Annotated in this window: 55 protein-coding genes, 1 tRNA gene, 1 pseudogene and 1 riboswitch; of the genes and pseudogenes, 42 read left to right on the plus strand and 15 right to left on the minus strand. The window is 51.8% G+C overall.

Translation table 11 applies throughout. The features are described 5' to 3' along the window. Positions 1-230: 230 nt before the first annotated feature. The 3 genes from HPY52_12140 (at position 231) to HPY52_12150 (ending at position 1,606) form a co-directional block, all read left to right on the plus strand. Positions 231-315, plus strand: a tRNA-Leu gene (locus HPY52_12140). Between the two features lie 173 nt (positions 316-488). Further along, the gene (locus HPY52_12145; protein ID NPV81001.1) at positions 489-1,151 is read left to right on the plus strand and encodes a DUF4065 domain-containing protein; all 663 of its coding nucleotides are present in this window, start codon (positions 489-491) and stop codon (positions 1,149-1,151) included. Beyond that, positions 1,133-1,606, plus strand: a complete 474-nt coding sequence (locus tag HPY52_12150) for a type II toxin-antitoxin system PemK/MazF family toxin (GenBank protein ID NPV81002.1) — start codon at positions 1,133-1,135, stop codon at positions 1,604-1,606. Before HPY52_12145 ends, HPY52_12150 begins: the two co-directional genes overlap by 19 nt. Before the next feature lie 271 nt (positions 1,607-1,877). Here HPY52_12150 and HPY52_12155 read toward each other — a convergent pair whose 3' ends face one another. Next, positions 1,878-2,096: a hypothetical protein gene (locus tag HPY52_12155; GenBank protein NPV81003.1), complete on the minus strand. Its 219-nt coding sequence runs from the start codon at positions 2,094-2,096 to the stop codon at positions 1,878-1,880. Between the two features lie 91 nt (positions 2,097-2,187). Continuing rightward, positions 2,188-2,520 (minus strand): helix-turn-helix transcriptional regulator, encoded by a 333-nt coding sequence (locus tag HPY52_12160; protein ID NPV81004.1) that lies wholly within the window; start codon positions 2,518-2,520, stop codon positions 2,188-2,190. A gap of 403 nt (positions 2,521-2,923) precedes the next feature. Between HPY52_12160 and HPY52_12165 the strand changes: the two genes are divergently transcribed. From HPY52_12165 to HPY52_12230, 14 genes are all read left to right on the plus strand, one after another. Beyond that, complete coding sequence (locus HPY52_12165) at positions 2,924-4,867, plus strand: diguanylate cyclase (protein ID NPV81005.1); 1,944 nt, start codon at positions 2,924-2,926, stop codon at positions 4,865-4,867. Between the two features lie 60 nt (positions 4,868-4,927). Further along, a riboswitch (cyclic di-GMP riboswitch) is annotated at positions 4,928-5,011 on the plus strand. 432 nt (positions 5,012-5,443) lie between these two features. Then, complete coding sequence (locus HPY52_12170; protein NPV81006.1) at positions 5,444-5,644, plus strand: Flp family type IVb pilin; 201 nt, start codon at positions 5,444-5,446, stop codon at positions 5,642-5,644. 111 nt (positions 5,645-5,755) lie between these two features. Continuing rightward, the gene (locus HPY52_12175; GenBank protein NPV81007.1) at positions 5,756-6,289 is read left to right on the plus strand and encodes a peptidase A24; all 534 of its coding nucleotides are present in this window, start codon (positions 5,756-5,758) and stop codon (positions 6,287-6,289) included. 8 nt (positions 6,290-6,297) lie between these two features. Continuing rightward, a complete protein-coding gene (locus HPY52_12180) occupies positions 6,298-6,714 on the plus strand; it encodes a pilus assembly protein (GenBank protein NPV81008.1) in 417 nt (138 codons plus the stop codon). A 56-nt stretch (positions 6,715-6,770) separates the two neighbouring features. Then, positions 6,771-7,820, plus strand: a complete 1,050-nt coding sequence (locus HPY52_12185; GenBank protein NPV81009.1) for a hypothetical protein — start codon at positions 6,771-6,773, stop codon at positions 7,818-7,820. A gap of 97 nt (positions 7,821-7,917) precedes the next feature. After that, positions 7,918-8,853, plus strand: a complete 936-nt coding sequence (locus HPY52_12190) for a hypothetical protein (GenBank protein NPV81010.1) — start codon at positions 7,918-7,920, stop codon at positions 8,851-8,853. Positions 8,854-8,918: 65 nt separating this feature from the next. Next, positions 8,919-9,941 (plus strand): Flp pilus assembly protein CpaB, encoded by a 1,023-nt coding sequence (gene cpaB / locus HPY52_12195; protein ID NPV81011.1) that lies wholly within the window; start codon positions 8,919-8,921, stop codon positions 9,939-9,941. Beyond that, positions 9,938-10,555 carry a hypothetical protein gene (locus HPY52_12200; GenBank protein ID NPV81012.1) on the plus strand — a complete coding sequence of 206 codons (618 nt, stop codon included), beginning with the start codon at positions 9,938-9,940 and terminating at the stop codon, positions 10,553-10,555. Before cpaB ends, HPY52_12200 begins: the two co-directional genes overlap by 4 nt. A 22-nt stretch (positions 10,556-10,577) precedes the next feature. Beyond that, positions 10,578-12,335 carry a BON domain-containing protein gene (locus HPY52_12205; GenBank protein ID NPV81013.1) on the plus strand — a complete coding sequence of 586 codons (1,758 nt, stop codon included), beginning with the start codon at positions 10,578-10,580 and terminating at the stop codon, positions 12,333-12,335. A 2-nt stretch (positions 12,336-12,337) separates the two neighbouring features. Further along, entirely contained in the window at positions 12,338-13,531 is a 1,194-nt protein-coding gene (locus HPY52_12210; protein NPV81014.1) for a response regulator, read from the plus strand. Between the two features lie 83 nt (positions 13,532-13,614). After that, positions 13,615-15,078 (plus strand): CpaF family protein, encoded by a 1,464-nt coding sequence (locus HPY52_12215; GenBank protein ID NPV81015.1) that lies wholly within the window; start codon positions 13,615-13,617, stop codon positions 15,076-15,078. A gap of 69 nt (positions 15,079-15,147) precedes the next feature. Next, positions 15,148-16,050 (plus strand): type II secretion system F family protein, encoded by a 903-nt coding sequence (locus tag HPY52_12220; GenBank protein ID NPV81016.1) that lies wholly within the window; start codon positions 15,148-15,150, stop codon positions 16,048-16,050. Positions 16,051-16,171: 121 nt separating this feature from the next. Then, on the plus strand, positions 16,172-17,080 hold the full coding sequence (locus HPY52_12225; GenBank protein NPV81017.1) for a type II secretion system F family protein: 909 nt from the start codon (positions 16,172-16,174) through the stop codon (positions 17,078-17,080). Beyond that, entirely contained in the window at positions 17,061-17,504 is a 444-nt protein-coding gene (locus tag HPY52_12230; protein NPV81018.1) for a DUF192 domain-containing protein, read from the plus strand. Before HPY52_12225 ends, HPY52_12230 begins: the two co-directional genes overlap by 20 nt. A 50-nt stretch (positions 17,505-17,554) precedes the next feature. Here HPY52_12230 and corA read toward each other — a convergent pair whose 3' ends face one another. Together corA and HPY52_12240 are read right to left on the minus strand one after the other, a co-directional pair. After that, positions 17,555-18,535, minus strand: a complete 981-nt coding sequence (gene corA, locus HPY52_12235) for a magnesium/cobalt transporter CorA (protein NPV81019.1) — start codon at positions 18,533-18,535, stop codon at positions 17,555-17,557. A 151-nt stretch (positions 18,536-18,686) separates the two neighbouring features. Then, complete coding sequence (locus tag HPY52_12240) at positions 18,687-20,498, minus strand: hypothetical protein (GenBank protein ID NPV81020.1); 1,812 nt, start codon at positions 20,496-20,498, stop codon at positions 18,687-18,689. A gap of 346 nt (positions 20,499-20,844) precedes the next feature. On the opposite strand from HPY52_12240, the gene HPY52_12245 reads away from it, so the two are divergent. After that, positions 20,845-21,834 (plus strand): ChbG/HpnK family deacetylase, encoded by a 990-nt coding sequence (locus HPY52_12245; protein NPV81021.1) that lies wholly within the window; start codon positions 20,845-20,847, stop codon positions 21,832-21,834. A gap of 139 nt (positions 21,835-21,973) precedes the next feature. Here HPY52_12245 and HPY52_12250 read toward each other — a convergent pair whose 3' ends face one another. From HPY52_12250 to HPY52_12260, 3 genes are all read right to left on the minus strand, one after another. After that, positions 21,974-22,846, minus strand: a complete 873-nt coding sequence (locus HPY52_12250) for an N-acetylmuramoyl-L-alanine amidase (protein ID NPV81022.1) — start codon at positions 22,844-22,846, stop codon at positions 21,974-21,976. A gap of 196 nt (positions 22,847-23,042) precedes the next feature. After that, a complete protein-coding gene (locus tag HPY52_12255) occupies positions 23,043-24,416 on the minus strand; it encodes a hypothetical protein (protein NPV81023.1) in 1,374 nt (457 codons plus the stop codon). Positions 24,417-24,715: 299 nt separating this feature from the next. Then, complete coding sequence (locus HPY52_12260; protein ID NPV81024.1) at positions 24,716-25,411, minus strand: CDP-alcohol phosphatidyltransferase family protein; 696 nt, start codon at positions 25,409-25,411, stop codon at positions 24,716-24,718. 161 nt (positions 25,412-25,572) lie between these two features. On the opposite strand from HPY52_12260, the gene HPY52_12265 reads away from it, so the two are divergent. The 19 genes from HPY52_12265 to HPY52_12355 all read left to right on the plus strand — a co-directional run bounded on the left by HPY52_12265 (position 25,573) and on the right by HPY52_12355 (position 46,016). Further along, on the plus strand, positions 25,573-26,748 hold the full coding sequence (locus HPY52_12265) for a transcriptional regulator (GenBank protein ID NPV81025.1): 1,176 nt from the start codon (positions 25,573-25,575) through the stop codon (positions 26,746-26,748). 60 nt (positions 26,749-26,808) lie between these two features. Next, on the plus strand, positions 26,809-26,988 hold the full coding sequence (gene scfA, locus HPY52_12270; GenBank protein NPV81026.1) for a six-cysteine peptide SCIFF: 180 nt from the start codon (positions 26,809-26,811) through the stop codon (positions 26,986-26,988). Further along, entirely contained in the window at positions 26,976-28,403 is a 1,428-nt protein-coding gene (scfB, locus tag HPY52_12275; protein NPV81027.1) for a thioether cross-link-forming SCIFF peptide maturase, read from the plus strand. The genes scfA and scfB overlap by 13 nt, the downstream gene beginning before the upstream one ends. A gap of 107 nt (positions 28,404-28,510) precedes the next feature. Beyond that, a complete protein-coding gene (locus tag HPY52_12280) occupies positions 28,511-29,848 on the plus strand; it encodes a tetratricopeptide repeat protein (GenBank protein ID NPV81028.1) in 1,338 nt (445 codons plus the stop codon). A gap of 237 nt (positions 29,849-30,085) precedes the next feature. After that, positions 30,086-30,334: a heavy-metal-associated domain-containing protein gene (locus HPY52_12285; GenBank protein ID NPV81029.1), complete on the plus strand. Its 249-nt coding sequence runs from the start codon at positions 30,086-30,088 to the stop codon at positions 30,332-30,334. A gap of 433 nt (positions 30,335-30,767) precedes the next feature. Continuing rightward, positions 30,768-32,045: a hypothetical protein gene (locus tag HPY52_12290; GenBank protein ID NPV81030.1), complete on the plus strand. Its 1,278-nt coding sequence runs from the start codon at positions 30,768-30,770 to the stop codon at positions 32,043-32,045. A 4-nt stretch (positions 32,046-32,049) separates the two neighbouring features. Then, complete coding sequence (locus tag HPY52_12295; GenBank protein NPV81031.1) at positions 32,050-33,414, plus strand: ABC transporter permease; 1,365 nt, start codon at positions 32,050-32,052, stop codon at positions 33,412-33,414. 17 nt (positions 33,415-33,431) lie between these two features. Further along, the gene (locus tag HPY52_12300) at positions 33,432-34,769 is read left to right on the plus strand and encodes an efflux RND transporter periplasmic adaptor subunit (GenBank protein NPV81032.1); all 1,338 of its coding nucleotides are present in this window, start codon (positions 33,432-33,434) and stop codon (positions 34,767-34,769) included. Between the two features lie 104 nt (positions 34,770-34,873). Next, positions 34,874-35,566, plus strand: coding sequence for an ABC transporter ATP-binding protein (locus HPY52_12305; protein ID NPV81033.1), 693 nt, complete (start codon positions 34,874-34,876; stop codon positions 35,564-35,566). A 228-nt stretch (positions 35,567-35,794) separates the two neighbouring features. Then, the gene (locus HPY52_12310; GenBank protein ID NPV81034.1) at positions 35,795-36,508 is read left to right on the plus strand and encodes a response regulator transcription factor; all 714 of its coding nucleotides are present in this window, start codon (positions 35,795-35,797) and stop codon (positions 36,506-36,508) included. Between the two features lie 466 nt (positions 36,509-36,974). Continuing rightward, the gene (locus HPY52_12315; GenBank protein ID NPV81035.1) at positions 36,975-38,405 is read left to right on the plus strand and encodes a radical SAM protein; all 1,431 of its coding nucleotides are present in this window, start codon (positions 36,975-36,977) and stop codon (positions 38,403-38,405) included. Next, positions 38,402-39,295 carry a CPBP family intramembrane metalloprotease gene (locus tag HPY52_12320; protein NPV81036.1) on the plus strand — a complete coding sequence of 298 codons (894 nt, stop codon included), beginning with the start codon at positions 38,402-38,404 and terminating at the stop codon, positions 39,293-39,295. Before HPY52_12315 ends, HPY52_12320 begins: the two co-directional genes overlap by 4 nt. 33 nt (positions 39,296-39,328) lie before the next feature. Next, positions 39,329-40,303 (plus strand): ABC transporter ATP-binding protein, encoded by a 975-nt coding sequence (locus HPY52_12325; GenBank protein ID NPV81037.1) that lies wholly within the window; start codon positions 39,329-39,331, stop codon positions 40,301-40,303. Positions 40,304-40,371: 68 nt separating this feature from the next. After that, positions 40,372-41,118 (plus strand): ABC transporter permease, encoded by a 747-nt coding sequence (locus HPY52_12330; GenBank protein ID NPV81038.1) that lies wholly within the window; start codon positions 40,372-40,374, stop codon positions 41,116-41,118. A gap of 18 nt (positions 41,119-41,136) precedes the next feature. Beyond that, complete coding sequence (locus HPY52_12335) at positions 41,137-41,607, plus strand: hypothetical protein (GenBank protein ID NPV81039.1); 471 nt, start codon at positions 41,137-41,139, stop codon at positions 41,605-41,607. A gap of 86 nt (positions 41,608-41,693) precedes the next feature. Then, on the plus strand, positions 41,694-43,112 hold the full coding sequence (gene gndA, locus HPY52_12340) for an NADP-dependent phosphogluconate dehydrogenase (GenBank protein NPV81040.1): 1,419 nt from the start codon (positions 41,694-41,696) through the stop codon (positions 43,110-43,112). Between the two features lie 249 nt (positions 43,113-43,361). After that, positions 43,362-44,858 (plus strand): glucose-6-phosphate dehydrogenase, encoded by a 1,497-nt coding sequence (locus HPY52_12345; GenBank protein ID NPV81041.1) that lies wholly within the window; start codon positions 43,362-43,364, stop codon positions 44,856-44,858. 23 nt (positions 44,859-44,881) lie between these two features. After that, complete coding sequence (locus tag HPY52_12350; protein ID NPV81042.1) at positions 44,882-45,475, plus strand: cyclase family protein; 594 nt, start codon at positions 44,882-44,884, stop codon at positions 45,473-45,475. 79 nt (positions 45,476-45,554) lie between these two features. Continuing rightward, the gene (locus HPY52_12355; protein NPV81043.1) at positions 45,555-46,016 is read left to right on the plus strand and encodes a CoA-binding protein; all 462 of its coding nucleotides are present in this window, start codon (positions 45,555-45,557) and stop codon (positions 46,014-46,016) included. Between the two features lie 117 nt (positions 46,017-46,133). Here the strand turns inward: HPY52_12355 and HPY52_12360 are convergent, their stop codons facing one another. The 6 genes from HPY52_12360 to HPY52_12385 form a co-directional block, all read right to left on the minus strand. Next, positions 46,134-46,955 carry an ABC transporter ATP-binding protein gene (locus HPY52_12360; GenBank protein ID NPV81044.1) on the minus strand — a complete coding sequence of 274 codons (822 nt, stop codon included), beginning with the start codon at positions 46,953-46,955 and terminating at the stop codon, positions 46,134-46,136. Between the two features lie 140 nt (positions 46,956-47,095). Beyond that, positions 47,096-48,076, minus strand: a complete 981-nt coding sequence (locus HPY52_12365; GenBank protein NPV81045.1) for an ABC transporter ATP-binding protein — start codon at positions 48,074-48,076, stop codon at positions 47,096-47,098. A 7-nt stretch (positions 48,077-48,083) separates the two neighbouring features. After that, a complete protein-coding gene (locus tag HPY52_12370; GenBank protein ID NPV81046.1) occupies positions 48,084-48,923 on the minus strand; it encodes an ABC transporter permease in 840 nt (279 codons plus the stop codon). A gap of 1 nt (position 48,924) precedes the next feature. Further along, the gene (locus tag HPY52_12375) at positions 48,925-49,941 is read right to left on the minus strand and encodes an ABC transporter permease (GenBank protein ID NPV81047.1); all 1,017 of its coding nucleotides are present in this window, start codon (positions 49,939-49,941) and stop codon (positions 48,925-48,927) included. A 133-nt stretch (positions 49,942-50,074) separates the two neighbouring features. After that, the gene (locus HPY52_12380) at positions 50,075-51,805 is read right to left on the minus strand and encodes an ABC transporter substrate-binding protein (protein NPV81048.1); all 1,731 of its coding nucleotides are present in this window, start codon (positions 51,803-51,805) and stop codon (positions 50,075-50,077) included. Positions 51,806-52,163: 358 nt separating this feature from the next. Beyond that, positions 52,164-53,099, minus strand: a complete 936-nt coding sequence (locus tag HPY52_12385) for an aldo/keto reductase (protein ID NPV81049.1) — start codon at positions 53,097-53,099, stop codon at positions 52,164-52,166. Positions 53,100-53,278: 179 nt separating this feature from the next. Here HPY52_12385 and HPY52_12390 point away from each other — a divergent pair, with 179 nt between their 5' ends. Beyond that, complete coding sequence (locus HPY52_12390; protein ID NPV81050.1) at positions 53,279-53,542, plus strand: hypothetical protein; 264 nt, start codon at positions 53,279-53,281, stop codon at positions 53,540-53,542. Between the two features lie 348 nt (positions 53,543-53,890). Here the strand turns inward: HPY52_12390 and HPY52_12395 are convergent, their stop codons facing one another. Continuing rightward, a complete protein-coding gene (locus HPY52_12395; GenBank protein ID NPV81051.1) occupies positions 53,891-54,448 on the minus strand; it encodes a GNAT family N-acetyltransferase in 558 nt (185 codons plus the stop codon). A 100-nt stretch (positions 54,449-54,548) separates the two neighbouring features. Continuing rightward, positions 54,549-55,024: pseudogene (locus HPY52_12400) on the minus strand (flavodoxin family protein). 218 nt (positions 55,025-55,242) lie between these two features. Here HPY52_12400 and HPY52_12405 point away from each other — a divergent pair. The 4 genes from HPY52_12405 (at position 55,243) to HPY52_12420 (ending at position 57,361) form a co-directional block, all read left to right on the plus strand. After that, the gene (locus HPY52_12405) at positions 55,243-55,659 is read left to right on the plus strand and encodes a serine hydrolase (GenBank protein NPV81052.1); all 417 of its coding nucleotides are present in this window, start codon (positions 55,243-55,245) and stop codon (positions 55,657-55,659) included. 111 nt (positions 55,660-55,770) lie between these two features. Further along, positions 55,771-56,202: a hypothetical protein gene (locus HPY52_12410; GenBank protein NPV81053.1), complete on the plus strand. Its 432-nt coding sequence runs from the start codon at positions 55,771-55,773 to the stop codon at positions 56,200-56,202. A gap of 29 nt (positions 56,203-56,231) precedes the next feature. Continuing rightward, positions 56,232-56,576, plus strand: coding sequence for a CPBP family intramembrane metalloprotease (locus HPY52_12415; protein ID NPV81054.1), 345 nt, complete (start codon positions 56,232-56,234; stop codon positions 56,574-56,576). Between the two features lie 221 nt (positions 56,577-56,797). Continuing rightward, positions 56,798-57,361 carry a nucleotidyltransferase domain-containing protein gene (locus HPY52_12420; protein ID NPV81055.1) on the plus strand — a complete coding sequence of 188 codons (564 nt, stop codon included), beginning with the start codon at positions 56,798-56,800 and terminating at the stop codon, positions 57,359-57,361. Positions 57,362-57,671: the final 310 nt, after the last annotated feature.

The raw sequence follows: 57,671 nt of genomic DNA on the forward strand, positions 1-57,671 counted from the left end.
GAGGGAGTACCTCTGTTAATTATTGTAAATCGATAATAAAATTTTATGCTTTAAGAAGGCTTTAATGATGCACGAGGGTACAATTGGTGGCTGGCAAAGATCTGGAAGGTTATATCAAAAGTGCAGTATTGGCGTATGTTTTTGTTGACAAGAGTGCTCTGGCTGGCTATAATAGCTAATAGACGGTCGTTTGTGCGGCTGTGAGCGATAAAAGATAGCATAAATTGAGTGCCCGGGTGGCGGAACTGGCAGACGCGTACGTTTGAGGGGCGTATGGGGTAACCCGTACCGGTTCAAGTCCGGTCCCGGGCACCATATGATTGACATACTGATGCTACGGCGGGTTCGGCAAAGAAGTAGATCGTAAGGGTGTCGCTCCCCGGATCGAATTCAAGGCGCCGGACGAAATATCGTAGCATTTTTCTTTTTCATGTTCATGAGGCTTAGGAGGGTTTTGGATCAAAATCTAGAATATATCACCAGAAGATATGGGAAAGGGTGCTGGTATGGAGAAATTACGGAATCTTATTGTCTTCTTCATTCGCAATTTCCCGCGCCCTCTAACCCGCACCGAACTTGTCAAGTTGTTATATCTATTTGAATATGAGCAAGTCCAGATTCAAGGGCATCAATATAGCGAAGTGACCTTTGTTCGTGACAAATATGGTCCTTTCGTTTCATCTATCCTTGCAGAGAGTGACTCTCTCTGTTCCGCCGGTATCATAAACTGCAACCGTTATGATATCGATTCGGACTGCATATTATATGAATATACTGTCTCGGATCCCATTAAAGCGGCGCAGTATGATTTACCGGAATGGGAAAAGGGAATTGCTTTGACCTTGATAGATCGGACCGCAAGACTATCACTAAAACAAATAAAGGAGCTTGCATATTCCACCCCTCCAATGGTCGAGATCCTTAAAAAGGAGGCAGAATTAGGATATCTGCTTCTTTCAAGGGGGATCAATATGGAAAAAGGGAATACCCCGAAAAAATTTACAAAAAAGGAACTTGCCGCTGCTAAACGGCGCCTAGATACCTCACCGGATCGGGGCTCTGACGACGAGTATCTTGCTGCATTTCTTGACACCTACAAAGAGTTCGAGAACCTTCGACGGAGGGCTACAGAATGCCTTCTTCAGAATTAGATCCGTATCCTTTCCCGCAGGCCATTTTTGTTAACAGAGAGGTTGAATTTGGGGAAGTATATTTGGTCAATGACCACTTGATAAGCATACCGGATGCCGATAGGGTTCAAGGCGAAAGGATTTTTCATAAGGAAAGGCGGGTAGTAATTGTCCAAAACGACCGAACGAATTATACGACGTTCCCCACAGTCTTGATTGCCCCATTAACTAGTCGTACTGATACGAAGCGTCGTCATGATATTGAACTATTTCCGGAAGAGGAAGAAGCCATAAGTAAGCCTGTCCTTGTTCGGCTCAAATTGATACAACCTATTCTACGTGCTGATCTTGGCGACTGTCTGGGGGTGCTGTCCAGGTCCAAACAAGCGGAGATTATGCAAGCAATTTTGGAGATTTTCGGGGTATCGAATGACGGAGAGAATGGGCAAGAGCAGGTTGGAGGGTTAACTACCTGAAGCCCGGCTTTTAGAAGGCAAGGTTTTTTCAATTTTTGAAAATGCGAGGCTGGGAAGCTCTCTGGCGGGATACATTATGGCAAACATGCCGCGCCCCGTTCCGGGTACCAGTGGCATCCCATACTGCTTCGAGAGAGGCAGTATTTATTTTTTCTACAGGGGCTGGGAATGCCCCTAGCGTTCAATTCATCTCTGATACCGACATATGATAGCTGCCGATTGCCCCGGAGCTCGACCAGGATCAGCCTTACGATTTCTGCTTGCTGGGGGTTTATACGCCATAGCGTCCGCACAATATCTTTGCCCCTGGCGTTCTTACCTCGTACAACATGATATGTCTCATAACCATACGGGGCCCTTCCGCCGTTTTGGACGCATACTCCTCTATCCGCCGGCGCTGGGCCGGGATGGAATTATTGGAGTCAGCCTGCTCTTCTGTGGAAACGCGCTCGTAGGCTAAAGCATAGATTGGCACTTGAAACATCCTCACTCGAAAAAGTAGTCCATATTCTTGAGGAGTATAGATTTTGCTAGCTATCCTTGCCGCAGGGGTTGGATATAGCCTCTCATAGTCTGCTGCCTTATACCGACACCTCTTGAAGATCTAGCTTGTTATTAACTTTTGAGGAAGAAGTCATTGGCCGGAATTTAATCTCCAAGGCCATACCACAGCTTCTAGCTATTTTCTGCAAACTTGATAGAGAAACTTGGCACTTCCCGCTTTCCATGCGAGCAATAGAGGATTGAGTTGTACCGATTCTCTCAGCCAATTCCTCCTGAGTGAGGCCAAGAGATTTTCGAAGAGCAAGTATGGTCCTAGCGATCTGATATTCCAGCTCGCTATCTTCCCATGCTTTAGCGAATTCGGGGTCCTTTAACAACTCATCAAGATGCTCCTCAAATCTCATCGCCATCTCCCCCTCCTTATAAGAATTCTCTTCTGAGTTTATTATAGCACGCGCGCTATATTTTTATATGCCAATTTCATGCCCGTTGGGGATGTTTTCTATTAAGCCAAGTAAAATCCCGTCTATAAATCCATCCAACGTATCTTTCCTTGATTTTTCGCCCCGATAGTTATATAAGCAAACTCATACTCGCCTCCACCGGCGGGAACGCGGCGGGCTCGGAGAAGGCGGGGCTTACCTAATTATATCATGGAATATGACACTGGACTCTCTTTTTCAGATCATGCCGGAGATGCGATTTTTCCTCCGTCCCTGGCAGGATTAAAGACCTATGAGTGGAAATTTCCATGCATATGACTTTCACAGGATGTGAATTGATTAGACCATGTATTGGCACTATTCCCCTTATATGCTACTTCTTATCATAACAGCGGTTACATCTAGCACGATTGCGGCCATGGCCTGGCGGCGAAGGGATGTACCTGGCGCAAAGTCATTGATCCTGGTTATGCTGGCCGTGATAGGGTGGGCGCTCGGAAATGTATTGGAGCTGGGATACACTGACCTGAAAACCAAAGTATTTTGGGCCAACATCGAATATATTGGAATTGTGGCCGTGCCGTTGGCCTGGTTTGCCTTTGCTATCCAGTACGCCGGGCAAGAGAAATGGCTGAGTCGTCGCAATATAGCGCTACTATTGGTTATACCTGCCCTCACCCTGATCTTCGTTTGGACAGATGGCCGCTATGGGTTGATGCGGCATGACTTCAGGCTGGATACCAATGGCCCTTTCTCTGTGGTGGCTAAATCCTATGGTCCATGGTTCTGGGTTCATACAGCCTATTCACATATTCTAACCCTGCTCGGCACAGTCATATTGATGCAGGCATTCTTCCGGCTGCCGCGCCTGTATCGGGAGCAGGCGAGTGTCTTGCTGGTTGGCGCGCTGGTGCCATGGGTGGGGAATGTCCTCTATATTTCCGGGTTAAGCCCAATCCGCCGCCTTGATCTTACGCCCTGTTCATTCGCCTTTTCTGGCATGTTGATGGCCTGGGGCCTCTTTCGCCTGCAACTGCTGGACATCGTGCCGATGGCCCGTGATGCTGTCATTGAAGGTATGAGCGATGGTGTAATCGTCCTGGATGCTCAAAATCGTATTGTGGATATCAACCCGGCCGCCCAGGGTATCATAGGCCGTCGTGCGTCGGAAGTAGTAGGGAAGCCGGCTGATAAGGCATTCTCAAAGCATCGCGACCTCGTCGAATATTGCATCCAAAATGTGAAGGCGCAGGCAGAGATCTTTCTTGGGACAGGTGAAGCGCAACGTTGCTATGGCCTGCGCATCTCTCCTTTGCATGATTACCGGGGCAATCTCACCGGTCGCGTGTTCGTCCTGCATGAAATCACCATGCAAAAGCGGGCTGAGGCGGCTCTACGGGAGTCGAAGCAAAAGATAGAGAGACTCTGCGAAATGGCCCGCCAGTTGGCGGCTAGCGAGACTGAAGAGGAGGTATACCAACTCACAATCAGCGCGGCGGAAAATATCCTCGGTCTTTCCAGGTGTCGCCTTAATATAATGGAAGGAAATGAGATGGTGACTAGGGCCGCGTCCCCTGAGTTTCCTTCCGCAGCAAGCAGGGGTGAATCTGCTACAGGATGGCCGGCCGGAGAGGTGCGTAATCAGAACAAAAGGATGATGAGTGTTCGTATCGGCGATTTCGGCGTACTGGAGGCGGCGCCTCCGGGATCTGGTGTTTTCACTGAAGATGATATGCGGCTTCTCGACCTGTTGCTTGGGCATGCCACAGAGGCATTGAAAAGGATCAGCCTGCAAAATGAACTCAGGGCGCAAGCCATTCATGATCCCCTGACCGGCCTTTATAACCGCCGTCACTTTTCCCGTGTGATCCGGGAAGAGCTCGAGCGTTCTGAGCGATACCGCCGGCCTCTCACTTTCATGTTGATAGACGTCAACTTTTTTAAGGAGATCAATGATCAATTTGGTCATCAGACCGGAGATATTGTGCTCCAAAAGGTGGGGAAATTGCTGCAAGAACAGCTGCGGGAAACGGACGCCGTTATACGGTATGGAGGGGATGAATTCCTCATTGTTTTAGCAGGAACGAAGGGCCAAGAGGATGCGGAACACATAGCTCGGAGGATTCGCGAATCCGTCGATAGATGGAATAATGATGGTTCGCCGGTGGATCTTCCAGTAACCCTGGCAATTGGGATGAGTTCGTGGGATCCATCAGGCGATGAATCAGTAGAAACTGCTTTGCGCAAGGCCGACCAGCGTATGTATGAGGATAAGAAAAGGCAAGGAATGGGCAAACTGCCCAGCGCATTATAGAAAAGATTTTTTCGAGAGGAATTTACTAGACAAGAAGGAAAGCCACGTTTCCTGTCGAAATATCGAGTGGGTGCCAGTGAATCCGGTTCTTTACGCGGTCGCTTGGAATCGGCTGAGGTAGTAGCGAGACCGACCAATTACAACCATCAGGCAGGCTGTGATTGTGGTTGGTCTTTTTTCTATATAGACCCCCATGCCGCGGGGGCGGCGCCATCAAAAGGATGGAAATAGCAGCGGCTCATTTTTGGGGCAGATTGCCAAATTCAGATTTAGATCAGGGGCTAGCCGCGTGTGGCGTATTTGCCAGCCGCGCGCCGATGGTGTCTTCTTTCAGTTTTGGAATTTGTCATCTGCACTCAGTCAGACTTAGCTCAATAAGCAAAGTTAAGGACTGGGAGTCTAGTTAGGCGGCCACACCAACATGACGCATGAAAAACTTTCGCCTCAACTGGTTGGGCTGAACATTGATGATTTTGCGCGATCATTCCGATATATTTAATGGGACTCTATCCTCAGTCGATTAGGCGCAGTTTTGCAGATCAGATGAACTGGCATCGATGAGAGGAGGTGAAACCGATGTTGAAGCTTCTCAAGAGGCTCGTCAAAGAGGAGAGCGGGCAGGCGATGGTGGAGTATGGGTTGATAATCGCTGTGATTGCCATAGCGGTAGTGGCCGTTCTAGTAGCTTTTAGGGATGAAATCGCAAACGTTTTTAATAGGGCCACGACCGCGCTGCGGGAGACCGGCAATGAGGAGAACCTACCGACGCCACCGTAGTAATAGCCGCAGCTGGAATAGGATTGGCGGCGGTCAGCACCGACTAGCAGCTGCGTCTTTCCATGGCGACGGAGCTAATGTGGAAACCGGAAAACCAGCAGGGTGAGATACATGATGTCGGCTCAAGGAATAGTTGTAGCCTCGCTCGCAGGTATAGCAATCTATGTTGATATGAAGCATGGGAGAATTCCCAATGCCCTGGTGGTTTTTGGTTTCCTGGCGGGTATTACTACAAACCTTGTGACAGCAGGCGCAAAGGGCCTTCTCCTGAGCCTAGAGGGCGCGCTCCTCGGGCTCGCGCTTTTGTTCATCCCATTCGCCCTGGGCGGGATGGGCGCAGGGGATGTAAAGCTTCTTGGAGCTATCGGGGCCCTTATTGGGCCCCAGGGAGTATTTTATACTGCGCTCTATGGCGCTCTGGCGGGTGGAGTCATGGCTGTTGTCGTGCTCATCAAGCACAGGAGGTTATTTGTCACATTACGCACACTTGGATTTGGATTTTTGCTTTTCCTGCTGGGGGCGTGGGGTGGGCGCTCCTGGAACCTTGGCCAGAGTAAGGGAGGTAGCGGTTCAATCGGCTTCCCTTATTCCCTCGCTATCGGAGCGGGCCTGGTCCTCGCGCTCATCCTGCGCCGCGCGGGGTGAGGTCCCACATGAATAGAAATGCTCGCAGATTGAGCCGACTTTTCGCGAAAAGTGAAAAGGGACAGGCCCTTGTAGAGACTGCCCTCGTTTTGATGCTTCTCCTCCTTCTTTTTGGGGGTATAGTGGAATTCGGGCGTATTTTGCAGGCATCCCTCACAGTTACAGCCGCCTCTCGGGAAGGGGCGAGGGTGGGGATCCTCGGAAAAACTGATGATGAAATCAAAGAGGTGGTAAGAACCGCGGCTGGGACGTTAGACGCTGACAAGCTGCAGATAGATATCGTTCCACCCGCGGCTGACCGTAAAAGAGGCGAAAGCCTCACTGTGGAGGTTAAATATCCTGTTGAAATCGTCATACCTATCATTTCTGCGATTATCCCGGGCCCTTTTAATGTTTACGGCCGCACCGTAATGAGGATGGAATGAACCGGGATCTTGGTGGGTCAGCCGGCCCAACAGACCCCCATGGGGGCGCTTTTGGTATGTTTCCGAAGTTAGAGAGGTCCGCCAGGAGAATATATACAAGACTGCTGAGGGATGAGAAAGGCAGCGTACTTGCGGGCGCGGCCCTTGGCATGGGAGTGATCCTTGCTATAGCAGCTCTGGTGATAGATCTGGGGGTTTTGTACCTTACCCGAGCCCAGCTATCCCGGGCCGCTGATGCTGCGGTGTTCGCAGGAGTGCAGGAATTACCTGATCAACCGGATGTTGCAAGAAGTATGGCTATTAGTTTTGCTTCACATAATGGTGTGCCAGAAGATGGCGTTAGTATAGACATCTCAGGGGATAATCATGAAATCAGGGTCGAGGTTCATGAAACCGTGAGTCTGCTGTTTGCAAGGCTCCTGGGGTTCTCTCAAATGGATGTCAGAGCCCGGTCGGCGGCAAGGGTAGCCTCCGTGAGGGCGCTCACAGGCGCGGTCCCGATCGGCGTCGTGCAGCAGGATTTTGAATATGGACAGCTCTATGCTCTGAAATATGGGCCAGGGGGGCCGCAGGGGCAGCATCATGGGAATTTCGGGGCCCTTGCTCTCGGCGGCCGGGGAGGCAGAACCTACGAGGATAACTTGAGGGATGGCTACGGCGGAGTGCTCCGCATCGGTGACGAGGTGGAAACGGAGCCTGGCAATAAGGCCGGCCCTACACGCCATGGGGTGGAAGACCGGATAGGACGGTGCTGGCACATACCGAAATGCACGCCTGACCACTTCGTGCCCGGGTGTCCCAGACTCGTTTATGTCCCGGTAGTTGATACTTTGGATTTTCATGGAAGAAAGAAAGGCCCCACCATAGTAGGTTTTGCCGCATTCTTCCTGGAGGGCGCTGAAGATGAGGATTCCGGCGGGGCGCAGGCGGGTGGTCAAGGGCAAGGCCACGGGAAAGGGAAGAGCATGAGTATATGCGGCAACGGCGATCAAGGCGGCAACAGTGGCTGGATTTATGGCACGTTCATACGAATGGTGACCGAAGGTGAACTCGGGGCTGGTGGGGATCCCGATTTTGGCCTTCGTACTTATAAGCTTATTGAATAGAGCAGCATATGCCACTTGAAAGGTGGCATATGGGGCGCTTGATAGCGTAGAAAGCACTATTGAGATTCAAGCATTCCTTGGGGCGGGGGGCCAGAAAATGCCCATGAGGCTATGGGGGGACGAAAAAGGTAATACACTCGCGGTCGTAGCCCTGGGTATGGCAGTGATTCTCGGCATGGCAGCTTTGGTTATAGATGCCGGGCTATTATACCTTACGCGCGCCAGGCTATCTCGGGCCGCGGATGCCGCCGCTCTTGCCGGGGTGCGGGAATTGCCGGAAAACCCTGCGACTGCCGAGAGTGTTGCCCGCGACTATGCGTGCCGTAATGGCGTCCCAGAGGGGAGTATTGCCGTAAATATCTCGGATCGTAACCACAAGATTAGCGTTGAGATCAGCGAGGATGTAAGACTGACATTCGCCGGACTGTTAGGGTTCCCTCAGACCAGGGTGAAGGCAAAAGCTGTGGCGCGGGTGGGATCTATAGAGGGCGTGAAAGGGGTAATGCCCTTCGGGGTCGATAAGGCGCTCTTTGGAAGCGAGGGTTTCAGCCACGATATAAATTGCACACTCGTCCCGAAAGGATTCGGATGGATGCCAGGCGACGTGGGTTTTGTTCCTCTGGACCTAAAGGGTGACGGGGAGTCCCGATTTCCTTTTAGTCCTGTATTTGACTACATAAGGAACATAGTCTTAGGTTACCCAAAGACGCTTAATATAGGCGAAATGGTATACACTTATCCTTCCCCATATTCCATAATCGACGTATTAGCGACAATGATCGGCCTTATTATAAGGACCCTGTTCTATTGGAACAAAAGTGAGGCTTATATTTATATCCCCATAGTTGACCATTTGCCGGATAGGAGAGAGCAAGTGAAAATCGAGGGTTTTGCCTGCTTTTCCATGGATGTAAAACACTGGTGGAATATCTTCCCTTGGAGAGTTTCCGGAAGATTTACAAAGATGGTAGCCGAGGGCGGTCTTGGCAATGGCATGGATTTTGGACTGCGAACATATGGGCTTGTCGAATAGCCTGTTCATATGGCAGCCCGCGGGATTAACGTCATTTTAAAGGAGAGGTCAGGGGTGCAGGTGACATGAGGGCATGGAGAGTTGTGCTGGTTGCGGCCATATTTCTCGGGATCCTCACAGCAGGGATCACTTATAGATATGTGAGGAATGCCACTTTGCCATCCTCGGGCACGATGGCGCCCAGGATGGCTCGGGTTACGGTGGCGAGGGTTCAGATCCCTGCTTACACTGCGATAACCCGGGATATGGTCTATCAAAAGGAAGTGCCTGAGGGTGAAGCTGAGCCTGATGTTGTGCCGCTGGAGGATGCAATTGGCAGCATCACGAAGCAGGAGATCCTGGAGGGCAGGCAGGTGGTCCGCCCAATGCTCTTCAACAAGCAGGAGGCCGCTGGACTTGCCTTTGCCATTCCGAGAGGAATGCGCGCAGTCACGATTCCAGTGAATGAAGTCGCGGGGGTTGGCGGTTTTGTCAAACCGGGTGACCGCGTGGACATCCTGGGGACATTCAGGTCTGATGTGGCTTCTGTTGATATGACCACGACCGTGCTACGGAATATCCGGGTTCTCGCCGTGGCCCAGCAGATGGACGAAAAAGACAGGAATAAAGCCGTGGTCGCTGCCAGTGTCACTCTTGCGGTGACCCCGCAAGACGCGGAAAAGCTGGTGCTCGCCGGTGAGCTTGGAAGCCTGCGACTTGCGCTTTGTCCTATGCCGGAGGCAGCCTCGGCCAGCCCTTATGCTCAGGCGGGTTCCGCCAGCGCAACGCTGGCGAGCGCGCCCATAATGCCGCGCCGGGTGACTTCCTCCGAGATTGTGGGCACTCCTGCAAAGCCAGGGAGAACTGCAGGGTTCCAGGCTCCTGGATACCAGGCGCCTGGATATCAGGCTTCCGGATATGTGTCCTCCGGGCCTCCGGTCCCCCAACAATCTTCCAGATCTGCAGTGAGTGTAGGGAGCGTTGCTGCAGGGTCCGGAGGATCCGGCGCAGCCGGGAAATCGCCTGTTGAACCTAAAGTTAAGGTTATAGAGATCATCAGGGGTACCGAAAGAGACTATGTTCCAGTGGATAGGAGTGGCGAGAAATGAAACGTTGTGTTCCGATGATGCTGCGTATCTCTTGGGTCATATTTATACTCTCAGCTGTCGTCTTGCCGGCCGTCATCTCACCTGCCACTATCCAGGCCTCTGGTTCGAAGCCCGGCCAGGACCCTGAGCCCCGTGACATCCCAATTATCTTAGGAAGATCCATTTTGCTCAGTTTTGACGGCCTAACCAGGGCAGCCGTTGGAGACCCGAGGGTGGCGGATGTTGTGGTGATATCAGGTAACGAAATCCTGCTGAATGCAAAAGCCCCCGGTGAAACCACCCTCCATGTGTGGGACAAGAGTGGGGTGAAGGTCTACCTGGTCAAAGTCAGCCGCAACGAGTCGGAAACCGCGGCAATCGTGAAGAAATTGATCGGCCTTCCTGGGGTTTCCGTGAAGACGGCGGGCGGGGTTATCCTTCTTGAAGGAAATGTGGACAGGCCTGAAGATAAAGCGAAGGCGGAAGAAGTAGCAAAGGCTTATGCGGACAAGGTGTTGAGCTTTATCGTCATATCACCTGCTGGGTCTCAGAAAACAGTCGAAGTGGTAGTGGAGGTCATAAAGGGGACGGAGAAGAGCACAGTAAATCTCCGGGAACCCGCTGAAGGGAGATGAGGTTCCTGTGAGATGTGGCCAAATGTCATTTGGGTTGGAACCGCGTCTCGCAGTTTTGATGCGATATGCAGTTTCAATGCGATGCCTTATTCTAATTCTGACGATCGCGGTATTTGTCTTTTCATCCCATAGTCCGGTGACCGCTGAAGAGGCTGCTCCGCCTCAATGTGAAGCTGGATCTGCCATACCTGGATCCGCCGCGCCTGCTATCCAGCAGCCTGATTCGCCACTTGGGGACCTCCTCGCGGATGAGATACTTGTTCTTACCATGGGGGATTCCAGGCTTTTGAGATTTGAAGGCCTCCTCCGCGCGGCGGTAGGTGACCCGAAGATTGCTGATGTGGCGGTAGTATCCGATAAAGAGCTTGTGCTAAATGGCAGGTCTCCCGGCAAAACTACGCTGCACGTATGGGACAAAGCAGGGGTGCATTTTTATCGCGTCGAGGTGGATCGTCAGGATACAGGCATTGCAAAGAAAGTCAGTGAACTCATAGGCCTGGATGGCATAACTGTCAAGATGGCAAATGAGACTATTCTCCTCGAGGGCACTGTTTCAAAACCCGAGGATAAGCTCCGGGCCGAAGGCATCGCGAAGGCCTATTCAGACAAAGTCCTGAATCTTATTTCCGTTATACCTGAAAAACCAGCACCGGGCGAGGTCACCGGCGCTGCCGCAAAGACTCCGGAGGCGGAGGCGCCGCCAAAACCTCCGACCACCGAGGAAATCATAAGAAAGCTGTCTGGCCTAGATGGTATCAGGGTCACAGAAATCGGGGATACGCTCTTGCTGGACGGGGAAGTGCCAACGCAGAACGACCTGTCGCGGGTACAGGCAGTAGCAGGGATTTTTGGCAAGAAGGTGGTGAATCTTCTTTCCGTCAAGGCTCCTCTCCAGGTGCTTCTCCAGGTGCAGGTAGTCGAGGCCAGGCGTAATGCCGGAAAGGACCTGGGCATCCGCTGGGGCGGGGTCACGGGCCAGGGGAACGTTCAGCTCCCGGGCACGAATCTTGCAGATTCCACTACCCCCGAGGTAGGGCTTCTCTCTCCCCAGATAGGGCTCATTGGCGAGATCTTCGTAGGTTCTGCCCTTGAACGCTTGAACCTGCTGAGGGCTAGAATTGATGCCCTGGCCAGCGAAGGCCTGGTAAAACTCCTTGCCGCCCCGAGCATGCTCACGCTTAGCGGCAGCGAGGCGAATTTCCTCGTTGGAGGCGAGATTCCGATATTCCTTGGAGATGAGGGTGGCAAGATCAAATTCGAATGGAAGCCCTATGGCGTCCAGCTCAAGATAACGCCGGTCGTGGAACGCCAGGGGTACATAGATCTCAAAGTAAATCCGGAAGTCAGCAGTTTTGACTGGGAGAATGCGCTGCTTGTAAATGGCTGGAAGATTCCGGCATTCAAGACCAGGCGGGCAGAAGGGCACCTTATTCTGGCAGATGGAAGCACCATGGTCCTCGGCGGGCTCATTCAGTCTGAGGATACAAAAGTCATAGACAAGATACCTCTTCTTGGCGATATTCCAATCATCGGAGCCCTTTTCCGTAGCGAGAAATTCCAAAGGCAGGAGACAGAGCTCCTTATATTCGTGACCCCGAGGATAGTGGGGGCCGGGGAAAGCATTTCGCTTGATGTCATTAAGCACCCGGTTATTCCTGATGTATCTATGGAAAAGACGCCTGAGGGGAAAGAGGCGCCTGTGGACAAAGCACCTGTTGGAAAAGCGCCTGAAGGGACGACTCCTGCAGGGAAGGCATTCGATGGTGAGGTGAAAAAGTGACCATGGACGAGAAAATCAGGGTGCTCGTGGTTAGCGCTGCACCAGAGACCATCGAGAGCATAAGGTCTGCATTGGATTCCGAAAGTGAATACAGGATAGTGGGCGAGGCCAGGAGCAGGGAAGAGGCCTGGAGGCTGGCTGAACGCTTCGAACCAGATCTTGTCCTCATCGACCTTGATCCGTGGAAGATGAATTGGGTTGATGCTATCGAGCGTATCGCCCTGAGCCTCCCAGATACCACTGTCGTTGCCTTTTCCACTCATGCTGAACCTGAATACCTGCGGGATGCCATGGTGGCCGGCGCCAGGGAATACCTTGTCAAGCCTTTTGGCCCCGGGGAGCTCCTGGGCGCCATAAGGCGGGCTTATGAGGCTGACAGGAGGCGAAAGGCCAGATATGCCGAACGCGGTCTGCTGGAGTCGCAAGAGGGTCCGGGCAGGCAAAGAGGAAAGATCATTACATTCCTCAGCACAAAGGGTGGGGTTGGCAAGACAACCATCGCCGCCAATTTCGCTGTTGACCTGGTCCGGGAGACAAAGTCCAGGGTCGTCATGGTGGACCTGGATCTCGAGTTTGGAGATGTAGCGATACTCCTCGATATCATTCCTACACATACCATTATTGATGTCGTGCAGGAAGAAAATTTGACGGGGGCTCTCATGGAACGTTACCTTTCAACCCACCGCTCAGGACTCAGGGTGCTCCCGGCTCCTACCAGGCCTGAGCAAGCTGAGCTTGTAGAGCCGGAACACATTCGAGAGATTCTCGCCCTGTTGAGCGGGATGTTTGACTATATTGTCATTGATACTGCCCAATCTTTCACCGACACCACGCTTTCGGCCCTGGACATCTCCGACATGATCTTTCTCGTGACAACCCTGGAGGTCCCTGCCATCAAGAACACCAAGCTTTGTCTTGGATTGATGGATTCTCTACACTATCCTGCTCAGAAGATCAAGATCCTCGTCAATCGTTCATCCAGGGATATCGGAGTGAATTTGGAGGAAACAGAGCGTACACTGGGGCGCGCAGCAGATTTCCACATTCCTAGCGAAGGTAAGATCGTGGTTCCATCCGTGAATAGGGGCGTGCCATTCATCATGGCCAATCCTTCGTCAAGGGCGGCCCGTAGCCTTAGAGACGTTGTAAGAACTGTGCTGGATGAATTCAAAGAACCCGAAGCAGCCAGGAGGTGATGTACGTGTCGCTTCTGAGCCGACTTGAAGGCATTAAATCAGGATCACGCGCCGAGGCGCGGACAAAGCTGGATCGGCGGGGGATGAAGGCAGCGGGAGAATCGCAGGATGGGGTGGACCAGAGCGCGAATGATGTGGATCGGGACGCGGATGGCGCAGGGCGTCTTGATTCCATCGGCGCCTTTGGCATAGATCCAGAGCTCTGGCGGGGCAAGACTGAGCTTTTGGGACGGCTTTCGCGCAGGCCAGTGAGACAGCGCGCGCCCAGACGGAAAAAGGAAGATCCTCTGGAGCCTCTCAAGGATAAGATACACAACCGCCTCGTGAGGGAAGTGGAAAGGGATCTCCTCGAGAGGATCAACGAGGCTGAGGAGAGGGCGAAACTTCGAGAGAAGGTTGAGTCTGTCGTCTCCGAAGTTCTGGATGAGGAAGAGGCGGTCCTGCTCCCTGCCGAGCGCGAGGCGTTGCTCCAGGAGATACTCAACGATGTGATGGGCTATGGACCCATAAACGCCTTGATCCAGGATCCTACCATTACTGAGATCATGGTGAACGGACCCTATCAGGTCTACATCGAGCGCGGCGGCAAGGTGGAGCTCACAGATGTCTCTTTTCGGGACGCAAACCATGTGATGCATGTCATAGAAAGGATCGTGGCTCCACTGGGAAGACGCATAGATGAGGGAAGTCCCATGGTAGATGCAAGGCTGCCGGACGGTTCTCGCGTAAATGCCGTTATTCCTCCCCTTTCCCTTGTAGGGCCTTGCATCACGATCAGGAAATTCCTGAAAGACCTCTTAACTGCAGAAGACCTGGTACACCTCGGCACCCTCTCGTGGGAGATGGCCAGGTTCTTGGATGCTTGCGTCAATGCGCGTCTCAATATAGTTGTCTCGGGAGGCACAGGGAGCGGGAAGACAACAACTTTAAACGTGCTCTCTTCCTTCATACCCGAGGATGAAAGGATCATAACCATAGAAGATGCGGCGGAACTTCAGCTCAGGCAGCAACACGTTGTCAGGCTTGAATCACGCCCACCTAATATAGAAGGGAAGGGCGCGATAACGATCCGGGATCTTGTGCGAAATGCTCTCAGGATGCGTCCCAACAGGATCGTGGTAGGTGAGGTGAGAGGCGGGGAGGCCCTAGACATGCTCCAGGCAATGAATACGGGTCACGATGGTTCTCTCACCACAGTGCATGCCAACTCACCCCGTGACGTATTGTCCAGGCTGGAGACGATGACGTTGATGGCGGGGATGGAGCTCCCGATAAGGGCCATAAGAGAACAGATCTCGTCCGCCATCGATCTTATTGTTCACCAGGAGCGCTTGCGGGATGGAAGCAGGAAAATAGTGCAGATCACCGAGGTGCAGGGCATGGAGGGTGATGTTATCATCACCCAGGACGTATTTTTCTTTGAACAACTCGGTATCGACGAGAGGGGAAAGGTCCTCGGGAGGTTCCGTTCTGCAGGGATAAGACCAAAATTCGTAGATAGATTTGAGGCTTACGGGATTCACCTCCCAGCAGATATTTTCAGCTAAGGAAGGGGCTTTTCATTGGTGCTACTCCTGATAGCCGTCCTTGCTTTCCTTACAGTAGCGCTTGCGGTCATGGCCGCAGCACTGGCGCTTGAGGAAAGCCCGCCGGTGATACATGTCAGGCTTGAGAAATATTTGGGTAATTCTCCCACTACATCCAGGCCTGCAAAGCTCGTAACGACCTTCAGGACCTCACTCCGGAGGGCCGGGAAAGTATTCGAGGCCAGCGATTATGTCGCGAGGCTGGGTGGGGAATTGGAGCGGGCAGGCTTGCCTTTTGGTGGGCCGGAACTGCTGGCATTCAGCGTCTTCATGGCGGTGGGGCTTGCCTTTATATTCTTTATTCTTAGCCACAGACTGCTGATTGCTTTCACCATGGGGATTTTGGGGGCCCTTGGGCCTATTGTCGCCGTCCGGATACACCTTCGTAAGAGGCTCTCGGTTTTCAATACCCAGCTGGCAGATGCCCTGACAACTATCTCCAATTCATTGCGGGCAGGGTACAGCTTCATGCAGGCCATGGACGTAGTGTCGAGGGAGATGCTCCCGCCACTTTCAGAGGAATTTCTACGCACTTTGAAGGAAATCCAGCTTGGCGCATCTGTTGAGGAGGCGCTGACGAACCTTGCCGGCAGAGTACGAAGCGATGACCTCGAGTTGGCCGTAACCGCCATCCTCGTTCAACGACAGGTTGGCGGCAACCTGTCAGAAGTGCTGGACAATATTGCCGCGACCATACGGGAGCGTATCAAGATCAAGGCGGAGATAAGGACCCTTACAACTCAGGGAAAGCTTTCAGGGCTGATAATCGGAATCCTCCCCCTGGCGGTCGGAGGAATCATGTCTGTCATCAGTCCCGGTTATATAGCGCCGCTTTTCACTCATCCTCTGGGCAGGCTCATGGTGGGGTATGCAATAGTAAGTGAACTTATTGGCGCATTCCTGGTTTGGAGAATTGTGTCTATTGAGGTATGATCGGCTTTACGCTGGCGATGTGCTTTGGAGCGATGATGAACTCTGCGCCGGCTGGCATCGCGCTGGGTTAAGCGATTTCCGTGAGGTATGAAAAATGGGGATTACAGTCTATCTTATTACGATGTTCATCTTCATAAGCGTTGCAGCTTTTGCCTTCGGAGTATGGCTGTACTTCAGGCAGCAGAAGGAAGAGGTAAGGCTCAGGCTTGGCAGGATAGCAAGTTACGGTGCCGGTCCTCATCCTGAGGGCGCGGCAGGAGCAAGATCAGGGTTGGTCCGCGGTGCCCAGAGAAGGCCAGGAAGATCGTCGATTCTCGGCCGGCTGGTTGGGATTTTCTCGAAAGCTACTTCAGGGAATAGTATGGAGTATAGGCAGCGGAGGGCGAGGGGAAAGATGGCCCTTCTGGGGGCGCGGTTTAGTTTGGCGCTGGTCCTGGCCCTGGTTGCTGTTGGCTTTTCTCTGATGACCGGAGTCAAGTCTTTTGAATCCACGATGCTGGTAATCGGAGGATTTCTGGTGGGCTTCCTGATCCCCGGTGCCATGGAGGCACACAAGAAGAGCGCCAGGGAGATAGCCATACGAAAGGCGCTGCCGGATATGCTCGATCTCCTCACCATGAGCGTCGAAGCAGGTCTCGGCTTCGATCGAGCCCTCGCCAAGGTCATAGAGGGGAAAACGGGACCGCTGGTAGATGAATTTGAGATCGTGCTCCAGGAGATAAGAGTGGGAAGAGCAAGACGGGAGGCATTGCGAGACCTCGGCGAACGAGTCAAAATGCCTGAGGTCTCTCGCTTGATAGGCGCGATAATACAGGCTGAGCAGCTTGGGATGGGGATTGCCAAATCCCTCAGAATACAATCGGAGCAGTTGCGCCTTGCGAGGCGCCAGAGGGCGGAAGAGTCGGCGATGAAGGCTCCCATCAAGATGCTGTTCCCGCTGATTTTGTTCATTTTTCCGGCACTTTTTGTCGTGCTCCTCGGTCCAGCCATAATCCAGCTATTCACCATGTTTGTCAGAATGGGCGGGTGAGATGAAGAGCATGCACCGCGCCGCTCTTGGCAAGCCGTCACACATCATGACCGGGCAGCCATACGTCATAGTTCAAAATGAGTCAAAAGGAACAGTCCTCGCGGGAAAGGCAAGAGTGGCCTCAACCTGCTTGAGACGCGCGATAGGACTCCTGGGCCGTTCGGGAATTGATTCTGGCGAAGGGCTCATCCTGGTGCCATGCAGGAGTATCCATACGTTTTTTATGCGGTTTCCAATAGATGTTGTCTTCATGGATAAAGAATTCCGCGTCCTGCTACTGGAAGAGAATATGCAACCCTTCAGAGTCAGCCCTTACCTTCCCGGGGCATATTGCGTTCTTGAGATTCCCACCGGCACTATCACGGACACGGCTACAGCAGAAGGAGATATGTTATCCGTTACGCCCTGTACGCCCTGCAGGTAGAACGTGCGCCCTGTGATCGGAACCCGCAGCCCGGCCCGCGTTTCCTTATTTCATATCCACTTTTTCCACCTGAAATACCAGAGCATCCCTGCGGTAATGAGGGCCATGACTCCCAGCACAACAGGGTAGGCCCATGGAACGTTCAATTCAGGCATGTATTTGAAATTCATGCCATAGATCCCTGCGATGACCGATAGTGGCATCATTATGGTGGTGATGATGGTGAGGACCTTCATGATCTCGTTCATCCTGTTGGAAGTGCTGGAGAGATAGGCGTCCAGGACGCTTGACAGGAGATCATGGTAATTGTCCACCAGGTCGAACAGCCTCAAGATATGGTCATAGGCATCCATGAAGTAGATGCGATTGGCCTCATTGATGAAAGGCTTATCCTTGCGCAGGATCAAATTTAGGATCTCCCTCTGCGGGGAGAGTGACTTTCGTATGCTCAGAATATTGTGGCGGAGTTCAAAAGCCTCTGAGAGAAGGCGTTGATTTGGGGCCACGAACACCCGGCGTTCGATGGCCTCCAACCTTGATTCAACCTTATCGAGAACTGGGAAGTATTCATCTATGAGTCCGCGCAGCAGGCGATACAGCAAAAAGCCGATTCCTCTCTGCGCCAGGTTGCTGGATGAATCATAATCCTTATATGCTTCCTCCACGAACTTCAGCTTATCAAGATGGAAAGTCACAAGGTAATTGCCGCCCAGGAAAACATCAAATTCCGTAATCTTGTGCCTTCGCCCCTGACCTGAAGGCCCGACAGCGTGGAGTATGAGAAAGAGGTATTCCGGGTATTCATCCACCTTTGGCCGCTGGAAACGATGCAGGCAATCTTCGATAGCCAGGGGATGGAATTGGAATACACTCTTCAAAAGATCAGCTTCCTCCTCTGTTGGCTCATCGAAATCCACCCAGAGGAAAGTCCCGGCTTTGAGGGCATCCGAGATAGCCTTGGTCAGGCCAGAGTCGATCCTGTCAGATGGAAATTCTCCATGAATACAGCCTGGCGCGAAAATCCGGATCAAGTCTTCTTGCGCCTCCCACTGCAACCCTTCGATCTATTGCAACCTTTCAGTTGTTTCATTGCATCACCAGATCTGCGTTTGTCACATCTGCGGTCGATATTCACTCATTCATGGCAAGCCATGTCAGTTTATCAATTCGCTTCAAGTCATGTCAATAGATTTTAGCGGCTAGTACGACTCCGCTCCACGCTCCAAGGTTTAAGGCGAACTCTCCTCCAGCCGAGATCTCATGCCAATTACCGGCACCCAGGTTCTCGTCCATGCTGCCGCAAAGGCCGCCAGTGCTGAAGATGGCGCCAGCTTCAACGCGAAATATCTCGCGGGCCAGTATCTTGCCAGTTTTCCCGTCAGGAGCCAGGCGCAGCACGATATCAGGAGATATCTTCACCCTTTGGGCTTCGCTGCACATGTTGAGCACCACAATGACCCCGTGATCTCGGTCCAAGGTGGCTCCCGGATCTAGGCCTTGCGCCCGAGATCGACCCTGTGTCAGGGCCTGGCCCTGTACCCGGACGAAAGCGACGGCAGCCTCGGGTTTCTTTTCTCCCATAGCTTCTACAAATGAAAGCCGTCCCCTTCTGAGAGATGCATGAGATTTCCTGAGGGCGCAAAGAGCACCATATAACCCCTTCAACCTGTTCCGTATTCCCTCCCTATATGGCCTGTCCCAGCCTATGAGGGAGGGATCAAACAGGCTGGGCCTTTCCAGTTCTCCGATCTCCTGACCATTATATATGAGAGGTATGCCATCCAGAGTGAACAGGAGCAGCGCCGCCGCGCCCAGGGGGGCAAACCCGAAGCGATTGGCTGACCTTGGCAAGTCATGATTCTCGAGATACTTTAATCTCAAAGATCCACGAGGGAATTCACGTTCCTGCTGAACAAGGCCTTCAGGTATCGCATTTGCGCCTTTCCGCCCCTTCACTACATCCTCCAGGATCCGCGGCAGCTCTTCCTCATATGTTACATCAAAGGCCAGGAGATTGTGAATTGGTTCATGAGACTCAGCCAGGAGCATGGCATCACTTTTGATTTTCTTTATTTCGTTCCTGAATTTCACCCAAAACTGCACTGGGACCAATGCCGCCACATCACATCTGAAGCCATCGACATCAAAATCACCGATCCAGTATTTCCCGACTTGAATCATGTAATCTTCCAATTCCGGATTATCGAAATAGTTTAGCTGAGAGACATCATCCCATCCAAACCCTGCTCGTTGGATATTCCCATGACAATCTCTGCAAAACCACTCTGGATGCTGTGTCGTCAAAACGCTGTCATTGGAGGTATGATTTGCCACAAAGTCCATGATGACTCTAATACCCAGGTCGTGCGCGGCCCTGACAAGATTCCTCAGGTCTTCCTTTGAACCATACGCCGGATCGATACTGAAATAATCATAGATAGAATATGGAGAACCTAGAATGCCTTTTCGTCCGGCGAGCCCGATCTTATGAATCGGCATCAGCCAGATGCAGTTTACTCCGAGAGAACTTATGTCAGGCAACTTCCTTGTGATGGCGTTCAATGTGCCTTCTTTTGAAAAGACCCTCGGGAAAATCTCATATATTATGGCATCTCGGACCCAGTCCGGGCTCTCTACGCTTGGGCGATTGTGCATGAGACGCGGTCGAACGGAATCTAACGTAATCAACACCCTGCCTGAATCATCTACATCGATTACTGAATTGGCGCCGCCATATCCATTGTCAACTCGCCATGGGTTTGCCGGATCGTCGATCCAGCGTCCATCTACCACATATCTATATTGGTAGATTCCTTCCCTCAGAGGGATTATTGTTTCCCATAAGTCTTTGTCTGATTTGGAAAGCGGATGTAAATCCATTCTCCATCCGTTGAATTCGCCAGCAATTGAGACTGATCTTGCTCTAGAATCTTGATACCTGAAAAGAATACCACCATCAACCCCCACGGGTTGAAGGTCTTCTCTTCCTCCCAAACTGCCTCCCCCTTGCCTAAGAAACGATAGGACAAGATGACCTCCCCATAGATATTATAGGAAATCTGGGGACGGGACGGCAATTCCATTTTATCCCCAGGTCTACAGAGGTTTTTAATCAAAGGAATTTATTTCTATGATTGGCGCTAGCCTTTAAAGGAATTGGCCAAATGGTGGAGAATTTCGCATTCGGATCTGTCCCGAAAATGGGTTTTGCCACACGAGGCATTCCCATCCATTCGGCGGTGCCGCTATAGCGGTATGGGCATCTATCGGTGATATGGGCGTCCATCGAAAGTATTGGTGTCGATGGGAAACCATCTGTTGGAGGAGGTCGAAATGATCCATGTGTAACCTGATGATACCTGCTTTTCTGGCGATCCTTGGCCTGAGTCTCATACTGGTGGCGGGCGCAGAGCCCGTTTGCGCCGAGTCTCCCCCGATGTATTCCAAGTCTCCCAATGTGGCCGAGCGGCTTGGCTACCCGGCGGATTCCAAGCTTCTGATCATTCATTGCGATGATACCGGCCTCAGCTATGCGTCAAACAAGGCTGTTCAGGAACTTCTGACTCGCGGAATTGCCAGGAGCGCCAGCGTGATGATGCCATGCTCATGGGCTTATGATTTCCAGAGGTGGTTTGAAAAGCATCCTGAGTATGATGTGGGCATACATATCACCCTCACCAGCGAATGGGATACTTACCGTTGGAGACCTATCTCCTGCGCCTCTGAGGTCGGCGGTCTCATCGACCAGGAGGGGTTCATGTGGCGCGATGTGCGCGGCGTCGCATCTTCAGCCTCCCCAGAAGAGGTCAAGAAGGAGATTAGGGCTCAGGTCAAACAGGCCCTTGATTGGGGGGTAAGACCTACGCATCTGGATACCCACATGGGCACTGTATTCGCGACACCGGGATTTTTCGAGGCGTATATAGAGGTTGCCGGGGAATTTGGAATATTGCCCATGCTTATAAATCCCACAGAGGAAATCATCAGGGATTTTGAGAGCATGGGAGTTCCTCATGCCGGGGCCCTTGCGGAGAGAATGCGCGACCTTCCTTTCCCAAAGCTAGACAATCTCATCACTGATTTTGGCGGCGGTGATGACTATGAATCTCGTAAGCAGGCCATCTATCAAGTGCTTCGAGATCTCAAGCCCGGACTTACTCAAATAATCATCCACCCCGCCCTGGACACCCTGGAAATGCATTCGATAACCGATTCTTGGAAGGCGCGGTATCTTGATTACAAGATATTCATGGAGGATGAGACCCAAAGACTTCTTGATGAGCTCAATATCAAGGTGATCACCTGGAAGGAACTGGCGTCACTGATGTGATCATGGTCCATAACGACAGGGAAACCGGGCTGATAGCGACAAGAAATTGAGCTCGTAATCGCAAAAAGGACTGAGCCCCTGAGAGCTGCTCATGGCAAGCTTCAGGGGCATCCATAGGGCGGGTCGAATTGCAGGCACATCAAGGCGAGACGCCGAAGTGGTCTGCGATGCCCCGATAGATGTAGTATCCTTCCCGCCAGGTATACCCGGGATCCTTTAACCGGGCTTCCTGGTATGGGTTGGTGATGAAAGACGCTTCTGTCAGGATGGCAGGCATCCGGGTATAACGCAGCACATAGAAATTGGCGGTTTTAGGGCCATGATCGGCGAGTCCGAGCCCTCTCACAAGGCTCCAATGAACCCTGTTTCGCATGTCCATACTGGTCCAACTTCCGTAGGTATAGGCATATGTCTCTGTCCCGTTATATGCTGGATTGACAGAGGCATTATGATGGACAGAGATGAATCTATCAGCTCCCCATTGGTTCGCCATATAGACGCGGTCTTCCAGGCTCACATCATAGTCACCATAGCGCGTCATCCTGACAGTTGCCCCACCATATTCAGCAAGGCAATTCCTGAGAGCTGTGGCCACGCGAAGATTTACATCCTTCTCGGTGAGCCCGGTAGGTCCCACTGCCCCCGGGTCCCATCCGCCATGGCCTGGATCTACCATAAAGGTTACTCCTCCAAGTCCACCCCTAGCACTTGCAATTTGCGTAGCGCCTATCCATGCTAGAGTTGTGATGCATATGACCGCCGCGATCAAGATGAAGCAGGGGTTTTGGAGCGCTCTTCTAGGCAACTGATGGCCGGAAACGCCAATCCGTCCACGCGCAGACTGGACAGTTATCATCTTTCTGTGATCTGCCGTGTTCTGACGATCTACTATCTTTTGGCGATCTAGCACCTTCCCATGATTCTCTGCAATCCCGATGGTTTCCTTTGAAAACGAGCAACTTCCTGACTGGCCAAAAGACAGCCAGCCGCACACTCCCTTAGAATTCCGCATTTACAGCCTCCTCTCTACGGGGCTCTCCCATGCCCCCTTGAGCATCGGCATAGAATCATCACGATTCCAGCCATTGAAGATTACCCTTGTCCATCTTTCAATGCGAGGCATCACCTCCTTGAAATGGCGCCTCAGGGCGGCGGGCAGCGCCCGGCGCGACCGACTACCCTGCAAGATTATGAGTCGAAGCTCAATATCAGAATAAGACGTTATAAAATACCTTGATACGGCCATATCCTGAGGAACTGTTCTGATAGGCTGAATAGTCCAGTCCTATCTCGGAGGATGGTGAGAGCTCGCGGGTTACCCCCATCGTATAACTCAGGGTTGGTATCTTTTCATAGAGTCCCTTCGTCTTCGCGTCCTCCGGGTTATTGAAAGCAAGATATGTTGCTGTTCCATGGATCATTGTCTTGGGGCTCAACCGCCTCTCATATGAAACACGGATGCCTTTGGTATTCTCATAGAGTCCTAGTTCCGTTCCTCCAGCAGATTGGGAAGCGGAAAAGGTAGGCTCGAAACCAGGCGGCAGCCAACCTGCTGTTATGGAAAGGTGGTGCTTGTCTGAATCGAAAACATCCGTGGTGATGGCCCATCCTGTCACCCAACCCTTGTTGAATTCAGGCCCAAAAGTAGTGGGAGGCCGCATAAATGCCACCTCGCCTTTTACCTTCCGCCCCAAAATATGCCCAATGAAATCAATGCTTTGACCACGCTCGTCCACGAGCCCCGAGAAAAGATAGTTATATCCGAGAGACCAATCGCCAGCAAGCATCTCGGCACGCAGGGCTATGAGGTCATCGCTTCCTATCACTATGTTGCTTGCTCGCCCATATTGCGAGCTGAGACGTGAGTAAAGAAGTGAGACATTGATTGTCGGGGTTACTTTGCCCGTCGCGAGTATCCCCTCAAATGGAGAGACGGTGCTTTTGCAGAGAAGCCCGACTGGTCCCATTGAAGCATAGAGCCTTCCTGCTGTCACACTGAACCTCTTACCAACATACCTGAAGTTCACTTCGTCAATCAGTAGAGGACCGAAGGTCGGGTTCATTCCGTAGCTTCCGTCGCTTGGGAATTGGACGCCCCAGACACCCTGACTGGCGAGGCTGACATATATATCTGAGCGTGGCCCCGTCTGAGCCAGCAGATTTAGCTCCAGATCCTGAGTGAATCCAGGACGTCTTGCTCCGGATGAAGTCTTGTCATCCTCCTTTTTCTCATTTTCGGAACTCGTCTGGCCCTGAAATTTTTCAGGGTGGCCAGTGAAATAGTCCGCCGAAAGGCTGAACTTCCCGCCTATCTGAAGACGTCCCGGGTCTGAAGTGAAGCCCTGATTAGTATCTTTTACGGAAGCCTCCTCTGTCAAAGGCTCTGCCAGTTTCAACTCGGCTGGCTGCGCCGACTCATTTTTCGCCGTGGAATCTCCCGTAGATGGCGCGGCAAATGCCGCCGCATCAAACATCGTCTGTATGGCGGTATCACAGATAGTCGGGTTCTTGATAAAGGGAGGAACTACAAAAAGAATGAGACATAGACTTGTAACGCAAAAATAGGCCTTGTGGTTCCGCATATGCATTCTATTTATCTCCTAAATATTTAAATATTTGAAAACAGATTACCCTTGAATCAGATTTTCCCTGTCAATCCTGGCTTACGCGAAAGAGTGATGGAGAATAGCTCTGCATTCTCTTGCGACGCATATGATACCATCTTATGCAGAGCTAGCAAGCGAAATATTGCGTCACAGCCAGATAATTGACATTTTCGCCGCTTCCTTAATGATTTCCTGCTGTGGCGCGCTTAGGTGATGATGGGAATTTGTGGGAAAAGGTCGACCTACCTAAAAGATAGAAAATCAGGCTACTATGGCTATTTGGAGATCGTGGACCGCCCAACCTGCCTGCGGGAATTGCGTATAGGATGAGAAACGTCCAAGAGACCATTGATAACCAGCACCCAGGCGAGACATATCTCTATGTAAAGGAAAATGGCTCCCACCTTCCTGAGTGTAGGGTAATCATTGGCCTTGCTGAACAGTACAAGGGAGAAGCCTGTGAGGACGGCAACGAATTGCAGCCGTGAGACGGTATTGGGGCTGAAGTTGGCCGGCCCCATCGCAAGGGCCAGTATCCGCGCCTTGGTATCCTTAAACTCGAGATGCGATGCCTTGATTCTGTCGGTAATTGTCACGATCACCTGCGGAATGATGATGAGGATGACCATGCCAGTGCCAAGCGCCCCACTCACGAGAGCGAGTATGCCCATCCAGCCGCCGACCAGCCAGTCTGAGAAATGGTCAAGATAAGCTCCGGCGCGCGAACTCAATTTTCTGGCGCGAGCGAGCATACCGTCGATGCTATCGGTAAGTGCGGCCGCGATTAGCACCCAGGTCTGCGTCTTAAGTGGCTGACCGGCCAAAAACAATATTATGGCTACGCCAACCAGGCATATCCTGAGCGCCGTGATATGATTGGGGTGAATCCACCGCGGCATAAGGAGCCCTACAATACGTCCAAGAGTCCGGTCCCGGAGCTTCTCTTCGAAAGACGTCAACCGCTCAAACATGGACTTCATTTCCCCTTTCTTTCATATCCTATGCCAATATTCTCGATAATTGATATGATTCCTTGTCAAACCCTGTTGTGGACCAGCGACAGATTCGATGATATCATATCTCTTGAGGAAAGCATAAGGCCAACGGCCTGAATATTTTTGGAGTGATCCGAATGGACTGGAACGATCTCCTAGAGCGGCTGGGACGCGGAGAGGGTATCCATACGGAATTCAAGCTTAAGATTCCCCACCCTGACGATTTGGCGGCAGCCATAGTCTCTATGGCCAACACAGATGGAGGCGAAATCATTATCGGAGTAAATGATCTGCGCCAGTCTGTAGGTGTGGATCTTAACGAACTTGATGCAATTATGAAGCAGGTGGACAATGTCGCCCGGAATAACTGTGAACCCCCTTTGACCGTGGTTCAGGAGACAATCCCTATACCACATGGGAAAGATAAACTCTGTGTCATAATCCATGTGCCGAAGGGACAACAGCGTCCTTATCGCACTAATCGTGGTGTATATTACATTCGAACTACTTCAGGCCGCCAGCAGGCTTCTCGTGAAGAACTCTTGCGTCTTTTTCAATCAGCTGAGGCCCTACATATAGATGAACTCCCATGTCGTGGCACTTCCACGGCCGATCTGGATGTTCCATACTTTCTCAAGTTTTTTCAGCATGCCTATGGCTTGACCATCGAAGAGTCAGGGCTTTCGTTGGAACAGGTATTGAGGAATATGCGCCTTTTGACCAAGGATAATAACTTGACCTTGGCCGGGATGGCCCTCTTTGGCAGGCAACCGCAACATTTCTATCCCCATATGGCCGTTTACTCGGCTCGAATGGAAGGCAAGGATATGAGTGGTGACATATTGGACCGTAAGGACATAGAAGGCAACTTGGAAAGTCAGCTTCTGGGAGCAGAAGCCTTCATTCGTCTTCACTTAAGAGAAAGACACAGGATTAGAGGCTTTGAACCCGAACGCCAGCTTGAATTGCCGCCAGAAATATTCAGGGAAGCCATAATAAACGCGCTGGTTCACAGAGACTACACCGTCCGGGCTCCTCTTCGCCTGCTGATCTTCGATGATCGTGTAGAGGTTCACACTCCTGGGAAGCCTCCTAATACTGTGGATGTTGAGGCAATGAAAGCAGGAATTCATGTGCCGCGAAATCCTATTATATTGACTCATATGGCCAAAATGGGGTATGTGACGCGGATCGGAAGCGGGGTGCCGCGAATCTTTCGGCTGGTCACTGAAACCGTCGGACGTCCACCAATTTTGGAATTGACAAGTGCGGAGCTTATATTGACTGTACCCCGGCCGGATCCATATCTCTAGATCTCTAAGCCTTGTCGCAAGGATGCTGCTGTAGTAGAATAACCACGGAGGTGTTTTGTGATGGGTCTTGATGTAAGAGATACCCGGAACAAGCGGCCTATTAGGCGGCATATCAAGGTTGTAAGCGCTGGCATTCCCGGCCAGAGGATGCTTTCCGGCGGGTGCCATGAGTGCCAGACATCGTGCCAATCCGCATGCAAGACTTCCTGCACCGTAGGTAATCAAGTATGTCAGCAGTAGGGACCAGAAGGACTCTGAGAAGCCCGGAGGAACTCAAGGCCGCTAACTGGCATCTCTTCCGCGCAGGCGGCCTTTCCCTATTTTTTGATGCTCGCACCCTCTCTCTCAATATCCTTGATGAAGTCGCGCGGCGGGTTGCGGAGCTTTATGGGCTGATGAGTTCCGATGACATAATAGGCCGGCTCTCTCCAATGTATCCTTTATCTGATGTGGAATCTGCCATTGCGGAAATAGAGGATCTCGTATCTTCCGGATTGGTTTCCGATTTTCGCCAAGATGATAGGGCACTCTTTCCGATAGAATCCATTCCAGATGAAAAGGCATCTTTGCCTGTCAAGGCTTTATGTCTCAATGTGGCCCATGATTGCAACCTCCGTTGCCGTTACTGCTTCGCAAGTTCGGGAGATTTCGGCGGATCCCGGAAGTTTATGCCAGCGAATGTCGCAAGGCAGGCAATAGATTTTCTATTGAAATCTTCTGGACCTCGAGCTCATTGCGAGGTGGATTTCTTTGGCGGAGAGCCACTGGTAAATTGGCCGGTCGTGGTTGATGCCGTGAGGTATGGCTATCAAAGAGCCGCTGAATATTCCAAGGCGTTGAAATTCACCGTCACAACCAATGCTACGCTTCTGGATGACGAAAAGATCGAGTTCATAAGATCGAACAACATGGATATAGTGCTCAGTCTCGATGGTAGACCCGAAACAAATGATAGAATGAGGATCTTTGCCGACAAGAGGCCGAGTTATGAAGTTGTAAGCCGCAACATCCGCAGATACCTGGAGCATAAGGGCGATGGCATATACTATGTCCGCGGGACGTATACAAGCTATAACCTGGATTTCGCCGCGGATGTCATGCACCTGGCTGATCTCGGGGCCAGGTCAGTTTCTGTAGAGCCTGTGGTAGCGGGTCCTGATGAGCCATATTCTATTAGAGAAGAGCATCTGCCCCGGATCTATGAAGAGTACGATAAGTTGGCCCTTCAGTATGTAGATCGCGCCAGGAATGGTAGAGGATTTTCATTTTTTCATTTCAATGTAGATCTGGATCATGGGCCATGCATTGCCAAGAGGTTCTCAGGATGTGGCGCTGGCATCGAGTATCTGGCTGTGACCCCTGAGGGCGACATTTATCCATGCCATCAATTTGTCGGGAAGCAAGATTATCGCCTCGGAAATGTATGGGATGGAATCCTTCATCCTGAGATTTCGCGACAATTTGCAGGGGCTCATATATATACAAAGAATGGGTGCGCAAATTGCTGGGCCAGATTCTTGTGCGGGGGCGGGTGTCATGCGAATGCGGTGGAGAGAGGAGGAGATATCCTGTCACCTGACAACATCGCGTGCGCCATCATGAGAAAACGTCTCGAGACTGCTCTTTTTGTGAAAGCGGCACTTAGTTCACCTTAATGGGCCAGGATTATCCGGCAACCGGAGATCTTACGGTGGCCTGGTCCCGATAGGCCAAAGGTCTACCGCATCAGCTTTTACGAGCAATATTCATGGGGGTGAATCAGATGGAAAGAGTCGTATCCCACCTGGCGTCGATAAGGCTGAGGGCGGCGGTGATATTTGTTATATCTATGTGTTTACTGACGGCGATCATGTCCCTGCTCCCCCGAGTTGCAGGGAGTGACAAGGTTTTCGCATCCGATCCCGACCAGAATGAGAATGAGCTTCTTCATCAAGCAAATGCCCTCATAGAATCCGGCAAAGCGGCGGAAGCCCTATCTAAGATTGAAAAAGCCCTAGATCTCGATCCTCTCAGCGCGAAAGCATGGTTTCTGAAAGGTGTGTCTCATCATTCCCTGGCGCAGTTGAATGATGCCTTGTTGTCCCTCCGAAAGGCAGAGGATCTCGGTTATTCTGATCCAAGACTTCATTATTACCTCGGTCTTGTATATCTGGATACCGGCGAAATCGCAAACGGCCTCAAAGAGGCTGAACTCCTGCCATCTGATTTCCTTTCCAGGGCTGATCTTTATTACAAGGCTGCGAATATTTATTCTAATAGAGCTGGAAGGCATGATCAACCATCCCTTAATGAAGCAATAAGACTATACCGGAAGGCACTTGAGATCGACCCGACCCTGGCTGACGCTCATTTTCAGTTAGGGCTTGCACTCTATGATTTAGGGAAATTCCAGGAGTCGGCTGCCTCCTTCCGTCGCGCTCTCGAACTAAGCCCCGGCCGTAAGGATGCTCTGGAGAACCTGGCTCTTTCATATCTTTCCATGGGGGACCAGGCTAGAGCCATGGCTATATATGAGGATCTTCTCGAATCTGATGGAGACTCAGTATCCATCTGGATCGCCCTGGGAGATCTCTCGATGAAGGGCGGGCTATATAAGGAGGCTGCATACTATTACCGCCAGGCCATCATGCTGATGCCCAAATGGGCCACGGCTCATTATAAACTCGGACGCGCGCTTCGACTTACCGGAGACACAGAGGGGGCATCCCAAGCCTTCAAGGAAACCATCTCCATAGCACCATATTTTGTGGATGCTCATTTTACCTGGGGGGACATGTGTCTTGAGCAGGGGAATATTAAGGAGGCAATCGAGCACTTAAAGGATGCCATAGATTTGAGCCCTTCCAGGGTATCTCTCAGAATAGCTCTGGGAAGGGCATATCTTCTCGATAATGACATCCAAAACGCTATATCCGAATTTCGCCAGGCAATATCGTATAATCCCCTTTATGCTGAGAGCCATTACTGGCTTGCAGTCGCCCTTATACAGGACAAAGATATAGATGCTGCTATTGAAGAACTCCGGAAAGTATTGCATATTGACACATCCTTTAAGGATGCCAGGCAACTACTGGATCTTCTAAAAGAGAACAAGTCCTAATGGAAGCCCTGCAGGGAAAAGCCGGAACTCATGTGTCTGCATAGCCTGTAAAATTGTGGGGAATCATGTCGGTACTAACGTCTGAATATGGAGAATAAGGATTTTCGGAAGATATCATGAAGCGGTGCAAGTGGTTGAGCCAGCGCCAAGCGGCATCATAGATTAGAAAGGAGGTATGCCGCGATCATTCTTGCTTCTAGATCATGCAGATAAAGCGGGATTCTTCGCGGCGTGGTCATGGCGCTTTTTGCCAGAAAGAAGTCTGCTGAAGGGAAGGCAGAATCGTTGACTCTAACTGTAAATGGAATGAAATGTGAAGGTTGTATCGAACGAGTGGTCAAAGGTCTGAAATCACTGGATGGTGTCCAGGATGCAAGCGGCGAGTTATCTCAGAAAAAGATCTCAGTTTCCTATGATCCGGCCGTCCTGAAGAGGGACGATATCGTAAATACAATAGAGAATCTTGGATACCGGGTTCAGAAATAGAACGGCAGAGAACGGATCGCGGCAAGTCCTTTCAGCCATGGGAAGATTCAACCGGGACTGTTCCATCTCTCATGACAAATCCAGTGGTCCGCCTCGATCGGTTCCCGACCTCGTCAGGCGGACCCCATTTTTCATGGCGCTCCTTTGAAGTAATGTACTCAGATAAGACGTCAGAATTTGATAGATGTGGGAAAAAGGACATAGCATGGGCCTTTTGGATGCGAAGCCAAGAGCCAATGCTTTCGTACGCGAAAGAGGGGATCCATAATGCGACAGTCCAAGGTAACTCGGCAGACAACACGGCCGCTACTGCCGCGCGGAAGAGAGGCCCATATTTTTTCCAAAAGATGGCAAAGATCAGTTCACCTTCATTGTGAGAGGTGATCTAATGAGGATCCAGGATTTGGCGAGTATAGCCATACGTTATTCGCGTATGAGGTTCCTCGAATCTTTCTTGATCGTGCTTGCGATAGCCCTGGGAGTCGCAGTTGTGGCAACATTCGCCGGGCTCATCGGCAGCGTGAGTGATCAGGCCAGGGCTTTCGCAAGGAATCCTATCGCGTGGGGAATATGTATAATACCCCGAGATGAGGACTATGCATCTTTTTCCAGCGGGCCGTCTCAGGCGCCTGCTACCCCCATAGGGCCCGCCGGGACGCCCCCTGTGCGGCTTACCATGCGGGATATGGAACGCCTCAGGCAGGGTGTCACCTCTGCCAGGTATGTTTTCACCCAAGAGTATAGAATGATGCCGCTCAGGCCTGCCATATCCACAGGCAACAAGTCGGGGGCCCCGCACAGTGAGGTTATGGCGATTACGCCTGAGTTTTTTGATGCCTATGGATTGAGGCTGGGACAGGGGACTTTTTTCACCAAGTCTGATATATCAGCTGGTTCAAATGTGATAGTACTTGGGAGCAAGCTGGCCAAGCGTCTTTTCGGTGATGCTCCTGCCATCGGGCAGGAGCTCCTGTGGGGTTTTGCTCCAGTAGGCCCGGGGGGATCCAGAGGGGGAGCGTCCTCGTCTTATACAGTCATAGGCGTATTAGAGCCCGTCTCACCTGATGCAAAGGGGAAAGGCACGGGCCTTTCAGACCCCATGGACCAGTTTGATGAATGTGGCTTCATACCTATCACCTCAACATGGGAGCACAGGGGGCCGGATACAACCTTGCGGGAGATCTGGGTCATGCCTGCATCTGCGAAGGAAGCGCCAGTTGCTCTTGATGAGGTCAGGAAATTTGTAGAACGCGAATACCGCGGGGGTGTTGCCGTTCATTCAGCGCTTGATGACATGAAACATGCCATGCGCAGTCTGCGGGGTCTGGCGATGGCGATCCTGCTTATTGCGTCAGCCGGGATGGTGATAGCTGCCATCAACATCCTCAACCTCATGCTTGCCCGTGTGCTCCGGCGCACTAAAGCCATTGGCATATCCATCGCCCTTGGCGCAAGCAGGCAGGACATCTTTCTCCAATTACTCGGGGAATCATTCATCCTTGGGCTCGCAGGCGGCGGCATCGGACTGATTCTGGCGATGGGCGGGGTCCGTCTCATTGCCATGGTTACTCAAGGCTTCGTGGTTACTGTGGGGCTTTGGGGCCTTGCGGCGGGAATAGGCGCTTCGTGCCTCGCCAGCCTGGTATTCGGCGCTTATCCAGCCTATCTTGCCGCCAGGTCTGTGGCGGCGGACGCCTTGAGGGAGGTATGATGAGGTGCTTTCCATAATCCTTGGGTCCGCATGGCACAACATAAAGCGCCATCCGCTCCGGGCCTTCCTCACGATTCTACAGATAAGCATCGGGATTGCCTGCGTGGTGTCCGTCTTGAGCTATAAAATGAATCTCCAGGCTATGTTGGGCCATCTCGTTGGGGCGAGTGAGGATTTGGTGGTAGCTGTAGGCGGCAGTGAATTTCGTAATGAACAGGGCGGCTTGACGCGCGTCACGTATCCGATATTCACGGAAAGAGATGTGGCGGAGCTTGCCTCTGATTTTTCCATGGTGGAAGCGGTGTCACCTGTGGCGCAGCTCCCGATATTTGTGGCGGAGGCCAACGGAATGCGGTATCTCGTGAGGGGTGGTGCGTCAGTTGGTGCGGATTACGCGAAGATATATGACCTCGAGATAATCGAGGGCAGTTTCATAACCAGGTCGGATGTGGAGAATAAGTCAGACGTGGTTGTGATCTCTGAAGGCCTTGGTAAAATCCTGTTTGGAAGCCCTCCATATGTTGGTGAGACAATTGAAGTTCTTCCCAGGGTTATGGGCGGGATGGATCAGTCTAAGCCGGAGCCGATCCCCAGGACTAAATATAGAGTGATAGGCGTGTTCCGGGGTAAATCCGGCCAGGCGAATCCGCTTTCACCCACCGTGAAGATCGCGTGGTCTGCGTTCTGGCCGGCCACTGTCGACCCGGCGGGCGTCGCAAGGGCTCCGGGTCTTGATATGGTGGTTCGGTATCCATATACAACCCTCTCGATTCGAGCGAAGCCCGGTAAGGCAGGCATGGTCAGAGATCGTATCAAGACGCTGATATCAGGGCGACGCCGGCCGGGTATCCCTATTGCAGAAGCGGAGGGCGGGGTGAGGGCCGACGATAAGGCGTCGGTCATATTTGAATCTCCGGGGGATAGGGCCAAGATGATCTTGTGGTTTGCATCTCAGCTGACCCTGGCCCTTGGAGGCGCGGTCTTTGTTGCGCTCGTCGTGAGCGCGATAGGAATACTCAGCATAATGATGGTGAGTGTGGTGGAGAGAACGAGGGAGATAGGACTCCGGCGGGCCCTTGGAGCATCGCGCAGGGCTATCATACTGCAATTTACGTTGGATTCTACCATCTTGGCCTTCGCGGGAGGAGCCCTTGGCATTTTGTTGGCTTTCTGGCTGTATCCTCTCATAAAGAGCGTTGTTTTCGAACGGACCTGGTTTGCCACTGGCAGCCTTGTGAGTCCGTACCCGGCACCGCTTGCGGCCCTTGGAGGAATCGCGCTTGCCGCGGCATCGGGCGCCTTATTTGGATTCATCCCGGCCTTTCAGGCGGCAAAGGTGGAGCCTGCGGAGATCTTAAGAGAATTGTAGGAAGGGAATTCGATGCCATGTCGGAGAGAGATGCCGGGATAAGGCAAGATACAGGGACGAAGCGATTTGAGCCCATTATAAGAAGGCCGCCCAGGGCATTATCGGGGCGTACCCGGAGAGATTTGGCGATGGTTCTCTTTGTCGCTATCGTACTGGCGCTCGTAGTAGGTCTGCCGGCATATTTCCTGATGCCACGCGAGAAGCCTTATCTTCTGGCCAATTATACCTATGCTGAGGTCAGGCCTGGAGAATTCAAAGATGTGGTGGACGCGCCCGGGACGGTTTTGCCGGCCCACACAGTAGAGATACGGGCGGAAGTGGCTGGAGTCGTTCAAAAGATTATGGTGACGCCCGGCCAGGAAGTAAAGCCAGGCATGTCTATATGCATTCTCCACTCGGCGGATCTTGCGGCAAGACTTGAAGAAGGAAAACTTCAAGCGCTCACCGCCGAGGATAATCTGGAGAAGGCCCGCCTTGAGTCAAAGCAGACCATCGAGCGTATAGAACGCGACCTGGAGGATGCGAAAAGAGATGTCGCCTATGCGATGGCGAAGCTAGAGGACGCGCGAAAGCTTTATGAGGCTGGCGCCATTCCGCAAAAGCAGGTGGAGGAGGCCCAGGCGGAAGTTGATCGCGCGCAATCTATTGTCGAATCCAAACAATCGGAGCTCTCGGCATCGAAGGCCGAGGCTGAATTCCAGATCAACGCCTGCGCCCGGCAACTTGGCGCTGCCAGGTCTAGCCTCAAGGCTATCGAGGATGCCATGGCGGGGTTAGTTCTCCGTTCCCCCATCGCCGGCAAGGTTCTTGACGTGGCTGTTGTGCCGGGCGCGACAGTGAGCCAGGGGATGGTCGTCGCTCAGGTCGCGGACCTCAGCCGGCTGGTGGTAAAGGCTAAGGTAGATGCATCAGATATAAGGCTCGTCACGGCAGGTCAGAGAGCGACCGTGGATCTTGGCGGGAGGAGCCTCAGCGGGACCGTGCAGGATGTGGCTCCAAGGGCCGAAGAGACAGGGCAGGGCGCGACTGTGGATGTTACTGTAGGCCTGAATGCGAACCCGGGTGATGTGCCCCCAAATAGCGCGGCCTATGTTGAAATCGAAGTGAGGCAACGTTCCGGCGTTTTGTATCTCCCGCGAGGACCATTCCTCGCCAGCGGGCAGGAGATGTTTGTCTATGTGATAGAAGGGGATAAGGCGGTCCAGAGGGATGTGAGATTCGGCAGGTCCTATGGTAATGCTATTGAGATCCTGGAGGGGCTTGCTGCCGGGGAAAAGGTGATAACATCTTCGTATGAGGAGTTCAAAGATAGGAAGGAGATTCGGGTATTGTCAGAAGGAGGGCGACAATCATAAACCGGCACGCCGCCGGATCCATCTTGCTTTTGAGTCCATTGGGGATCAAGCCGGACCAGCTTACCGCCGACTGTGCCAAGGGGGGGCTAGCTATGAGTCAGCCTATGGATGGTTTCATTGCGCTTCGGGATATCTCCAAAATATATGTCTTGGGCAAGGTAGATGTATCCGCCATATCGGATGTCACCTTGGATGTCGCCCGTGGAGAATATATTGCGATAATGGGCCCGTCCGGTTCGGGGAAATCCACGCTATTGAATATAATGGGCGGACTTGACGTGCCAACTTCCGGAAAGTATCTGCTCGAAGGCGCTGATATAACCAGATTGTCCGATAGGGAGCTTGCCAGGATCCGATGTCAGCATTTCGGGTTTGTATTTCAGAGCTATAACCTCTTTCCAGAATTCACGGCAATTGAGAATGTGATGATTCCCATGGCATATGCAGGCGTCCGACCGGCAGAACGGTGGAAGAGGGCCTGTGCCCTGCTTGAATCGCTTGACATGGGCCACCGGCTGAGACATTATCCCAACCAGTTGTCAGGAGGCGAACAGCAGCGCGTCGCCATAGCGAGAGCTCTTGCCAATGATCCTGACATCATTCTCGCTGATGAACCTACAGGGAACCTGGCGAGCAAGCAGGGCGATGAGATCCTGTCTATCTTTGATGACCTGAACTCACAGGGCGTTACTATTGTGATGGTTACTCACAACAGAGCTGTTGCCGACCATGCAAGACGTCTAATTCTTCTTCGCGATGGCCGCGTTGAGAGCGATGAGGCGATAAGGCCCCTGTAATGGGGCGCCGCCCGGATCGCAACCCCCAAATTCATTCCATAACTTCCAAAAGTCAGGGATTAGCATCAAAAATTGGCCATTAATTCCAATTTTCCCTGATAAATTCCTCGGTTCTTTCCAGTTTTATGTTTTACATCTAATGTAACCGATGGTATCATATACCTAAGTCATCCATATTATTCCTCATCTTCACCCAGTAGATCTAGGACCTATTCTAGGAGGATCTATATGGCCAGGATCAAATTGCTCCTTTTCACCGACCACCCTATAGTAAAACGGGGAGTACTGGACGCATTGAAGGATGAAGTCTCCATAGAAGTAGTTGGCGAGGCTCAATCTCTTATGGAGGCGGTTCATAAAGCTTATGAGCTGAAACCAGATGCTATCCTGGTGGACCCATACGCACGCAAGATAGATGGACGTGAGGCGAGCGTGATCTTACAGGAGATGCTCAAGGATATCATGGTATTCAACTTGGAAGACCGGGATGGAGTAAAAGGAACGATGCGCGGCGCCCTGCCTGGCCAGGACATGGCAAGATCAGGAGGACATGAGAGGGGCGAGGGCGGGGGAAAGGCCGGTTCAGGGCAGGATGCGCATCTTCCGGGGAACTGGATCATTGACCCTGATCTGGGGAGAATGCTGAAACAACGATCGCGGCTGGCCACAGACATTCAAATCAAGGCCCGGCTTGTAACGAGAGGGCCCAATCAGGGGGATTTTCGCTATTTCTATTGTGATCCAAACTGGAAGCTCACCGAGGCTGAAAAAGATGTGCTCTCCTTCATAGTGGAAGGGCATTCCAACAGGGAAATCGCTGAAGAGCTATATCTCAGCGTCAATACCGTAAAATGTCATATAAGGCGGATCCTACAAAAACTGCATGTTACCAGCAGGTCAGAGGCCATAAGGGTAGCGACCCGGAGCCTCATTAAATGCTGAAGGTGAGCTGTGCGAGGATATTCACCCCGAATATCATCCTATAGGGTGATGTGATTTTATGGAAGGCCATGCTAGTATAGTCCTGCGGGGTTCTTCCAGCGGGAGGACAGCAGGTAAGATGTAGAGAGCTTTTGCTGAGGAGAATCTGTAGAGAGGAGGAAGAGGAATGTACGGGAAGATCGGCGGGAAGCGGCTGAATCTCAATATCGGGATTGACGGATTCTGCGTGAGCTTCAGGCTGTGGGGACACAGAGTGACCGTCGGCTAAGCCAGTCAGCGCGAATCTCTGCCGTCCTATTCGGAGCATTGCCATCCAAAAGCCAGGATCAAGGGGGCAGAGCATCGAGGGATCTGATGCCGGCAGTTCTCTGAGTAGACGAGTTGCCGCCGGAAGCCTTGGAAGTGAGGCGCCTCCGGCGGTAACACCCAAGTGGAGGTGTTAGGGAATTTGTTGCCAGTTTACCTTTTGGAATCCAGACTTGCAATCCCGGCAAACGTGAGGGTCATCTCAGATAAGGATCAGGTCGTCGTGATCAATCCTGATCTCTCAGATTGGATAAAGTTGACTCCGGAGGCCTGGAGGCTGGTGACCGAAGCCTGCGAGGGGAAGTGGCCATCCCATCTCGCGCCGGATGATTCGATTCGGGTGCTTTTCGAATACCTCTTCGAGCATCAATATCTAATAAATATGCCAGGGAATATGGTATTGCCTCAACCCGCCAGGAATGGTAATACTTCTTTCTCCCCAGGTCCAGTCTCACCGTCCAGTCCTGAAAAACTCTACCTAAATGTGACAGACCGATGCAATCTCAATTGTCCGACATGCTATTTCGGCTCTGGAAGCGGACACGGAGAGTATCCGCTAGATCTAGATACTGACCAGTGGCATGGAATAATTGATGGTATTGCATCGGATGGAGTCCAATGCGTCTTCATAAGCGGCGGCGAACCCTTGTTGCGGCCAGATCTCATCAACTTACTAGACCACGCATGCAGGAAGTTTTCGAATGTGGTCCTGCTTACCAATGGGACGCTCATCACCGAGCCTCTAGCCAGTAAAATGGCGCAGATGGACCTACGCATCCAGATAAGTGTGGATGGAAGCCAGGCTGTGTTGCATGACTCCATCCGAGGCGATGGGACATTTTCGGCGGCCATCAGTGGAATAAAGCTTCTCCTTTCCGCGGGGGTGAAGAGAATTGAGATCGTGCCCACCATCACGAAACTCAACATCGGGGATCTCGCTGGTCTCGAGAATTTGGCACAATCTCTTGGGGTCGGTTACCACTTCAGCCTATTCATGCCAGTAGGGCGCGGGAAATGCCGATCGAGGGACCTGGAACTTACACCTGTGGACCTTTTAATATGGGCCGGGGATATCCTCGACAAGATGTCCTCAGATCCTGCCTGCGGCGATGGCGCTGAATCCAAATGCCCGGATGGGCAGAAGATTGAGTGCCATGGTCCCGAAGCGCCCTTGGCTCTAATTCCTAGGGTTTCATGTGGCGCGGGAAAATCCATCTTAAGTGTAGGGCCCGATGGGAAGATATATCCATGCCCTCTGTTGCATCTTCCGGAATTAGCCTGCGGAAATGCTCTCACCGATTCTGTGATGTCCGCTTTACGACTTATATCGGGCCAGATCCCTGATGTAGATGATCTCCCAGGCTGTAGTGAATGCGATGTCAGGTACTTCTGCGGTGGGGGGTGCAGAGCCGGGTCATTTCATGAGAGAAGGGATTTTCTTGCCAAAGATCCTTATTGCAGCTTCTATCGAAGCTTGTACGGTTCCTTCCTATGGGATTGGCGAGAGGATGAACCTCCTGAGAAAAACCTGAAGCAGATGAGGGAGAACTTCAAAAGGGCAATTTCGAGTTTGAAAGGGGTCGAATCTTGAACTGGATCAAGAGTCTATTCACATGTGAGACTGCCTTGCCCTGGGCCATGATTGGCATCTCATGCGTTATATGTTTCTGGGTGGATTGGAAATTCGGTGATTCCCCGGATAGCGGCTCAAGTTGCGGGATTGAATCTCAAAGACAGAATGCGCATGCTATAAATCTTGGGCCTATCCTGGTTTGGGGCATGCTCGTGGCCATAGCTCTGGCCACTTCATCAGATCCTGTGGGGTACTATGGGCTTTCCACCACGCGCTTGAGTAAGATCCCATGGCTTGCTGTGGCCTGCATGGTAGGCACCGCCTTTTCGGCGGGAAGACTATTGGATCATGTTTTGTTACCGGGGGTCATCTCCCGTCTGGTCAGAGAAAATGTCATCGTTCCAGGCGGCAGCTTTGGGCTTCTAAGCAGGCTTGACACACATTACGCCTTATTCTTGGGCATCTTCTACATAGGATGTCAGACCTTTTTCGAGGAACTCATCTTCAGGGGAATATGCTTTGACATTTTCTATCGTCTAATAATGGCGGCAAGAGGGTTTAGACCTGGCAGTGGGATCTTCGACGCGGTCATCATAGCCTCCCTCGGGCAAGCTTTGCTCTTTGGCGTGCTTCACCACATGCCATTGAGGCTGGCCTTGCGGAAACGTGGAGAAAAGGCGCTATTGATGGAGGCATATGTGATGGTCATGCCAACCGCCCTCGGGTTCTTTTTTGAAATGCTGAATCGTTCCATTGATTCATTATGGCCGGGTTGGGTCGCACATTTTTCTCTCAACTATCTAACCATGGCCTGGATGGTTGTGGAAGGCTGGCGACAATCGACGGCTTTGAAAGCAGGACATAAACATGAGAAAGGAGGTAGGCGCATTCTTCCTATCAGCGAATGAGGAGGGCTTTTGCGCCGGCGCTTTGTGGGGATTTTGCGGTCTTCAATGTCATATTATGAATCTGCCATATCTCTGGAAAATGTCACCAAGACATATGGGAGGAGGTGGGGGCAGCCAGGAAAAACAGTGGTCAACAATGTGACTTTTGATGTATCCCATGGAGAGCTTATGGGTCTACTTGGTCCTAATGGCTCAGGTAAGACCACTATCATCAAGATGCTGGTTGGGCTCGTGACATTGACTCACGGCGCGATACGAATAAAAGGGGTAGATATAACCAGTTCTAGGGCGAGAGCCCTTGCGGCTCTCGGAGTGATGTCCGGAGATGCCAGATCCCTTTATTGGAGATTAAGCTGCTATCAAAATCTGGAGTATTTTGGCGCACTCAGGACTGGGCTGTGGGGGCGCAAGTTGAGGGACCGTATTGGGAGTCTGTTAGAAGCTTTCGGTCTTTCCAGTATGAGCAACACACCAGCCGGTGATCTTTCTCGCGGGCTCCTGCAGCGGCTTGGGTTAGCTGTGGCTCTTGTGAGCGACCCTGAGATACTGATCCTCGACGAGCCCACATCCGGCCTAGATGTGGTTGCAATTCATGAGTTAGTCGGGTTTCTTCGTGAGCTTTCCAGGCGGGGACGGACGATACTCATAGCAACGCATGATATGAGTTTTGCCGAGAGACTTGCGGATAGGGTATGCATAATACAGGGAGGATATCTAGTCGCCCTGGACAGGGTATCTCACCTGTCCAGGCTTTTGAGGACCCACTGCTATGAGCTCTCCGTGGATGGCAGCATTGATGAGATCGGACGGGATGCCATCACCTCGTTTAAAGGTGTGGCTCTCAGCGAGACTAGAGATGGATTGAAGATCACATTTGATGCTGAGGATGTAGACGAGCTCTATGAGCTGCTAGATTTCCTGAGGCAACGGAAGGTTGGCATCAAGGATCTTTTGCGGAGGGAACCAGACCTTGAGCAAGCCTATCTGCGAATCATTGGGAAAAGCTAGGGGAAGGGGAATAGAGATTGTTTTCATATGTGATACTGTGCATGGCAGAATTCAAGCGAGGAGTATTGATGCACTTCAGATACCCTTTATCTGCAGTTGCGGAAATGGCGGGGTTGGTGATCACAGCATTTGTCATAGTGGCAGGGGCAGATGCATATCCTGGCACTATCGGGACCAAATTCGTTGAAGCAGGGGAACGGCTCGCCGGTTTCGTGGGGTTCTTCATAGCTTTGGTTGGTACGCAGGGACCGAGTAAGGTAGTTAGAGATGAGGCGGATACGGGGACCCTTGAGCAGCTTTCCATATGTCGCCCCAATCTGATGTGCATCATCATTGCCAGGGTTATGGCGGATACGATGAGGTTAATCCCCATTTTGATACTAGCCCTGGGGGCTGTGGCTCATATTTCGGGGATAGAGATATCATTGCCCTTCATAAAGGTCTTTGTGATATTACTTGCGATCGGGGTTGGCATGTCGGGCTGGGGTTTTTTGATAGCGTCGCTGGTTCTCCTATACAAGCGAATGGGGTTTCTCATTAATCTCTTCAGCCTTGCGATGCTCCCTCTGGCAATATTGCCGATGAAGGACCTTCCAGCGTCGATCTCGCTGGCGGCCGCCATGGTTCCTTTTCGCTGGGGTAACGCGCTCCTACAAGGGGCTATAATGCCGGGCGCGGTTGGACCAGAATCTGTATGGACATCGGTACTGGCCCCATTTCTAGCTAGCAGCGTTGCCACCATCGCCATAGGAATCGCGGTCTTCGCTTACGCTGATAGAATCGCCCGAAAGGATGGGTTACTCGGGAAATATTAGGGTTCGGAGGGATCGTGTGTGGATTCAGTTCGTGCTTCCAGTGGTTTGGATCTCCATAGCTTTGGAGATTTGCCCTCAGGCGTTTCTAAAACTTACCTCAAGATCGGACAATGGTATCTTGATCTCGCCAACAAGGAGGGGCAGCCTCCAAAGAAACTGGAAGCCTTGGGAGTAGCTCTCGATGCATTCTGTCAGGCGAAGCGCCTCGGGGCCGGAGCTACGGCATGTGCGATGCTCAGTGATGTGCTTGCATCTTATGCCAGGGTTAAAGGCAAGGAACTGCTGGAGGTGCGTTGGTTCGCCGATAGAGCTATCCTTGAGGCTGAAGAGGGTATCGCTATGGAGCCTAATAACCCTTTATCCTATCTGGCCCTGTCCCGCGCCTTGACGGTCCGGGCTCGGCTCTGTCCAGAATGGATGATCCTCCCATTGTTGTTGAAGGCGGCAATGGCTTATGATGTAGCGCGCAAGCTACAGCATGAGATATAGGGCCAGTATTCCAAGAAATGTCTTGTTGCCGGACTTTGCTTGCGAGATAATATGATTGATCAAAGCATGCATGGAGGAATTTGGTAGTGTTGAACGCTGACATTGGGCTTATAGGCCTTGCCGTAATGGGACAGAACCTCGCTCTTAACATGGCTGGCAAAGGTTTCAGGGTCGCTGTATATAATCGGACTGTTGAGAGAGTTGATGAGTTTGTAAATGGCATCGCAAGGGGAGCGAATATCATGCCTGCGCATTCCCCGGAGGAACTCGTGATGTCTTTGAAGAGGCCTCGTCGAATCATGCTTATGGTCAAAGCCGGGGATGCCGTTGATGCCGTGATTGAACAGTTGGTTCCCTTGCTCGATGATGGAGACCTTATAGTTGATGGCGGGAATTCATTCTTCAAGGATACCATAAGGCGTGAGAAGGCATTGAAGGAACATGGCATTCTTTTCCTCGGAACAGGAATTTCCGGGGGAGAGGAGGGCGCTCTTCGTGGACCGAGCATAATGCCGGGTGGCGCTCCGCAAGCTTGGGATCTTATGGGAGAGATCCTTCTGCGCATTTCCGCGAAAGCCCCTGATGGGGAACCTTGTTGCGCTTATCTCGGGCCCGATGGGGCCGGCCATTTTGTCAAAATGGTCCATAACGGGATTGAATACGGGGACATGCAGCTCATAGCAGAAGCCTATCACCTCATGAGCGCGCTCTTGGGGATGTCTGCCAATGAGATCTCTGAGGTATTTGCCAGATGGAATGAAGGAGAGCTCGGGTCATACCTTATAGAGATCACGTCATATATCTTGAATAGGGTCGATGAGGAGACTGGAAGACCCCTGGTCGATATGATCCTCGACGAAGCGGAGCAGAAGGGAACGGGGAAATGGACAAGCCGGGAGTCCCTCGATCTGGGTGTGCCCGTACCTACCATTACAGAGGCTGTCTTCACGCGATTCATGTCCGGGCTGAAAGAAGAGCGCGTAAGGGCTTCAAGCGCCCTAAGAGGGCCGGAGCTCCGGTTTGGTGACGATGACGATAGAGAAGGGTTGATCAATGACATCGGCAGAGCATTATTTGCATCCAAGATATGTGCCTATGCGCAGGGATTCTCTCTTCTCAGAGCTGCCTCAAAAGCATATGGATGGAACCTAGACCTCGGTGTAGTGGCAAAAATCTGGCGGGGTGGATGCATAATCAGGGCGCGTTTTCTGGATCGCATTAGAGAAGCTTATATAAAGGATAAGGAGCTTCCGAATTTGCTGCTGGATGATTATTTCCGGAGATCTATCGAGGATTCACAGGCCAGCTGGCGGAAGGTAGTGAGTTTTGCCGCCATCCATGGCATTCCAGTGCCTGCGTTTAGTTCGGCCCTAGGCTATTTTGATGCGTATAGGACTGAAAGACTCCCGGCTAATCTACTGCAGGCGCAGAGGGACTATTTTGGTGCCCATACATATAGAAGGCTGGATAAGCCTGGATCTTTTCATACGGAGTGGGTTTTATAAATTCCACCCAGAGAATAGCGGCGTCCGCTTTGGGAATTTTCATCCTTCTGATGGCGTTGCGACAGCGGCATGGAGGTCTATTTTGTAAATGGATTACCTCCATTTCTATCCTTGATGGTGCCGTCTGGACGGTATCAACAATTACCTCGTGATTGACGGCTTCTATTTTCGTCCATCTAACGACGCCGTCATGGCGGTATGTGGGGATGTAAGATAATTGGCGACTCACAGGAGAGCGATGTGATTGATATGCCAATTCACGAAGAAGGAACCAAGCTGGATCCGTGCATCCTTGTGATATTTGGCGCTACAGGGGACCTTGCCAGGAGGAAGCTGTTTCCTGCCTTGTATAACCTTTATCGGCAGCAGCAATTACCCGGACGTTTTGCAGTCATAGGACTTGGCAGAAAGCTAAGTGATGAAAGTGAATTTCGCGATAGCGTCTGTCACTCGGTCAAGGAATTCTCCCGTAAGGTTGAAGATGGAGCCTGTGGTGAATTCCTGGAGTATTTCAAATACCAGCGGTTTGAGATAGAAGACCCCGAAGCATATGCGGGCTTGAAGCAGCTTTTAGAGGAAACGGACAGGGCATTGGGCACCGGTGGGAATTTCATATTCTACCTCGCCGTGGCCCCCGAGCAATTTGCCCAAATTGTAGAACGGCTTTCTCACGAAAGGCTGGCAGAGGCGGAGATTGGCTGGAGGAGAATCGTGATAGAAAAGCCGTTTGGCAAGGATCTTGAATCAGCCAGACAATTGAACCGGAGGATAACCAGGGTTTTCAATGAGGATGAGATATATCGCATCGACCACTACCTAGGCAAGGAAATGATCCAGAACATAATGATCATACGCTTCGCCAATTCCCTCTTTGAGCCTCTGTGGAACAACAAGTATATAGACAACGTTCAGATCAGCGTCACTGAGGCAGATGGGGTCGGGGCCAGGGGACGGTACTATGAAGGAGCGGGAGCCGTCCGGGATATGGTTCAAAATCATCTGATGCAGCTTTTGACCTTGACAGCCATGGAAGCGCCGGTGGATCTCACCACTCGCTCGATAAGGGATGAAAAGGTAAAGGTGATACGTTCCCTCAGGAGATTTTCCCCGGATATGGCACGGGAATTTATTGTACGGGGGCAGTACGGCCCCGGCAGCATAGACGGCCGAAGAGTAAAGGGCTATAGGGAGGAAGAGGGCGCATCGTCTGATTCAATGACTGAGACCTTTCTAGCGGCCAAGCTATTCATTGATAATTTCAGATGGAGTGGTGTGCCTTTCTATCTTAGGACTGGGAAGAGGCTGCCGAGGAGCGCTGCCTCGATAGTTATCGAATTCAAGGCGCCAGCCGGGGTTCTATATTTCGAGAAATATGGGGAGCTGCTTCCCAATGTACTGGTGATAAAGATACAGCCTGAGGAGGGAGTCTATCTGCAATTCAATGCGAAAGAGCTTGGAATGCGAGACCGGATCATCCCGGTCAAGATGGACTATTGTCAAAACTGCATCTATCCGGAAAACTCTCCTGAGGCATATGAACGTCTGATAAGGGATGTCATCTCCGGTGATTCGGCGCTTTTCACAAGGTGGGACGAGGTAGAGAACGCTTGGGCCTTCACCGAGACGATAACGGATGCGTGGAAAGGACATGAGGTAAGCTTCCCCAATTATGCTGCGGGGACCTGGGGACCTAAGGAAGCAGAGGATCTTCTGCGCCGTGATGGAAAGGAGTGGTGGTCCAGTTGAGAAGGCAGATTTTCGACGTTTCGATGCCGATCAGGCCCGATATGATGGTTTACAAGAATAATGACAGCCTGAGACCTGGCTTTGAGATCACGAGGAATTACGAGGATGGCGTCCGTGAGACAAAGATCCACATGAACGTTCATACCGGGACCCACATAGATGCGCCAATGCATATGATCGAGGGAGGCAGCGGGATTGACACATATCCTTTGGGAAATATGATCGCGCCCTGTATTGTATGCGATTTTACTCACTTGAAGGAAAAGATAACTGCCGATGACCTTCGGGGGCAGCCCATCAAGAGAGGGGAGTTTGTGCTCTTCAAAACTAGAAATTCATATGAAAATGAATTCATCCCCCACTTTGTGTATTTGGATAAGACGGGAGCAGAATATCTGGCGGAGGTTGGGGTCAATGGGGTTGGACTCGACGCCCTTAGCATCGAACGCAGCCAACCAGGACATGCCACGCATATAGCTCTGCTCAGCAGGGGCATTGCCATAATCGAGGGCCTCCGGCTGAAGGACGTAGATCAGGGATCTTATACCATGGTCGCTTGTCCTCTAAACCTGGTAGGAGTCGAAGCTTCTCCAGCGAGAGTCATTCTCATGGCGTAGGCACTACGGCTCAATTCACTCGTGTGCACCCTGTGCGCGCGGTTGGCATTCGCTTTGCGGAAAGGAGGGTGAGCTGTTCATGGATGGGCAGGACCTGCTTAATTTTAAAACCTGGGCAGTAGTTGGCGATGTGCAAAATACTGACAAATGGGCATATAAGATCCTCCAGGCGCTCGCAATGGTTGGCTATAGAGTATATGGGGTCGATCCTCGCGGGAGACAAAAAGAGGTGTACGAGACTAACCCCCATGATAAGCGAGATGATTCCAAAGCGATGGCCTCTAGCACTCTTTCTGTGGTTGTCACATCTCTCAAAGAACTGCCTGAGAAGGTGGACGTGATCGACCTTGTAGTAAATCCTCTCCTCGGCTTGAAGGTGCTGGAGGAAGCGGCCGAACTGGAGATAGATAAAGTCCTCATTCAGCCCGGCGCATCCAGCCCTGAAATCCTGGAATATTGCAAGGCTCATGGCATTCTTGTAGTTGAGAGCTGTGCCCTGGTGGAGCTCAAGAAAGCCGGGCGGCTTGGATCACCGTCCTAGCCATTGGCTAAAACCTGGGCGCCAGCAAGCAGATCAGATGCTCCCATGGGTAGGCCCGACCTTTCAAGCTCGGCGCGGATCCGCCCATAGGGGATAGCCACTGCTTCGTCAAGTAGATTAAAGCTCCCATTTCTTATGAATCACCGGAACATCTGATAGGAGCTTTTGAGTGTAGGGGTCCCGAGGATTGGTAATAATGTCCCCGGCATCACCCTGTTCTACGATCTTCCCTTTGTTCATGATGAGAAGAGTATCGCTCGTATAATAAGCAAGCCCTATGTCATGGGTTATGAATAGTATGGACATTCCTCTTGTGCGTCTCAGATCCAGCAGAAGGTTCAATATGGACACCCTTGAAGATGCATCTATCATCGAAGTAGGTTCATCTGCAACCAGTATCTCCGGATTGATGAGGAGGACCCTGGCAATCATTATTCTTTGCCTTTGGCCGCCGCTCATCTCATGGACGCGTTTCTTGAGGACTTCATCAGGGTTGAGCCCTACATTTGAAAGCGCCTGGCGGATTCTTTCTTCCTTATCTGCAGCGCTGAGATTATTGGGCACGAGACGAAAAGCGTTATTGAGTACTCGCTTTACTCCATAGAAGTTGTTGAAGGAGGCAAAGGGGTCCTGAAATATGGCCTGGACATGCCGCCAGTATTCTATGGCCTCGGAGTTCCTTCTTATAGACGAATATATATCGGCGCCCCTGAAAAGGATGGAGCCTGATGTGGGCCTGCTTAGGCGAAGGATGAGCCTTGCGACTGTCGTCTTCCCGCTCCCGCTTTCCCCCAAAAGCGAGATGACTTCTCCCTTTCTTATTGAGAAGGAAACATTATCTACCGCTACTACGCGGGAACTACCGTATCCAAAGACTTTGGTAAGGTTTCTGACCTCCAAAACCTTTTCCTGAGCTTGCTCCAATTTCTGTGCCAGCATGGTGTTCCCTCCTCCATATGAAAATAGACTCAGCTATCATGGGCATCTTAGTTCGTCAGATGGCGATGGCCTGGCAACATAGGCGTCTCTGACGTAAACTTGCGATGCTGCGGACAGATAGCGGCTCAAGACGACCTTTACTATGAGGCCTGCTCCACCATCCAACACCATACCTGACTCTTCTCGATGGCTCTACCTTCAGGCTCCTCCTTCTCGCATATGTCCATCTTGTAAGGGCATCTTGGGTGAAATCTGCATCCTGATGGGGGATTCTTCAGATCCGGAGGGATCCCGCTGATCCCTTCTATCTTGCTCTGCTTAATCTCAGGCTCTGGAACGAGGATAGAAGACATCAGCGCCTTTGTGTAAGGATGGAGGGATCTGAATATCACATCCTCCATGGGACCTATCTCCACTATCTTCCCCGCATACATGATGGCAATTCTGTCAGCAAAATGCCTCAGAAGGGGAAGCTCGTGAGTTATAAAGATTATACTTTTTATAATGTTATTCCTTAAAAGGTCCACCATGAGCCTTATAACAGTCTTTTGAGAGGAGACGTCCAGCGCTGATGTGGGTTCATCTGCAATAAGTACACTCGGGTTAAGCAGAGTGGAAATCACGATGATGACCCTTTGTTTCATTCCGCCGCTGAGCTGATGAGGATAGAGATTGAGCACCCTTTCTGGCAAAGAAAGCGCCCTGACTCTCTCCCTAGCCCGTTCCAAGGCCTCGTCCCTTTTGAGCTCGGGGAAGTGTTCCTGCATGACATCGGCGATGAGGCTCCCGATCTTGATTGTCGGGTTGAGAGCATTCATGGCGCCCTGGGGCACCACAGAAATATACCTTCCCCTCACATCTCGCCGCAAAGTCTCTTTGTCCATGAGGAGAGCGTTTTGTCCATCAATCCTGATCTCGCCCTCTATGAGGTAGAGCGGCGGGTTTATGGTAAAGGAGAGCACAGAAGACAGGGTAGACTTCCCGCATCCAGACTCCCCAGCTATGCCCAGGACCTCCCCTTCGCTGAGGGTGAGCGAGACCCCGTCCACCGCTTTGATCTCTTCCCCTTTTACTGTCTTGAAGTAGGCTCTTACATCTCTTGCGACTAGAAGTTCTTTCATGGCAGATTTAGCCCCTTCTTAATCTTGGATTGAATACCTCATCCATTCCGGAATTCATGCACATAAGAGAGAAGGAGGTGATGGCCAGAAAGAAGACAGGAGGAACGAATGCCCACCACGCCCCTACTCTTACCGCTTCCCATAACAACGACCAGTGAAGCATGACCCCGAGAGAGACTGTCTGGTAAGGCCCAAGACCCAGCATGCTGAGGGTGGCCTCGTTCAGGATCCCGCCGGAGAACTGCAGGATGAAGGCCATCGAGATGTATGAGAACATGTAGGGGAGGACCTCCCACAGGATCATCTCCAGGGTTCCAAACCCTGATATTCTGGCGATATCGATGTGTTCACGAGTCCTGAGACTAGATGTCTGGGCTCTTACTGCCCTAGCTGTCCATGGCCAGCTGGTAATGCCTATGATCAGTCCCATCACGGCTGCTGATCTGGTTTTTATGGCTATGGAAAGAAGAATCAGGACCACGATCGCCGGGATAGTGATGAGGACATTGGTGATGCCCATGAGAATCTCCTCTATGACCCCACCCTTGAATCCGGCTATAGTACCTATCACCACTCCGATGGTAGTGGCGACGATACCGGCTATCAGCCCTATCATGAGGGATGTGCGTGTGCCATACATGAGTTGCGTGAACACATCGCGACCGAGGTTATCTGTCCCCAGGATGAATTTATCGGAAGGTGCACTAAACAATCCGCCCACCATCATGAAGGGATCATTGGAGCTGACCGCTGGACCTATGATAGCAAAGAACACCACCGAAAGGAAAATAGTCATTCCGGCAATGAAGCGCCTCGACTTGAATGCTAAGAGCAATATTTCTCGCATCTTACCTTTCTCCCAATTGCGCTGCCCTGATCCTTGGATCAATGAATCCGTAAGCTATGTCAACCAGGAAATTTGCGAGCAGGACAGCAGTTGTGATTATAAGAGTACATCCTTGAATAAGTGGATAATCGCTTTGCCGTATGGCAGTGAATAGGAGACTCCCGACGCCAGGGTAGGAGAAGACGGACTCTGTAACTAGCGCACCGCCCATCATGGTGCCAAATGAGATGGCCAGCCCTGTAATCTGAGGCAACATGGCGTTTCTGAATACATACCTGATTATCTTAGCATCTCTCATCCCAAGTGCCCTGGCATAGTTCACATAATCTGTCGTAAGCTCATATATAGACATCTCGCGCATTCCTATTGCTTGGCCACCAAGCGCCACTACGATCATCGAGAGAAATGGAAGCGCGTAATGATGGAGGGCGTCTAGGATAAAATGCCATGAGAGCGAAGGGAGCAAACCGAAGCTATATCCGCCTCCTACCGGGAACAGCGTGAACTTGACCGCCAGTAGATAGAGGAGCACTATAGCAAGGCAGTAATAAGGGATGGTTGAGAAAACTAGTGAGAGCGTAAACGCTACACTATCGAACCGCCCGCCCTTATATGCGCTGTATGCTCCTAGGAGGTTCCCCAGTATCCAACCTGTCAAGATGGCAGGCACCTGAAGCATGATGGTCCATGGCAGGGCCCGTCTTATAAGATCAATTACTTTCCCGGGGTAGAGCATAAAAGAGGTACCTAAATTACCGCGAAGAACATTCGCGAGATAATCGAGATACTGGCGATGCAGTGGCTTATCGAGGCCAAATTCCTTCAGATAGGTTTTATAAAGCTTCTCGAGGGCCTCGCTCTGTACGCCTCCCACTGCCAACTGGTTTACGATGACTGCAACCGGATTTCCGGGAATCAGCCTTGGGAGAAGGAAATTGAGGCTGATCGCAACGTAGAAGGCTATCAGGTACCATACGAGTTTCTGCAGGATATATCGCATGAATCTGTTGCTGTGCATATACCTATTACACCCTCTCGGGGGAGAAGAGAGGCCGGCTGCAGGAATTCATGCCTCTCCTCTCGCCTATCTCCAGGTTTGAGCGTGACTCTGTCGCGCAGTACGATCCGGCCTACTGTTTTGCTTGATTTGCCTATTTCTTCGGTTTGATGATATAGAGTATCTTCACGCCCGCGAAGTTATGCTGAGGTGGCGCTGTCGGATTGTCATCGGTCGGGAAGCCAGTCCAATATGTTTCGTTGAATTCATAGAATTCCCATGGCCTGTATTCCAGCGGGATGATGGGGATATCCTTCATAAAGATCTGGTTGAGTTCCCGGTAGATCTCAGTCAGTTCCTTTTCGTCTGAAGTAGCTGCTGCTTTGTCTAGTAGTTCTCCTACCTTGGGGTTCGAATATCTATTATAGTTCCAGTATGCGACTTGGCCTACAGGCGGGACTCCCCTGATGTCCATTACATCTCTGAATCTCACCCAGGGATGCGCAGGGCTGTAGCCGCCGGCAGGGGTGTTCATCAATAGATCGAAATTCCCGGTGTTGCGATGATCGGTCCATACTGGGGCATCTGGATACTGGGTTCTGATCTCGATACCAACCTTCCTGGCGCTGGCGGCCACCACCTCGAGGCTGGTCATCCAGTCGGTCCAGCCATATGGGCACTCCGCAATGAATGGCCCGAGCCGCGTGCCATCAGGAAGCACATATATGCCATCAGGCCCTTTCTTTGCCTTGAGTTCCTTTTCAAGAATCTCGACAGCCTTCTGAGGATTGTATTCCCAGCCATACTTCTTCACATCATCGGCATTGAAATACTTCTTCTCAGGAACGCCTACAGGAATAAGCAGGCTGGATTGCGCTGGCGGAGAATATCGGGACATTGCGGTCTCCGCGATCTTTTCATAATCTATAGCATACGCAAGGGCGCGGCGTACCTGTGGCAGATCTAGTGGATGTTTGTGAATGTTGATGAAGAGCGAAGGGATAGACGCTGGTATATGGTATGGGCTCTTCTTATACCAGGTCCCAACTGGCAGCTTCTTATTCTCCCACATCTTCCATATCTCCGGGCAGAACTGCTGTGAAAGGTCTACTTCCGCTCTCTCCAGAGCCAGGTTGCCTGCGTCATTGCTCTTAAAGATGGGATGGACTATATATTTGGGTGCAGGCTTGCCGAAATACGGGATACCCCAATAGTTGTCATCTCTTTCAACTACTATCTGTTCAGGAGAATAGCTCAGGAGCTTGTATGGCCCGGAACCTACGGGCTCAAAGTTTGGATCGTCTTTCAGTTTGCCCGCTGCCTCGATCTTTGACCAAATATGCTGGGGCACGATACGTATAGTGCCGAGATAATTTTCCACCAGACCACGATGAGGCTTAGCAGGATTGAGGCTGATACGTATGGTCCGGTCGTCAACAGCCTTCACCGAGCTTACGTAATCCCAAAATGGACTATAACTAAGGGCGTTTTTTTTCCCGAGTTCCATGGTATATACAACATCTTTTGAGGTGAGTGGTTTCCCATCCTGCCAGCGCGTCCCCTTATGAAGGGTTACCGTGAGGTTGAGCTTGTCTAGCCACTTGTAACTCTCCGCGAGTATAGGGTCGAGCTTTCCTGTAACAAGGTTGAAAGCGAAGAGCGTCTCATATATGTACTCTTCGTTCGGAACAGGCCAGGCTATCGTCCCCGCAAAGGGATTGAAGCTCGTAGGGGGGCCCCATTGCAGGCCGGCCTTATAAAGGGTTTGTTCTCTGGGTAGCCTAGCAGGCGCCTGGGCCCACGATATTGATGAACAAGCGAGGAGAAATGTGAGAACACCAATCAGGACGACATGGATCCGCGAAATCCTGGTCCTATTTGACATATGGAGATCTCACCATGCCTTTCTTATCGAATTATTTGACCTCGAAATAAAGAAAGTATGTCTCCGCTTCTTCCTCGGCCACCAAATATATGCACTCGACATTTAGTTAGATCGCCTGGCTGATAGAGTCGTTACACCTCCTTTCTCGGTAATCCAATTGTAACGATCGTCTGATGGGCCGGATTTCCGGCCTGATTACTCCTCCTTTAGAATGCAATGACGTATTATTATTTCTATAACTGTTGGAAAATTCCTTCTTGCGATTTTTCGGCAAATTATGTGCCACCGCTGCAAGATCTCGCAGGTATGCAAGCGTGGACTCTATGCCCTACCGCATGTGTATTTTTATTTTACTATTCTACATGGACCCAAGAATCCGCCGAATCTGCCAATAGTCTTCACGGTCAATGCTCTTCCCCATGGCGTTAGAGGCTTCCTCAATTTGGCTTGGATGCTTGATCCCGACGATAGCCACATGTACCCCGGGATGCATAAGTGTGGCGGCAAGCACGAGTTGGGTGATGGTCATATTGTACTTTTCGGCGATGGAGCCGAGGCTTGCCACACGAGATGCAAGCTGACGGAAGCGCTCACCCTGGAAATCTGGATGCGTAGCGCGAAGATCATTGAACGTCTCTGTTCCTTTGTACTTGCCAGTCAGCAGCCCGCGGTGTAGAGAGCTATATACAAGTACTCCAATCGATTCCGACTGGCAATACGGTAGAAGATCTGCCTCAATATGGGTATTCAATAGATCATAATCTGGCTGCGCAGTCGCATAATCGCCGTATCTCCGCGCCAGGCGCAGCTGTTCAACAGTGAAATTACTCACGCCATAAGCACGTATCTTACCCTGGCTCTTCAATCTTTCCAGTGCATCTGTAGTCTCTTCTATTGGTGTAATAGGATCGAAGGCATGGCACTGATAAAGATCTATGTAATCCATCTGCAGGCGCCGGAGGCTTGCCTCGCATTCTTTGAGAATATAGTCACGGGATAGATCTGGATGCCTGTGCCCGTCAGGGTAGAAATGGTGATAAACTTTAGTAGCTACTACCACCTGGTCGCGGGGTAGGGTCTTGAGGGCTTTTCCGAGAACCGTTTCAGCGAGGCCGTCTCCGTAAGCATCGGCCGTATCGTAGAAATTGACTCCCACGTCGAAAGCCCGATGCATGGCGGCTATGATTTCATCTTCTGATTGTGTTCCCCAAAATTTAGGTGACAACTGCCATGTGCCAAAGCATACGGGACTGACGGAAAGCCCACTCCGTCCAAGGGTTACTCTTAATGACATTCTATCTTCGCTCCCTCCATGATGATGTTGCTGAAAGACCCACCAAGGTCTCGCAGCCGCTTCGCGGCTCATTCAATCGTAGATAGAATTCTGCTTTCCACCCACGATTTCCTTTATAGCCGTGATCATAGATAGGCATAGAGAACGAAGAAGGCCGGAAGGAATATGGTCGCTGGCCCTTGGGAATCGCCTTTCTCCTGCTGGCATACCTGGTTTCTGGTATTGCGGAACCTTTAGTCTCCGGGTACCTGCATCATCGAACTGCCTCGGAATGCCGTGCTACAGTGGAGTCATTCCAATCGCTGGCTTTACGGGCAGTCGCAGCATTGGTGGGCCTGGGGTTCAGCCGGGTAGCGGCGGATTTCTCCGTTTTCGGGGGCTATCTCTTCCTGGGAGTCTTGGTGATGGGGTATGTTGTCTTCTGTATCACGCAGCGGGGCTGATTATGCTGGCTGCGATACCTACAAGAAGGCGGCCGCCGGAGATTTGAGCGGGCCTAGTGAAGCCCGCGACAAATCATCGGTGTTGTTGGCTTCCTCTGAACTATCCGGAAGGGAGAGACTGCGGGAGGCGAGGATCCCCGCCTTTTCGACATCGATAAGAAAGTCTAACCCTGCCCTCCCCGATGTGGATTGACTCCACCCCGGGAAACCGGCTGGTCGAGGACGACTATGCGGGTCAAATGGCATTTGTCGCGAAACCGGATTGGGCCTGTCATGAACGATTTGGAGGATGTATCTGGTCCGACTTTGAGCGGTTTACCTGTATTACCTTTATCGGCCTCGCCTTGCTCAATTCCGCGCTGAACTGCAAGACCATTCATCTCTAGAAATGGCGAAGGTATAGCCAGTGAACTCAATAGGCTTCCCATCTTGCGTGTTTCTAAAGGAACCTGTGCTTTCGGCAATCTTCATGAGACCCAGCCGCTCGAGTAGCCGGCATGACGGACGGTTGGCGGCCGCGGTACCAGCGACGACCCTGTCTGCCCGCAATTCGCCGAACGCATATCCAAGGGCAGCACGGCATGCCTCTATCGCGTAGCCTTTGCCGTGGTAGTCGAAGTTGAAGCAATATCCAAGATTGAACTCTCGACAGTTTTTCTTTTGCTCTTGGTTTAGCGACACAAATCCGATGAACTGTCCTGTGTCTTTCAGGCAGACCGCAAGGTAGCTGTCTTCGCTGGCGAACCATTCAGCAACTTTCTTGATTTCTTCCGGAGATGTCGGCCACTGGTGATCATAGACTGCGTACTCTGATGATTCATATTGGACGATCATCTCGTGCAGAGCTTCCCAGTCGCTTTTCTTGAAGTTCCTTATGGAAAGCCTCTCCGTTTCCATCGTTGTCATCCTGATGCCCCCAATCTATGGTGATGTTCATCCAGCTCCACCCGGTCATGTTTAAATCTCGCGTGGCGAGGCGCATACCTCTGTCCCAATCGAGTGCCTATCACGCTTTCATGGCCAACTTCGCCCAGTCTGCGGCCCGTTCAAGTTCACCATCTTTCAATGGGCCCTCAGAATCTTTTACGAAAAATCCTTCAGGAGGGATTATCAACGACCCTCCTTTTTTGTGAGCTTATCTGCTATGGGTTTGGCGGCATATCCAAAGAGTCTCACCATTGTGTTCAAGAAGCGTGATCTTACGTCGGCCGTAGAAATCCTGGTGTCGAAGGCCGCCACCTTGACACCTTTGAGGCCATTTGAAGGGATGCTGTTCAGGAAGTCAGTGACTGCCTTTGTTGGTCTAAATGCCCGGGTGGGGGAACCAACGATCAATAATTCCAATCCATTCAGGTGTTCTGGCTTTACGTCGCCTGCACGGAGTGTTTCAACTTTCCCCTTGGGGGTGAGGGCATTGCCGACTGCCAGAGCTATCTGTTCTGTATTGCCGAAGACTGAATCATATACTATCAAAGCCTTCACTGGAATCCATTACCTCCTTTATAGTTCGAGTTATCGATCATAATGTTATTGGGAATCTGACATTTCGGAGACGTCCAAGCTAAAGGGACCTTCGGGGGGATCAGGATGTGCCAGGCCTTGCTTAAAAGCCCACCATATGTAATATAGATCATATATTAATTATACCACGAAAAGGGGGCAGCCATAAGAATATTGACTGAAAAAGTAGTGCCGGCTATATCGTCGAGCTCATCAGTGGAATTCCCTGGGCCACCTATGTCGAAGAGAACATCCTCAAACCGCTGCATACGGATCATACCACCCTGAGACAGCCCGTTCCGTCATATCTGCAGAATCAACTGGCCACCGGGTATGAATACTCGGTAGCCTCCGCACGATTTGGGCCACAGCCTTTCGAATATGTGCCCGCTGCTCCTGCCGGCGCCTTCAGCGCCACTGCCACGGATATGGCGAGGTTTATGATCACGCACCTGCAGCTGGGACGCCTCGATGGTAGCCAAATTTCGGGGGCGGAGACTGCCCGGAAGATGCACAGCACAAGTTTCTGCCAGGATGGGCTGCTGCCATCTGAGAGCGCCGGGTGGGAGGCAGCGCTGGCGGACAGCACAAAGTTGGGTAGCATGAGTCCTGGCTAGGATCAGTGGTTGGGCGGCATTGCTCATGGCTTTCTGAAACAGCCCTATGGAAGACTGCGGACCATCGGCCATGGCGGCGATACATTCCTTTTTCATTCAGAGCTGCGCCTCGTGCCTTCTCACAATCTTGGTATCTTTGTCATTTACAACAGCCCTGATGGTGTAGTCGCCCGCGACCAGTTGGTCCGCGCGTTTCTCGACCGCTATTTTGCGAGCTACGCTGATTGGCCCGGTAAATCAGCAGGGGAAGAGTCAGGCGCAGCGCTGGAGCCGGACGCAGGGGCCAGTTCGGAGGCTGGGGCGGCTGCAGAGGTTGGGGCGGCTATGGAGGCCGGGTCGAATTTGGGCCCAGTGGCGCGAGTCGATGGAGCGCAGCCGAGGGAAGGCCTGGATGAATATGCCGACGTATATGGTTCAACCCGGGTACCTCGTACAACCGTGGACCGGTTGATTGAGCTTATTAGCGTTGCGACCGTGCGCCTTGATCCGGCAGTCTTCGCCATATGGCTCAACCACTGGAATCTGCTTGGGTTCCGGTTTTAATCGGTCCTAAGAGGGGGGTACAGGATCTCATGCCCGCTCATGGCGACATCAGGCCCGCACTCCCGTTCCTTGTGTTGTATACGGCGGCGTTTTTGTTTTCCGGCTTGTCAGTGGCGAGGGTGACCTTCCTCCTCTATGCTTTTCTGTACCCGGGAGCCACAGAAGAGTCCCTTTATCGCGGAGGCGTGCAACCACTGCTCCTTAGGAGCGGCGCAAGCCCGGCGCCTGCAATTGCTCTGGCCACCCTGGTCTTTGCAGGCGGACATATCCCCGATTTTGTGTTCAGAGTCTACCCCGGTATGCTGCTGTTGGCCATGGGACAGGTTGCGAGTGTGGCATTATATGGAACGCTTCTTGGCTATGGGGGTGCATAGATCCGGGATACTATGGCCATGGATGGTGGTGCATGCGTTCAGTGATGTCGTGGGGTAAGCGATACACATTTGGTCCGTTCCGAACTGCTCTGCTAAAGGCGGATCCTTGTCCGCAATGATCTCAACCGCGATAATTCCAAACGTTGATAGCGCGTTTCTTTGCTGCTATACTCGAGCTAGATTCTTCCGCTTCTATATCACCATTCCAAGGGGGTTACTCTGTGGCAATGGCAAAGGCCAGTGGAGATTTGCACACTATTCTCAAACGCCTTACTTCTGCCCTCCTCGGGCTTGAACCGGTGGCTGTTTACCTCTTTGGCTCCCAGGCCACGGGAGAGGCCCGGCCGGATAGCGATATTGATTTAGCCATACTGCTTCCGAAAGGCAAAGAGCTGTCGTCGCTTGAGCGTCTCGATATGATGGACCACCTGCAGGAAATCGCAGGGCGCGAAGTTGATTTAGTGGCAGTCAATGCTGCGCGCTTGCCGCTCCAATTCGAGATTATCCATACCGGCCGGGTTCTTTATGAATCCAGCTTTGATGCCCGCACGGACGCGGAAGACATCATTGTCCGTGACTACCCGGATCTTCAGCCCATGTATGAGCGAAATTCCTGGGAGATCCTGGAGGCGGCGCAGGAGGAGGCAAGAGCGCAACATGTTCAACGAACAGCTTGCGGCCGATCACGCGCAGCTTATTCGGATTTCCCTCGCCCGCTTGGAGAGGCTGGTTGCTTTATCCTGGGAAGAGTTCGTGGCAAATCCGGACAACTTTGCCATTGCTGAACATCACCTACGTCGGGCCTTGCGGGCCGTTTTAGACCTGGGGCGGCATGTATTGGTAAAAGCGGGTTTCGGCAATCCGGCCAATTGCAAAGAGATCTTCGACCTTCCGGAAGGCGTCCTTGGACCTAACGACAGGGGTTAGTGGCGCCTGCATTTGCCTATAGGAGACTGTGTGTGTTCGTAGTGATCTGAAAATACGCGGCCACGCAAGCGCTCTTTTCAGACTCAAGCCGGGTCCCTTCCTGGGAATGGCTTATTATGTTCTACCTTAATCGAGCCTGAAGTGCAGGGTCGCGTCCTTTCATTTATG

It is taken from the genome of Bacillota bacterium (genome assembly GCA_013178415.1).
Classification (GTDB): domain Bacteria; phylum Bacillota; class SHA-98; order Ch115; family Ch115; genus Ch115.

What these genes read in the sequence shown, in the direction of transcription:
- HPY52_12145 (NPV81001.1), top strand. Translation starts at nt 489, where the DNA reads ATGGGAAAGGGTGCTGGTATGGAGAAATTACGGAATCTTATTGTCTTC.
- HPY52_12150 (NPV81002.1), top strand. Translation starts at nt 1,133, where the DNA reads ATGCCTTCTTCAGAATTAGATCCGTATCCTTTCCCGCAGGCCATTTTT.
- HPY52_12160 (NPV81004.1), bottom strand. Translation starts at nt 2,520, where the DNA reads ATGGCGATGAGATTTGAGGAGCATCTTGATGAGTTGTTAAAGGACCCC.
- HPY52_12165 (NPV81005.1), top strand. Translation starts at nt 2,924, where the DNA reads ATGCTACTTCTTATCATAACAGCGGTTACATCTAGCACGATTGCGGCC.
- HPY52_12170 (NPV81006.1), top strand. Translation starts at nt 5,444, where the DNA reads ATGTTGAAGCTTCTCAAGAGGCTCGTCAAAGAGGAGAGCGGGCAGGCG.
- HPY52_12175 (NPV81007.1), top strand. Translation starts at nt 5,756, where the DNA reads ATGATGTCGGCTCAAGGAATAGTTGTAGCCTCGCTCGCAGGTATAGCA.
- HPY52_12180 (NPV81008.1), top strand. Translation starts at nt 6,298, where the DNA reads ATGAATAGAAATGCTCGCAGATTGAGCCGACTTTTCGCGAAAAGTGAA.
- HPY52_12185 (NPV81009.1), top strand. Translation starts at nt 6,771, where the DNA reads ATGTTTCCGAAGTTAGAGAGGTCCGCCAGGAGAATATATACAAGACTG.
- HPY52_12190 (NPV81010.1), top strand. Translation starts at nt 7,918, where the DNA reads ATGCCCATGAGGCTATGGGGGGACGAAAAAGGTAATACACTCGCGGTC.
- cpaB (NPV81011.1), top strand. Translation starts at nt 8,919, where the DNA reads ATGAGGGCATGGAGAGTTGTGCTGGTTGCGGCCATATTTCTCGGGATC.
- HPY52_12200 (NPV81012.1), top strand. Translation starts at nt 9,938, where the DNA reads ATGAAACGTTGTGTTCCGATGATGCTGCGTATCTCTTGGGTCATATTT.
- HPY52_12205 (NPV81013.1), top strand. Translation starts at nt 10,578, where the DNA reads ATGTCATTTGGGTTGGAACCGCGTCTCGCAGTTTTGATGCGATATGCA.
- HPY52_12210 (NPV81014.1), top strand. Translation starts at nt 12,338, where the DNA reads ATGGACGAGAAAATCAGGGTGCTCGTGGTTAGCGCTGCACCAGAGACC.
- HPY52_12215 (NPV81015.1), top strand. Translation starts at nt 13,615, where the DNA reads ATGAAGGCAGCGGGAGAATCGCAGGATGGGGTGGACCAGAGCGCGAAT.
- HPY52_12220 (NPV81016.1), top strand. Translation starts at nt 15,148, where the DNA reads ATGGCCGCAGCACTGGCGCTTGAGGAAAGCCCGCCGGTGATACATGTC.
- HPY52_12225 (NPV81017.1), top strand. Translation starts at nt 16,172, where the DNA reads ATGTTCATCTTCATAAGCGTTGCAGCTTTTGCCTTCGGAGTATGGCTG.
- HPY52_12245 (NPV81021.1), top strand. Translation starts at nt 20,845, where the DNA reads ATGTGTAACCTGATGATACCTGCTTTTCTGGCGATCCTTGGCCTGAGT.
- HPY52_12250 (NPV81022.1), bottom strand. Translation starts at nt 22,846, where the DNA reads ATGCGGAATTCTAAGGGAGTGTGCGGCTGGCTGTCTTTTGGCCAGTCA.
- HPY52_12255 (NPV81023.1), bottom strand. Translation starts at nt 24,416, where the DNA reads ATGCGGAACCACAAGGCCTATTTTTGCGTTACAAGTCTATGTCTCATT.
- HPY52_12260 (NPV81024.1), bottom strand. Translation starts at nt 25,411, where the DNA reads ATGTTTGAGCGGTTGACGTCTTTCGAAGAGAAGCTCCGGGACCGGACT.
- HPY52_12265 (NPV81025.1), top strand. Translation starts at nt 25,573, where the DNA reads ATGGACTGGAACGATCTCCTAGAGCGGCTGGGACGCGGAGAGGGTATC.
- scfA (NPV81026.1), top strand. Translation starts at nt 26,809, where the DNA reads ATGGGTCTTGATGTAAGAGATACCCGGAACAAGCGGCCTATTAGGCGG.
- scfB (NPV81027.1), top strand. Translation starts at nt 26,976, where the DNA reads ATGTCAGCAGTAGGGACCAGAAGGACTCTGAGAAGCCCGGAGGAACTC.
- HPY52_12280 (NPV81028.1), top strand. Translation starts at nt 28,511, where the DNA reads ATGGAAAGAGTCGTATCCCACCTGGCGTCGATAAGGCTGAGGGCGGCG.
- HPY52_12285 (NPV81029.1), top strand. Translation starts at nt 30,086, where the DNA reads ATGGCGCTTTTTGCCAGAAAGAAGTCTGCTGAAGGGAAGGCAGAATCG.
- HPY52_12290 (NPV81030.1), top strand. Translation starts at nt 30,768, where the DNA reads ATGAGGTTCCTCGAATCTTTCTTGATCGTGCTTGCGATAGCCCTGGGA.
- HPY52_12300 (NPV81032.1), top strand. Translation starts at nt 33,432, where the DNA reads ATGTCGGAGAGAGATGCCGGGATAAGGCAAGATACAGGGACGAAGCGA.
- HPY52_12305 (NPV81033.1), top strand. Translation starts at nt 34,874, where the DNA reads ATGGATGGTTTCATTGCGCTTCGGGATATCTCCAAAATATATGTCTTG.
- HPY52_12310 (NPV81034.1), top strand. Translation starts at nt 35,795, where the DNA reads ATGGCCAGGATCAAATTGCTCCTTTTCACCGACCACCCTATAGTAAAA.
- HPY52_12330 (NPV81038.1), top strand. Translation starts at nt 40,372, where the DNA reads ATGCACTTCAGATACCCTTTATCTGCAGTTGCGGAAATGGCGGGGTTG.
- HPY52_12345 (NPV81041.1), top strand. Translation starts at nt 43,362, where the DNA reads ATGCCAATTCACGAAGAAGGAACCAAGCTGGATCCGTGCATCCTTGTG.
- HPY52_12350 (NPV81042.1), top strand. Translation starts at nt 44,882, where the DNA reads ATGCCGATCAGGCCCGATATGATGGTTTACAAGAATAATGACAGCCTG.
- HPY52_12355 (NPV81043.1), top strand. Translation starts at nt 45,555, where the DNA reads ATGGATGGGCAGGACCTGCTTAATTTTAAAACCTGGGCAGTAGTTGGC.
- HPY52_12360 (NPV81044.1), bottom strand. Translation starts at nt 46,955, where the DNA reads ATGCTGGCACAGAAATTGGAGCAAGCTCAGGAAAAGGTTTTGGAGGTC.
- HPY52_12365 (NPV81045.1), bottom strand. Translation starts at nt 48,076, where the DNA reads ATGAAAGAACTTCTAGTCGCAAGAGATGTAAGAGCCTACTTCAAGACA.
- HPY52_12370 (NPV81046.1), bottom strand. Translation starts at nt 48,923, where the DNA reads ATGCGAGAAATATTGCTCTTAGCATTCAAGTCGAGGCGCTTCATTGCC.
- HPY52_12375 (NPV81047.1), bottom strand. Translation starts at nt 49,941, where the DNA reads ATGCACAGCAACAGATTCATGCGATATATCCTGCAGAAACTCGTATGG.
- HPY52_12380 (NPV81048.1), bottom strand. Translation starts at nt 51,805, where the DNA reads ATGTCAAATAGGACCAGGATTTCGCGGATCCATGTCGTCCTGATTGGT.
- HPY52_12385 (NPV81049.1), bottom strand. Translation starts at nt 53,099, where the DNA reads ATGTCATTAAGAGTAACCCTTGGACGGAGTGGGCTTTCCGTCAGTCCC.
- HPY52_12395 (NPV81051.1), bottom strand. Translation starts at nt 54,448, where the DNA reads ATGACAACGATGGAAACGGAGAGGCTTTCCATAAGGAACTTCAAGAAA.
- HPY52_12415 (NPV81054.1), top strand. Translation starts at nt 56,232, where the DNA reads ATGCCCGCTCATGGCGACATCAGGCCCGCACTCCCGTTCCTTGTGTTG.